Origin of the sequence: Riemerella anatipestifer (genome assembly GCF_035666175.1) — a bacterium.
GTDB lineage: Bacteria > Bacteroidota > Bacteroidia > Flavobacteriales > Weeksellaceae > Riemerella > Riemerella anatipestifer_D.
Window position 1 is genome coordinate 1210628 of record NZ_CP142016.1, and the last position, 57671, is coordinate 1268298.

53 protein-coding genes and 2 pseudogenes (2 of these 55 running past the window's edge) are annotated in these 57671 nt (G+C 33.9%); 24 read left to right on the forward strand and 31 right to left on the reverse strand.

Translation table 11 applies throughout. The annotated features are described in order from the left end of the window. From VIX88_RS06010 to glyA, 11 genes are all read right to left on the reverse strand, one after another. Positions 1–860, reverse strand: partial view of a hypothetical protein gene (locus VIX88_RS06010; protein ID WP_014411263.1) — the 5' portion only. 172 nt of this gene lie to the left of the window's left edge; 860 of the gene's 1032 nt are visible here — the first part of the coding sequence; it begins with the start codon at positions 858–860; the stop codon falls past the left edge of the window. A 133-nt stretch (positions 861–993) separates the two neighbouring features. Then, complete coding sequence (locus VIX88_RS06015; protein ID WP_237190436.1) at positions 994–2004, reverse strand: EpsG family protein; 1011 nt, start codon at positions 2002–2004, stop codon at positions 994–996. 176 nt (positions 2005–2180) lie between these two features. Continuing rightward, complete coding sequence (locus VIX88_RS06020; RefSeq protein ID WP_013446902.1) at positions 2181–3143, reverse strand: glycosyltransferase family 2 protein; 963 nt, start codon at positions 3141–3143, stop codon at positions 2181–2183. Next, positions 3118–4476, reverse strand: coding sequence for a lipopolysaccharide biosynthesis protein (locus VIX88_RS06025; protein ID WP_013446903.1), 1359 nt, complete (start codon positions 4474–4476; stop codon positions 3118–3120). The genes VIX88_RS06020 and VIX88_RS06025 overlap by 26 nt, the downstream gene beginning before the upstream one ends. 17 nt (positions 4477–4493) lie before the next feature. Next, positions 4494–5777: a nucleotide sugar dehydrogenase gene (locus tag VIX88_RS06030; RefSeq protein ID WP_013446904.1), complete on the reverse strand. Its 1284-nt coding sequence runs from the start codon at positions 5775–5777 to the stop codon at positions 4494–4496. Positions 5778–5793: 16 nt separating this feature from the next. Continuing rightward, positions 5794–6768 (reverse strand): SDR family oxidoreductase, encoded by a 975-nt coding sequence (locus VIX88_RS06035; RefSeq protein WP_013446905.1) that lies wholly within the window; start codon positions 6766–6768, stop codon positions 5794–5796. 11 nt (positions 6769–6779) lie between these two features. Next, positions 6780–9152, reverse strand: a complete 2373-nt coding sequence (locus tag VIX88_RS06040; RefSeq protein WP_064969740.1) for a GumC family protein — start codon at positions 9150–9152, stop codon at positions 6780–6782. A 32-nt stretch (positions 9153–9184) separates the two neighbouring features. Then, the gene (locus tag VIX88_RS06045) at positions 9185–10000 is read right to left on the reverse strand and encodes a polysaccharide biosynthesis/export family protein (RefSeq protein WP_014411264.1); all 816 of its coding nucleotides are present in this window, start codon (positions 9998–10000) and stop codon (positions 9185–9187) included. Positions 10001–10031: 31 nt separating this feature from the next. Then, entirely contained in the window at positions 10032–11957 is a 1926-nt protein-coding gene (locus VIX88_RS06050) for a polysaccharide biosynthesis protein (RefSeq protein ID WP_222535084.1), read from the reverse strand. Between the two features lie 76 nt (positions 11958–12033). Beyond that, entirely contained in the window at positions 12034–12540 is a 507-nt protein-coding gene (locus VIX88_RS06060; RefSeq protein ID WP_160464895.1) for a regulatory protein RecX, read from the reverse strand. A gap of 66 nt (positions 12541–12606) precedes the next feature. Beyond that, positions 12607–13875, reverse strand: coding sequence for a serine hydroxymethyltransferase (glyA, locus tag VIX88_RS06065; RefSeq protein ID WP_014938068.1), 1269 nt, complete (start codon positions 13873–13875; stop codon positions 12607–12609). A 180-nt stretch (positions 13876–14055) separates the two neighbouring features. Here glyA and pgi point away from each other — a divergent pair, with 180 nt between their 5' ends. After that, a complete protein-coding gene (pgi, locus tag VIX88_RS06070) occupies positions 14056–15693 on the forward strand; it encodes a glucose-6-phosphate isomerase (protein WP_064968510.1) in 1638 nt (545 codons plus the stop codon). 25 nt (positions 15694–15718) lie between these two features. On the opposite strand, the gene VIX88_RS06075 is transcribed toward pgi, so the two are convergent. Next, positions 15719–16597 (reverse strand): IS982-like element ISRa1 family transposase, encoded by an 879-nt coding sequence (locus tag VIX88_RS06075; RefSeq protein ID WP_214193991.1) that lies wholly within the window; start codon positions 16595–16597, stop codon positions 15719–15721. Between the two features lie 122 nt (positions 16598–16719). Here VIX88_RS06075 and VIX88_RS06080 point away from each other — a divergent pair, with 122 nt between their 5' ends. The 7 genes from VIX88_RS06080 to VIX88_RS06110 all read left to right on the forward strand — a co-directional run bounded on the left by VIX88_RS06080 (position 16720) and on the right by VIX88_RS06110 (position 22796). After that, positions 16720–17604, forward strand: a complete 885-nt coding sequence (locus VIX88_RS06080; RefSeq protein WP_014938066.1) for a bifunctional 5,10-methylenetetrahydrofolate dehydrogenase/5,10-methenyltetrahydrofolate cyclohydrolase — start codon at positions 16720–16722, stop codon at positions 17602–17604. A 4-nt stretch (positions 17605–17608) separates the two neighbouring features. Beyond that, positions 17609–18181 (forward strand): Crp/Fnr family transcriptional regulator, encoded by a 573-nt coding sequence (locus VIX88_RS06085; protein ID WP_038693839.1) that lies wholly within the window; start codon positions 17609–17611, stop codon positions 18179–18181. Between the two features lie 134 nt (positions 18182–18315). Continuing rightward, a complete protein-coding gene (locus VIX88_RS06090) occupies positions 18316–18846 on the forward strand; it encodes a hypothetical protein (RefSeq protein WP_237190438.1) in 531 nt (176 codons plus the stop codon). Positions 18847–18853: 7 nt separating this feature from the next. Next, on the forward strand, positions 18854–19165 hold the full coding sequence (locus VIX88_RS06095; RefSeq protein WP_237190440.1) for a hypothetical protein: 312 nt from the start codon (positions 18854–18856) through the stop codon (positions 19163–19165). A gap of 140 nt (positions 19166–19305) precedes the next feature. Then, a complete protein-coding gene (pncB, locus tag VIX88_RS06100) occupies positions 19306–20475 on the forward strand; it encodes a nicotinate phosphoribosyltransferase (RefSeq protein WP_064970542.1) in 1170 nt (389 codons plus the stop codon). A 53-nt stretch (positions 20476–20528) separates the two neighbouring features. After that, positions 20529–22016: a DNA recombination protein RmuC gene (gene rmuC, locus VIX88_RS06105; protein ID WP_214194173.1), complete on the forward strand. Its 1488-nt coding sequence runs from the start codon at positions 20529–20531 to the stop codon at positions 22014–22016. Positions 22017–22022: 6 nt separating this feature from the next. After that, positions 22023–22796, forward strand: coding sequence for a TrmH family RNA methyltransferase (locus VIX88_RS06110; RefSeq protein WP_064970544.1), 774 nt, complete (start codon positions 22023–22025; stop codon positions 22794–22796). Between the two features lie 3 nt (positions 22797–22799). Here VIX88_RS06110 and VIX88_RS06115 read toward each other — a convergent pair whose 3' ends face one another. Then, positions 22800–23318, reverse strand: a complete 519-nt coding sequence (locus tag VIX88_RS06115; protein WP_064970545.1) for a GNAT family N-acetyltransferase — start codon at positions 23316–23318, stop codon at positions 22800–22802. A 622-nt stretch (positions 23319–23940) separates the two neighbouring features. Here VIX88_RS06115 and VIX88_RS06120 point away from each other — a divergent pair. Further along, on the forward strand, positions 23941–25857 hold the full coding sequence (locus VIX88_RS06120; RefSeq protein WP_214194175.1) for an FISUMP domain-containing protein: 1917 nt from the start codon (positions 23941–23943) through the stop codon (positions 25855–25857). A gap of 981 nt (positions 25858–26838) precedes the next feature. On the opposite strand, the gene VIX88_RS06125 is transcribed toward VIX88_RS06120, so the two are convergent. Next, positions 26839–27717: an IS982-like element ISRa1 family transposase gene (locus tag VIX88_RS06125; RefSeq protein WP_127919812.1), complete on the reverse strand. Its 879-nt coding sequence runs from the start codon at positions 27715–27717 to the stop codon at positions 26839–26841. Between the two features lie 102 nt (positions 27718–27819). On the opposite strand from VIX88_RS06125, the gene VIX88_RS06130 reads away from it, so the two are divergent. The 3 genes from VIX88_RS06130 to VIX88_RS06140 all read left to right on the forward strand — a co-directional run bounded on the left by VIX88_RS06130 (position 27820) and on the right by VIX88_RS06140 (position 32062). Beyond that, positions 27820–28320 carry a hypothetical protein gene (locus VIX88_RS06130; RefSeq protein ID WP_214194177.1) on the forward strand — a complete coding sequence of 167 codons (501 nt, stop codon included), beginning with the start codon at positions 27820–27822 and terminating at the stop codon, positions 28318–28320. A gap of 818 nt (positions 28321–29138) precedes the next feature. Beyond that, positions 29139–31676, forward strand: a complete 2538-nt coding sequence (locus tag VIX88_RS06135; RefSeq protein ID WP_154212653.1) for a carboxypeptidase-like regulatory domain-containing protein — start codon at positions 29139–29141, stop codon at positions 31674–31676. 5 nt (positions 31677–31681) lie between these two features. Then, a complete protein-coding gene (locus tag VIX88_RS06140; protein WP_214194181.1) occupies positions 31682–32062 on the forward strand; it encodes a DCC1-like thiol-disulfide oxidoreductase family protein in 381 nt (126 codons plus the stop codon). A 427-nt stretch (positions 32063–32489) separates the two neighbouring features. On the opposite strand, the gene VIX88_RS06145 is transcribed toward VIX88_RS06140, so the two are convergent. From VIX88_RS06145 to VIX88_RS06210, 14 genes and pseudogenes are all read right to left on the reverse strand, one after another. Then, positions 32490–32780: a helix-turn-helix domain-containing protein gene (locus tag VIX88_RS06145; protein WP_052910107.1), complete on the reverse strand. Its 291-nt coding sequence runs from the start codon at positions 32778–32780 to the stop codon at positions 32490–32492. Between the two features lie 100 nt (positions 32781–32880). Further along, positions 32881–33315: a PIN domain-containing protein gene (locus VIX88_RS06150; RefSeq protein ID WP_064969506.1), complete on the reverse strand. Its 435-nt coding sequence runs from the start codon at positions 33313–33315 to the stop codon at positions 32881–32883. Then, positions 33312–33542 (reverse strand): hypothetical protein, encoded by a 231-nt coding sequence (locus tag VIX88_RS06155; RefSeq protein ID WP_064969507.1) that lies wholly within the window; start codon positions 33540–33542, stop codon positions 33312–33314. The genes VIX88_RS06150 and VIX88_RS06155 overlap by 4 nt, the downstream gene beginning before the upstream one ends. Positions 33543–33618: 76 nt before the next feature. Then, complete coding sequence (locus tag VIX88_RS06160; RefSeq protein ID WP_052910105.1) at positions 33619–33924, reverse strand: hypothetical protein; 306 nt, start codon at positions 33922–33924, stop codon at positions 33619–33621. 107 nt (positions 33925–34031) lie between these two features. Beyond that, positions 34032–34457, reverse strand: coding sequence for a DUF3872 domain-containing protein (locus tag VIX88_RS06165; RefSeq protein WP_064969508.1), 426 nt, complete (start codon positions 34455–34457; stop codon positions 34032–34034). Between the two features lie 94 nt (positions 34458–34551). Further along, positions 34552–35046 carry a conjugal transfer protein TraO gene (locus VIX88_RS06170; RefSeq protein WP_237190441.1) on the reverse strand — a complete coding sequence of 165 codons (495 nt, stop codon included), beginning with the start codon at positions 35044–35046 and terminating at the stop codon, positions 34552–34554. A 1-nt stretch (position 35047) separates the two neighbouring features. Continuing rightward, positions 35048–36004, reverse strand: coding sequence for a conjugative transposon protein TraN (traN, locus tag VIX88_RS06175; protein ID WP_064969509.1), 957 nt, complete (start codon positions 36002–36004; stop codon positions 35048–35050). Between the two features lie 27 nt (positions 36005–36031). After that, entirely contained in the window at positions 36032–37324 is a 1293-nt protein-coding gene (gene traM, locus VIX88_RS06180) for a conjugative transposon protein TraM (RefSeq protein ID WP_208809446.1), read from the reverse strand. Positions 37325–37346: 22 nt separating this feature from the next. Beyond that, a complete protein-coding gene (traK, locus tag VIX88_RS06185) occupies positions 37347–37970 on the reverse strand; it encodes a conjugative transposon protein TraK (protein ID WP_064969511.1) in 624 nt (207 codons plus the stop codon). 42 nt (positions 37971–38012) lie between these two features. Next, a complete protein-coding gene (gene traJ, locus VIX88_RS06190) occupies positions 38013–39068 on the reverse strand; it encodes a conjugative transposon protein TraJ (RefSeq protein ID WP_064969512.1) in 1056 nt (351 codons plus the stop codon). Positions 39069–39104: 36 nt separating this feature from the next. Next, positions 39105–39734, reverse strand: a complete 630-nt coding sequence (locus VIX88_RS06195) for a DUF4141 domain-containing protein (protein WP_064969513.1) — start codon at positions 39732–39734, stop codon at positions 39105–39107. A gap of 46 nt (positions 39735–39780) precedes the next feature. Further along, positions 39781–42283 (reverse strand): annotated as a pseudogene (locus VIX88_RS06200) (TraG family conjugative transposon ATPase). Beyond that, entirely contained in the window at positions 42280–42627 is a 348-nt protein-coding gene (locus VIX88_RS06205) for a DUF4133 domain-containing protein (protein ID WP_064969514.1), read from the reverse strand. Before VIX88_RS06205 ends, VIX88_RS06200 begins: the two are co-directional and overlap by 4 nt. Before the next feature lie 11 nt (positions 42628–42638). Beyond that, entirely contained in the window at positions 42639–42947 is a 309-nt protein-coding gene (locus tag VIX88_RS06210) for a DUF4134 domain-containing protein (RefSeq protein ID WP_064969515.1), read from the reverse strand. 231 nt (positions 42948–43178) lie between these two features. Here VIX88_RS06210 and VIX88_RS06215 point away from each other — a divergent pair, with 231 nt between their 5' ends. Genes VIX88_RS06215 through VIX88_RS06235 form a run of 5 tightly spaced genes read left to right on the forward strand, consistent with a single transcriptional unit; the run spans position 43179 to position 47643 of the window. Continuing rightward, complete coding sequence (locus VIX88_RS06215) at positions 43179–44123, forward strand: SMODS domain-containing nucleotidyltransferase (RefSeq protein WP_237190442.1); 945 nt, start codon at positions 43179–43181, stop codon at positions 44121–44123. A 57-nt stretch (positions 44124–44180) separates the two neighbouring features. Beyond that, positions 44181–45740: a ThiF family adenylyltransferase gene (locus VIX88_RS06220; RefSeq protein ID WP_164857928.1), complete on the forward strand. Its 1560-nt coding sequence runs from the start codon at positions 44181–44183 to the stop codon at positions 45738–45740. Next, positions 45737–46204, forward strand: coding sequence for a Mov34/MPN/PAD-1 family protein (locus VIX88_RS06225; RefSeq protein ID WP_127919867.1), 468 nt, complete (start codon positions 45737–45739; stop codon positions 46202–46204). Before VIX88_RS06220 ends, VIX88_RS06225 begins: the two co-directional genes overlap by 4 nt. Beyond that, a complete protein-coding gene (locus tag VIX88_RS06230; protein WP_064969518.1) occupies positions 46197–47018 on the forward strand; it encodes a DUF6602 domain-containing protein in 822 nt (273 codons plus the stop codon). Before VIX88_RS06225 ends, VIX88_RS06230 begins: the two co-directional genes overlap by 8 nt. A 28-nt stretch (positions 47019–47046) precedes the next feature. Next, entirely contained in the window at positions 47047–47643 is a 597-nt protein-coding gene (locus VIX88_RS06235; RefSeq protein WP_064969519.1) for a hypothetical protein, read from the forward strand. Between the two features lie 9 nt (positions 47644–47652). On the opposite strand, the gene VIX88_RS06240 is transcribed toward VIX88_RS06235, so the two are convergent. The 3 genes from VIX88_RS06240 to VIX88_RS06250 are packed head-to-tail and all read right to left on the reverse strand — an operon-like array spanning position 47653 to position 49475. Further along, positions 47653–48273: a hypothetical protein gene (locus VIX88_RS06240; RefSeq protein ID WP_064969520.1), complete on the reverse strand. Its 621-nt coding sequence runs from the start codon at positions 48271–48273 to the stop codon at positions 47653–47655. 3 nt (positions 48274–48276) lie between these two features. Then, the gene (locus VIX88_RS06245) at positions 48277–48717 is read right to left on the reverse strand and encodes a DUF3408 domain-containing protein (protein WP_064969521.1); all 441 of its coding nucleotides are present in this window, start codon (positions 48715–48717) and stop codon (positions 48277–48279) included. Beyond that, positions 48714–49475, reverse strand: a complete 762-nt coding sequence (locus VIX88_RS06250; protein ID WP_154212788.1) for a ParA family protein — start codon at positions 49473–49475, stop codon at positions 48714–48716. Before VIX88_RS06250 ends, VIX88_RS06245 begins: the two co-directional genes overlap by 4 nt. A 641-nt stretch (positions 49476–50116) precedes the next feature. Here VIX88_RS06250 and mobA point away from each other — a divergent pair. From mobA to VIX88_RS06285, 7 genes and pseudogenes are all read left to right on the forward strand, one after another. After that, positions 50117–50532, forward strand: a pseudogene (mobA, locus tag VIX88_RS06255) (conjugal transfer protein MobA). Positions 50533–50537: 5 nt separating this feature from the next. Further along, on the forward strand, positions 50538–51821 hold the full coding sequence (mobB, locus tag VIX88_RS06260; protein ID WP_064969523.1) for a conjugal transfer protein MobB: 1284 nt from the start codon (positions 50538–50540) through the stop codon (positions 51819–51821). Between the two features lie 31 nt (positions 51822–51852). Then, positions 51853–53850 carry a conjugal transfer protein MobC gene (gene mobC / locus VIX88_RS06265; protein WP_310503693.1) on the forward strand — a complete coding sequence of 666 codons (1998 nt, stop codon included), beginning with the start codon at positions 51853–51855 and terminating at the stop codon, positions 53848–53850. A 153-nt stretch (positions 53851–54003) separates the two neighbouring features. Next, positions 54004–54531 carry a hypothetical protein gene (locus tag VIX88_RS06270; protein WP_324711522.1) on the forward strand — a complete coding sequence of 176 codons (528 nt, stop codon included), beginning with the start codon at positions 54004–54006 and terminating at the stop codon, positions 54529–54531. Positions 54532–54580: 49 nt separating this feature from the next. Next, positions 54581–56323 (forward strand): outer membrane beta-barrel protein, encoded by a 1743-nt coding sequence (locus VIX88_RS06275; RefSeq protein WP_250206839.1) that lies wholly within the window; start codon positions 54581–54583, stop codon positions 56321–56323. A gap of 83 nt (positions 56324–56406) precedes the next feature. Next, entirely contained in the window at positions 56407–56616 is a 210-nt protein-coding gene (locus tag VIX88_RS06280) for a hypothetical protein (protein ID WP_064969527.1), read from the forward strand. 93 nt (positions 56617–56709) lie between these two features. Then, positions 56710–57671 carry the 5' portion of a radical SAM/SPASM domain-containing protein gene (locus VIX88_RS06285; RefSeq protein ID WP_064969528.1) on the forward strand. It continues 340 nt past the right edge of the window, so 962 of the gene's 1302 nt are visible here — the first part of the coding sequence; its start codon is at positions 56710–56712; its stop codon lies beyond the right edge, outside the window.

Consider the following 57671-nt stretch of genomic DNA (forward strand, 5'->3'; position numbering starts at 1 on the left):
ATTTTCCCTTTTGGTTGCTGTATGTTACTATTATCACTAGCAAATCTTAAGCTTATCCCAAGATAACCTGTATCTACCTTTATGTTTTTGATATTTATCTGTCCAATATCATAGGTTTTACCTGATAAATTTTCTAAAACAGCTAAAAAACCATGTGTTTCGTTGTTAAATAAAACAAGATTTTTAAAATTTAAATTATAAATAACATCTGTATTCTTGTCTGGCTCTATATCAATACCTGCGTGAGGTGGTGTTCCAGATGTATTAGCTGCACAAAATTTATCAACTAACAAGTTCTGTGCTGTAATAATAGACATCCCATTTCTACGATTATTATTAACATGAGATTTAACTACTTTAATACTATCATTTAATACGCTACCGGTTACAGGAGAAATTCCTAAGTATATGCCATCTCCCCAACAATCATTAACCCTAGCTCCATAGACAAGGATATTTTTGGCTCCCCTTATAGATATTCCCATACCCCATTCTCCTCCATTTCCTAAATGAGTTTTTCGATCTCCTATAATGTTTGGAAAGTAAATTGAAACATTTTCTGCATCATGAATTCTTAAAATTTCATACTGCCCCTTATCACTAGCCTTTAAAATTAATTTAGAATTAGGATTAAAATAGATTTTCCTATTAGAAGGTATAGACAATCCTCTATCATTTATCAAAATTGGAAAATTTGGAAAAATAACATGACTATACTTATCAATAGCATTTTGTATTTGTTCTGTATAATCTACATCTCCTCTTGTTGAATAATTTTTAGGGAGTGCTCTAACCAAATTATACGGATTTAATATAGTTTTTCTTACACTGTCTCTTTCTGCTCTAGATATAAATACCATTTCCTCATAATTTTTGGGAAGATACTTATATGTGAATTTCTGACAGCTACTGAGAGAAACAGTGCAAAATATTACCAAAATTGTATACAGATTAGATTTTAACATAAGTAGTTTAAATTTGAGGTAAAAAATGTTATCTAAATATTAAATTGCTATTAAATGTTTTCTCAATTACATCAAAGTACTCTCCTTCATTCAATGATAAAAATATTAAATAAAAACTAACTCCTCCCCATAAATACAACATAAATTTCATTAAGAACACTCTTAATTTATCTTGCTTTGTTTCCCGTCTATAAAAAAATATTACGGACAAGTAGATATAGGATAGTAAGCTTAAATTCATAGTTATCCTAGAAAAATCTCTTATAAAATATTGTGCTAAGATAAGGTAGTTTGCGTATTGTACCAATTGAATAAATATTGGGAGGTATTTCTTATAAGACTCATTCACTCTACTTTCCCATAGATAAAACTTATTATAATAATGCCATAGTATAAAATTATTGATAATAAAAAAAGGTATAAAAAGAGCAATAGTCCCTAAATAAGTAGAAGTAGCCTCCAAATAATCACTATATTTAGGATTAATAGCTGTAACCAATGGCTCCGCTATAGATTTGGGAACAGCCAGTAGTATCAACATCCCAATAATTATGGCAATATTACTTTTTGAAAGCTTGTTAAAAAAGGAAAATTTTCTTACTAAAAAAAATGGTAATAAAATTAACATAGAAAAATGGCATAATACAGATAAAATATAAAATGCCCAAAAAATTATTTTCCTTTTTTCGTAGTATAAAACAGCAACTAAGAATACTGATATAGCTAAAAAGTTTCTTATTTGAATTATATTTAAAAAATAAGGAACAATAAAAAAAATGGATAATACGAAAGCTGGCGACGGGGTCGTTTTTTTTAGAAAAAACAAAAATAATATTAGAGTTAAAGCTGCATATACTCCTAAAAAATATTGAAAATCTTCATTTATGTAATGGACAAACTCAATCAGTTTGATATGTACCGGTTCTACCGCTAACCTAACATAATCTAAATCTATATTATAAAAATGAATTTCATAATTAAATAAGTCTGGAGTCCAAGTTATAAATGCCTGTATAATAAAAAAAATACTACCACTCATAATCAAGAAAATATTCTTGATTTTCATCCCTCTACAAAAAAACTCCAACACTCCTAAAAAAAATAACAATAATAAATAGTAATAGAACATACCTCTAACTTTAACATTTACTATAGATCAATCTATACAAATTTAGAACTTAATCCTCCAATCATAATATTTTTAACAAAAATCACTTATTTTTTCCTCTTAAAAAGTTCATAGCCCAATCTTACAATTCTCACAGGAATCAAGCATAGTATAAATAAAATCAATATATTAGCATTAGAAAAAGACTTTATATCTCTCTTTCGTTTCTCAAGTTGCTCCATATTAAGCATAGACTTAGCTCGCATAACTATCAGACTTTTATAGCTAAATATTCCCGTATTTAAAGAATGTTGTCTTACAACCTTATCAACATCTTCTTGTCTAAATTTATTAGGGAGATTTATAAGCATATTTTTATAATCATCTATAAAAACACTAAACTGATTGCCAGACCAATAACTTTCTTTTTTCCTATTGCCGTATATTATTTTTTTATTAATCCAATATAATTGAATTTTCTTTTTATAGGCAGCCCAAAATATTAAAGCCAATTGAGGAAAATTTTTAACTAATTGAATATTTATACATTCTGTGAATAAAGCTCTTCTATTGTAAATTATCGCTCCTGACATAGTTAAATGCCATCCTAAATCTAACAGTATGCATTTGGGATCAGTATATATATTATTATTTGGTAGAGGCTCACTACGACTCTCTGCATTAAAACATATAAAATCATAGTCCTCATTTTCTATAATTTCAAATATCATAGAAAATGCTTCCTCTCTTATTATCATAGAGTCCCCTATATACCAAATATAGTCTTCTTTTGGTAGAGACATAGTAAACAAGCAGTTATGATCATGCCCCAAAGAAGGAGTATTTTTATAATAATAGATATTATCATAGTACTCCTTTTTCAAATAATCAACTATCTCTTTTGTATCATTATTTGTGCTATCATCAGATATATAAACTGGTATATTATATCTACTTAGTTCATTTATAATCTTTAAAAGATTCTCCTTCAAAATCTCAGGACGATTGTATGTAGGAATAGCAAGAGCTAACGTTGGTTTGTGCCTATCTATATTTTGATTTTGTGCCATTCTGCCTTTTTGTTTTAAAAACATTATAAACCCATGGGAAACCTATCACTACAACAAAAAAAGTATAGCTTATAACAACCCCATCTACACCATACTTGTTACCAAAAAATAAAGTCCCTCCTCCTGTTAATATACCTAAAACAATAGAATATATTAACAATGGTTCTTTTTTGTGACATCTTAGGTATAATGCTAAAGAGGATACAACTTGATTAAAGAATGTAGCTATAGACAATAGAACAAAAAGTTCCATCGATAAAAAGCGGTTAGCGTATGAAATTTTAAAATATCTAAGAAAAGCAACAGCTATAACTACAATGAGTAATCCCACTAAAGTAGCCACTAAAGTTTGTATTAAATTTTTTTTAAAAGCTATATCTAACATTTTATATTCTCTTTTAGCAATAAAACTAGAAAACATAGGAACCTTAGTATTCATCCAACTCATAAAAATTGTTGAAACACCACCTAAGACAGCTATTGTTACTCCCATCTGCCCTGCAACAACAGCTCCACTTGTAGCAAAAACAACAGGATTGAATAATTGATATACAAAATAACCGCTAATCCAACTCAATGCTATTTTCCATTGAAGAGGGAAGATTTCTCTTTTGTAACTCACACTCCATTCACCTCTTTCTTTCCACAGAGCTAAAAAGATATTCTTATTCTTTGATAAGAAAAATAAGAATGGAAAAATTAAAGATGAAATCATCAAAGATATCGCAACAGAATAAAGTTTACACCCCATCATCAATAATGCAAAAAGTATAAAAAGCTGAACACTCTTCTGTATTAATCTAATCTGAGCCACATACTTAATCAAATTAATTCCTTCCATAAAAGAGAGAAGGGGGGAAAAAAACAAATTAATAGATGTTGCTAATGCAAGTAACATCCATGGAAAAGACCACTGTACCGTACTCTCTCCTCTGTATTTAGAAAAGAATACATTTCCTATAATGAGTAAAAGACAAAAGAGCAATAGGGAAATAATAACATACCACTTTACACAAAACCTAAATAACGACGACAACCTAGACTTATATTGTAAATCTCCTTCTATTTTAAAATCTTTTCCTATTCTAAGATATGCAAATTCATGTGCCACATACTGAGTTACTATACCAGTAAAACCTAATTCAAAAAAAACTTGTATTGCAACTAGACTGGAGAAGGTATAAAAATACCCTTGCTCTATCTTTGATAAATAGTTTGTTATAAAAAATATGGATATTAACCCTCCCCCTCCTTGAATTACCCTACCTAAAACAGTATAAAAAACAGCACCATCTAGACCTATTCGTTCTAATATATTTCTAATTTTTTGCATTCAGGGCTGTTCTTATGTTATAATCTATCATCATAGTACGAAAGAATTCCTTTCACATCGTACACCACTACATTGTCTTTTTTAAGCAGAGATAAATCCAATGTCTTAAATTCTCTATGAGCCACCCCTAAAACTACGGCATCAAACTTTTGAGATGGTAAATTCTTAGTGCTTTCAATACCATACTCATGTTTAACCTCTTCAGGACAAGCCCATGGATCATAGGTTGTTACTTTCACTCCAAAATCTTCTAAAGCTGCAATCACATCTACAATCTTAGTATTACGGACATCAGGACAATTTTCCTTAAAAGTCACCCCCAGCATCAAGACCTCCGCATTATTTACAGGAATATCTTTTTTTATCATCGCTTTTACCACTTGTTCCGCTACATATTTCCCCATAGAATCATTTAAACGACGACCAGCCAAAATAATCTCTGGATGGTAACCATATTCTTGAGCTTTTTGAGCTAAATAGTAAGGATCAACACCAATACAATGCCCTCCTACTAAGCCTGGTTTAAATGGCAAAAAATTCCATTTTGTTCCTGCTGCTTCCAAAACTGCATGAGTGTCAATACCCATGAGACTAAATATTTTTGCCAACTCATTTACAAAAGCTATGTTGATATCTCTTTGGGAATTTTCAATCACTTTAGCCGCCTCTGCAACTTTGATTGTCGGAGCCAAGTGAGTCCCTGCAGTAATAACAGATTTATACAACTCATCTACTATTCTACCTATTTCAGAAGTAGAGCCAGATGTAACCTTTAATATTTTTTCTACAGTATGCTCTTTATCACCTGGGTTAATTCGTTCGGGAGAATAGCCTGCATAAAAATCTTCATTAAACTTCAAACCAGATACTCTTTCCAATACAGGAATACAATCTTCCTCGGTTACTCCAGGATAAACTGTAGATTCATAAATCACAATATCTCCTTTTTTTAATACTTTCCCTACAGTTTCACTAGCTCTTATTAGAGGAGTCAAAACAGGACGATTATTTTTATCCACGGGTGTTGGTACGGTAATGATGTAAACATTAGCATCTTGAATATCATTCAAATCAGCAGAACAGTATAGCCCTATTTTTCCGGTTGGAAATGGATTTTCTTGAACCAATGCCGCTTGTAAAATATCATCTGCTACTTCTAAAGTGTCATCGTGCCCTTGATTGAGTTTTGCAACACGCTCCTTATTTATATCAAACCCTACCACAGAATATTTAGTAGCAAACAATCTTGCTAAAGGCAAACCTACATAGCCCAAACCGATAATAGCGATTTTATTTTTCATTTTACTTTTTATTAATTTATTTCAACCTCTTCCAATACCAATCCACTGCTTCTTCTAATCCTTGCTCAAAAATATGTGTTGGAGCATAGCCTAAATTTTCTTTTGCTTTATCAATAGATGCCAAGGAGTGAGGAATATCTCCCAATCTATTAGGACCATGCAAAATCTCCACCGCCGCTATCTTTTCATCATATTTTGACAAATATTTTTTCAGCAATTCTGCCATTTGTTTAATAGTAGTCCTATCTCCTACCGCCGTGTTATAAACGGTATTTACAGCTTCCGGATTATCGGTTAACATTGCTAACTCATTCATCTGAATCACATTATCAATATAAGTGAAATCTCTTGAGTAACTACCATCACCATTGATGGTTGGCGACTGATAATTCATCAACTGAATCACAAATTTTGGAATAACCGCTGCATAGGCTCCTTTAGGGTCTTGTCTTCTACCAAAAACATTAAAATATCTCAAGCCTATGCACTCCATACCATAAGTACGACTAAACACATCAGCATAGAGTTCATTAACATATTTAGTAATCGCATAAGGTGACAGTGGCTTTCCAATAACCTCTTCTACTTTTGGTAACGATTGGGAATCTCCATAAGTAGAAGAACTTGCTGCATACACAAAGCGTTTAACTTTAGCATCTCTAGCTGCTACCAACATATTCAAAAATCCCGAAACATTAACTTCATTACTTGTAATTGGATTTTCAATAGAGCGAGGAACAGAACCTAAAGCGGCCTGATGTAAGACATAGTCTACTCCTTCACATGCCTCATTACAAATCTCTAAGTTCCTAATATCCCCTTCAATTAATTCAAATTTTTCATTCTTAAAAAAAGGTTCTATATTGTATTTATGACCTGTGGAAAAGTTATCTAAAACTCTTACTTGATAATTTTTACTCAAAAAGTGTTCTGTAAGGTTCGAGCCAATAAAACCTGCCCCTCCAGTAATTAATATTTTCCTGTTATTCATTTCTCAGGTTTTTAAAATTTATCCTTCAATTTTTGAAACCATGTCTTTTCATCAGCATTATATCCATAGCCATATTTGTTTCCATAACCAAAATTACTTTTACTTACATCATTCAATACAAAACCTACATTCTTAATTCTATTAGCATTGATATTTTTATTAGCAAAATCTATCAATTCTTTATCTGTATACTTAGAGCGTGTTACATAAACTGTTGCATCTGCTAAATCAGCAATAAGGAATGTGTCTGTTACTAACATTAATGGTGCTGTATCTATAATGACATAATCATAATTAGGTTTAAGCTGTTCCAAAAGCTCCTCATATCTACCGTTGGTTAAGAGTTCCGTTGGGTTAGGTGGAATACTACCTGAATAAATCACATCTAAATATGGGTTAAACGAACTTTGATGAATAATAGTTTCCAACTTAGTTGTACTATCATACAAGAATTCTGTAAGTCCTGCTAATCCTCTTCTAGACTCATTATATCTCTGCAACTGAGGATTTCTGATATCTGAACCTATAATAATTACCTTTTTACTAGGAGTAGCCAATGTTAACGCTAAGTTAACAGAGGTAAAAGTTTTCCCCTCACCTTTAATAGTAGAGGTTACCTGAACCACTTTACCCTTAGCTTTCTTAGGAAGCATAAAATTCATATTAGTAATCAAGATACGAAACGCCTCTGCCATTGGTGTTAAGTCATTCAACTGCACAATATCAGATTGACCTTTTTCTATGCTAGGAAGCTCTGCTATGACAGGAGTGTTAGAAATTTGTTCTATATCATGCTTAGTTTTAATCTTATTATCAAGAAGTTCTTTTAAATAAATAAGTAGAAACGGAATAAGCAATCCTACTACTAATGCAACCAAAAGAACTATTATTTTTTTGGGAGCTACAGGCTTATCAGAAGCATACACATTATCCATCACTCTAGCTTTATTACCTGTAATAGCAAGAGAAATAGCTGTTTCCTCTCTTTTTTGCAGTAATAAAAGATATAATTGTTCTTTTATTTGTTGCTGTCTCTCAATCCCTCTAAACATTTTTTCTATAGCAGGAATCTTTGAAATTTTCCCTGATATTTTATTCTGTTCACCTTGCAACTCATTGCTTCTTATTTGTAAGCCTGAGCGTGTTTTTTGTAAACTTTGTAAAATAGAACCTCTAAGGTTATTAAGCTGTTTAGATAGATTTATTACAGCTGGATGTTCAGGAGTAGCAGATTCTAACAATCTATTTCTCTCCAAAACCAATTCGTTATAGGAAGCTATACCAGAAGATGCCGTAGGATTATCTAAACCTATTGCTGAAGGTAAAACTTGGTAAGATGCCTGTTTACTTAAATACGAAATAAGCCCATCTGTAAGTTGTAGTTGTGCATCTATATCAAGTTGCCTAGCTCTAGCTTCTGCAGTACTCTTTAAATCAAGTTCTGCTTCTGCCTGAATATCTGTAATTTTATTTTGAACTTTAAATTGTTCTTTTTGCGTTTCTACATCTCCTAACTCGTTAGAAATAATCTTAATTCTACTTTCTATAAACTTCATAGTCTCCTCAGACTGTGAGTTTTTATCTCCTATTGCATCAGCATTATAAGCTGTTACCAAACAATTGATAATATCTTTAGCTTTATCTATATTCGCTGATTTCATAGATAACCCTATAACTGTAACATCTTTATTAACAAGAGCCACATTAAGCTCTTTTTGTAGCTGTGTTACTCTACTATCCCTATCAAGTATAGATATCTCCAGCTCATCTATATTACCCGCTTTTTTAGAATCAAAATTTGGGTTTTTACGAATAATAATATTAGCGAATGGTAAACTAATAGTTTTTCCAAATGTAGCACTCACTTCTGACGAGAGTTCATCCGATAGCAATGTAACCTTATTATTTTCAATAGACAATTTTATTGGTTCTTCGAAAAAAGGCTCATCTTTTTTTTCTGAAACAATATTTACTATAATTGGTGAGGTTTCCCCGTAAAGTTCTTTTCTTCTAAAACCATCCTTGGCAGTAATAGAGGTTTGTAAGTTTTTTGCCTCTACTACAGTAGTCATCAGTTTTTTAGACTTAAATATTTCTATCTCATTATCTATACTGTTAGTACTCATTCCGCCTAAGCCAGATAAATCCTTCAACATATCTGCCTCCATATTTCCACTACTACTTCCTTTAGTACCTTTGATAAGAACAGATGATTCGACTTTATATACAGGAGTAGCAAATTTTAAATAAAAAAATGCTAAGACTAATGCCAAAGCAATTGAAACAACAAACCAAACCCAATTTCTCAAATAAGGCTTAAGAATCTCTCTAATGTTAATTTCATCTCCTTCTCCTATAGACAGATTAGATAGTTTTTTATCCATTGTTATTGTTTTAATTCTTATGATATAACTTATTAATTTTTCCTAATAACTAAAGCCAAAATAGTAACAACAACTGATGCTATTGATATATAAATTCCTGTTTGAGGACCAAACATTGCTGCTGATTGTCTCGTTTTATTTGGCGCTACCATTACCACATCATTTTGTTTTAAATGATAATATGGAGAATTGATAAAGTCGGATTTTGTTAAATCTATATAAGCTTTAGTTCTAACACCATCTTGCTCACGGACGACAAGCACCCTATCCCTTTTACCATAAATAGTTAAATCACCAGCCAAACCTAACGCATCCACTATTCTAGTTTTTCCATCAGGAATAATATACTGTCCAGGTCTGTTTACCTCTCCCAAAACAGTAACTTTATAGTTAGCATACTTCACGCTTACTGTAGGGTTTACAATATACCTTTTTAATTTATTGGATAGCTCTTGTTTTAAATCCTCTAAAGTTTTTCCATTAGTGTCTATTTTTCCTAACACAGGGAAATCTATGTATCCTGTATCATAAACCGTATAGGTAAATCCACTAATTGGTGCCTGATTTCCCATGGGACTATTCCCTTCTGCAAGGGAATAAGCTCCAAGTTTATTAGAAGGTGTAACTCCCTGGTTAAATGGTGCAACAACAGACATATCCTTTGCCGTTACCAATATAGATATCTCATCACCACGCTGTATAGTTGTCTGAGAAGCTCTTGTATAAGCATCTTCCGCTTGTTTTTCTATATCTTGCATATACTCTATATCATTTTTCGTTTTACACGAAAAAATAAAAAGTGACACAAACAACAACGTCAAGTAATTTCTAGCTTTCATAAATTTCATCTAATTTTGCAAATATACAACTTTTAAAGTACTATTTATCCAAACATTCAAATACCGAGTCATTACTTCTAAACTCTCTAACTATCTCCTTCAAAATTCTAACCACCTCTACTTTATCTCTATCTTTAGCTTTCTCATATATTCTAGATGTTAATTCATCTATTTCTTCATACAACATAACTGAGTCCTTAGAAATCATGATTTTCTCGTGATACGTAGGAAGGGTTTTTGTATCATCACTCAAAAGTTCTTCATACAGTTTCTCCCCTGGTCTTAGACCTGTATAAATAATTTTTATATCTACATCTGGCTCTAGACCAGACAATTTAATCATTCTTCGCGCAAGATTGAGTATCTTCACAGGTTCCCCCATATCAAATACAAATATTTCTCCCCCTTTTCCCATAGTTCCTGCTTGTAAAACAAGTTCACACGCTTCAGGAATGGTCATAAAATATCTCGTAATTTCAGGGTGCGTAATAGTAACAGGACCTCCTTTTTCTATTTGTTTTCTAAAATGAGGAATTACCGAACCGTTGGATCCTAAAACATTGCCAAATCTAGTGGTAATAAATTTAGTCTGATTATCTTGTTCATTTTGAAGAGCTTGTACAAAAAGCTCTGCAGCTCTTTTAGAGGCTCCCATTACATTAGTAGGATTAACCGCCTTATCCGTAGAGACCATTACAAACCTATTAACTTTAAAACGACTAGACAAAAGTGCCAAGTTCTTACTCCCTTGAATATTAACTAGAGCAGCTTCATGCGGATTGTTTTCTATCAAAGGAACATGCTTATAGGCAGCCGCATGGTATACCATAAAGAAATTATATTCTTTAAATACCGACTCTAATCGTTCTTTGTTAGTTATATCTGCCAGTACAAATTCAAACCTAATATTAGGGTAGTTTTCCTCCACCTCCAGCTGTATTTCATGCAAAGGAGTTTCTGCTTGGTCTAGAACAACTATTAACGAAGGTTCAAACTGTGCTACTTGCCTTACTATTTCACTACCTATAGATCCCGCACCTCCAGTAACTAAAACCGTTTTTTGGTAGTGTCTTTTCTTAACTTCTTCATTCTCTATAACAATAGGCTTTCTATTAAGTAAATCTTCTATTTGGAGATTTTTAATATTCCCCCCATCGTTTCTCAACTTTTGAACGGTTGGAGATTTGAACACCTTTAAATCTTTTTCTAAAAATAAATTAACCCATTCTGTAAGCTCTTCCCTAGAAGCTATATTACTCCCTATCAACACTCCATCTATCCCTAAATATTCCTTAGTATTTTTTTCTAAAAAATCTCTGGTATAAATTCTCTTCCCCAAGAGTTTGGCTTTCCTTGAATCCTTTCGATCAGTAATAAACCCGACGACCTCGTATGGTAAAAAAGGATTACCCATCACCGCTTTTGCAATAGCAACCGACTCTTCTCCTATTCCCAATAGTAATATTTTTTTTCTTAAGTAGCTTCTCCTGTATTTTTTTGCCCATTGAAAAATTTCCTTCACTACCAACCTAAAAACAAAGAGAACCGTAAAAGAAATACAGAAATATATCAGAAGGATGGGAAACAGTAGTAATTTCTGTTTAAAAAAGAAAAAATATATGTAAGTAACTGTACCTAAAGTAAAAACTGTGCAAAAACTAGCTAATAAAATTTTAGATAAATCTACAAAGGTGGAATGTCTAATAATCCCCGAGTAAGTACGAAACAAGAACATAAAAAAGATATTTACACCTACGACAACCGCATACTTCTGGTAAATACTAAGTACATAGGGATAACTTACAGAAGACAGTTTACCCACCACCCCATAGGACAACATAAGCGAAACTATCAAAAACAAAACATCTATGAGAAGTACCATCCATCTAGGCAAATACCTAATATTAGAAAGACTAATCATATTATCCCCTACGTAGATCTTATTTTTCAGTTCACTAAAGTTCATTTTTCAACCATACTAATTTGTCGCACAAAAGTAGTAAATTTAAGTATTCCCATAGATATTAAAAATCAGTTTTCATTTATTTATTTTCATTATAAAGAACTACCCCCCCATTAAAATATTGATTTACAGATACTTGAACAACATCTGATTCATACCCTTTTCCTAGCAAGTATCTAACAGCTCGTTGCTTTTTTTCAAAATCAGTGCCACTTTTTAAACTATTGATATATTTTTCAGTTAATTTATTCAGTACGTCAAGATACTCTTCCTCGTCAATTTCCATCATCGCCATATTTATCAGCTTTTCGGACACTCCTTTAAATTTAAGATGATTGGCAATTTTTTTTCGCCCCCAGCTTTTATGATAAAACTTCCCTCTCACATAACTTCTTGCGAAGCGTTCCTCATTGAGAAAGTTTTCTCTCATAAGATAAAGCAAAATTTCATCTTTAGCTTCGGGAATAAGCATAAATTCTCGCATTTTTTGTTCCACCTCTTGATGACAACGGTCTTGATAGGTACAATAATTTACCATCTTTAGTTTAATTTCGTCAAAAGTGAACAATTTTTTCTCCATAAACATCAAAGCAAAAAATTTCGAAGGTAAATCATTACCTCCGAAATATTATATTACACTTATTAAAAATAATTAGTACTGAAATAACGGTCTACTAGACATCAGATCATTCACTTGCTTTTTAACCTCTTCTAAAACAGAATCATTATTAAGATTAGAAACCACTTTAGAAATTAGTTCAGCTACGGAATCCATATCGTTTTCTTTAAGTCCTCTAGTGGTAATTGCAGGAGTTCCCAATCTGATGCCCGAAGTAATGAACGCTGATTTATCATCAAACGGCACCATATTCTTATTACAAGTAATATCTGCTTTTACTAAGGCTTTTTCTGTCTCCTTACCGTTAACACCTTTATTACGAAGGTCTACCAACATAAGATGATTATCTGTTCCTCCACCTACGATTTCAAACCCTCTATCTATTAAAGCATTAGCCAAAGCCCTTGCATTAGCCACTACTTGTTTAGCGTAGGTTTCAAATTTACCATCTATCGCCTCTCCAAAAGCTACTGCTTTAGCCGCTATTACATGCTCTAGCGGACCGCCTTGTATCCCTGGAAATACCGCACTATCTAGTACTGCACTCATCATTTTGGTTTCTCCTTTAGGTGTTTTATGACCATAAGGATTTTCAAAATTTTTACCTAACATTATCAAACCTCCTCTAGGTCCTCTTAAAGTTTTGTGTGTAGTAGTAGTTACCACATCGCAGTAAGGAAACGGAGAACTTAATAAACCTTTAGCAACCAATCCTGCAGGGTGTGCAATATCTGCCCAAAGTGTAGCTCCTACCTCATCTGCTACCTCACGAAATTTAGCATAATCTAAATCACGAGAATACGCCGAATATCCTGCTATAATAAGTTTTGGCTTTACTTCTAAGGCTTTCTGACGCATAGCTTCGTAATCTATCAGCCCTGTTTCTCTTTCTACACCATAGAACTGTGCATTGTATTGTATTCCTGAAAAGTTGACAAACGAACCGTGCGTTAAATGCCCTCCCATTGATAAATCTAATCCCAATATTGTATCTCCAGGTTTAAGACACGCTAAATAGATAGCTGCATTAGCTTGCGAACCAGAATGTGGCTGAACGTTAGCATATTCTACTCCAAATAGTTGTTTTGCTCTATCTATCGCTAATTTCTCTACTTCATCAACAACCTCACAACCACCATAGTAGCGTCTTCCTGGATAGCCTTCAGCATATTTATTAGTAAGAACACTTCCCATAGCTTTCATCACTTCATCAGAAACAAAGTTTTCAGAAGCAATTAGCTCTATACCATGTGTTTGGCGTGCTCTTTCTTGCTCTATCAAATCAAAAATTACATCTCTCATATTTTATCTTTTTAGTATCTAAATTTATAAAGTTCCAAATTTAATAAAATCCCAACATTCTCATAGTGTACTTTCAAAATATTTTTTACAATACTATTTTTAAAGACTAAGCAACCTTTAGAAAAAAGCGATAAATCAATCTATATTTTCTTAAATTTGCAAGAATTAAAATGACATAATATGCTACCTAAAATAAATCCCACACATACAACAGCTTGGCAAAAATTAACTTCTCATTTTGATCGAAACGATTTTGACCTTAGAGAATTATTTAATACTCCTAATAGATTTAATGAGTTTTCTATCAAAAAGGAGAATTTCCTATTTGATTACTCCAAAAATCTCATTAACGAAGAAACCAAGCAATTACTCATCAATCTAGCTAAGGAAGTCAAACTCAAGGAGGCGATAGATAGTATGTTTTCTGGAGAAAAAATCAACGAAACTGAACAAAGAGCGGTTCTACATACTGCTTTGAGAGATTTTTCAGACAGAGAAATAATAGTGGACGGAGAAAACATCAAACCAAAAATACAGAAAGTATTGCAGCAGATGAAACACTTTTCAGAAGCTGTAATTTCAGGTAAACACAAAGGTTTTTCGGATAAAGAAATCACCGATATAGTAAATATTGGCATTGGAGGTTCAGACCTTGGACCTGTAATGGTTTGCTCTGCTCTAAAGCATTTTAAGACAAGGCTTAATGTTCACTTCGTTTCTAATGTGGACGGAAATCATTTGGCTGAAACTTTAAAAAACCTCAATCCCGAAACCACTCTTTTCATCATTGCTTCTAAAACTTTCACTACACAAGAGACGATGACCAACGCACTTTCTGCGAAGGAATGGTTCTTAAAAGCAGGAAAAGAAGAAGAGGTGGCTAAACATTTCGTGGCATTATCTACCAATATTGAAGCGGTTAAAAGTTTTGGTATTTCGGAAGAAAATATTTTTGAGTTTTGGGACTGGGTTGGTGGTAGATACTCTTTATGGAGTGCTATTGGTCTTAGCATTACGCTATCCATTGGTTATGATAATTTTGAAGCTTTATTAAAAGGAGCCTACGACACCGACACTCACTTTAAAAACACTGAATTTGAACACAATATCCCTGTGATTATGGGATTGCTTGGCGTTTGGTACCGTAATTTCTATGCTTCTACTAGCTACGCTGTGTTGCCTTATTCGCAATATCTAGACCGTTTTCCTGCTTACCTACAACAAGGCGATATGGAAAGTAACGGAAAGTCTGTGGACAGAAATGGAGATTTTGTGGAGTATCAAACTGGTCCTATTATATGGGGAGAACCGGGTACTAATGGACAACACGCCTTTTACCAGCTCATCCATCAAGGTACAGAACTTATTCCGTCGGATTTTATTGCTTACACTCAATCTTGCAATAAAGTAGCCGACCATCAAGAAAAACTCTTAGCTAACTTTTTTGCCCAGACCGAAGCCCTTGCTTTCGGTAAAACCGAGGAAGAAGCTAAAGCCGAGCTAGAACAACAAGGGAAAAGCAAAGAAGAAATTAAAGCACTCCTTAACCATAAAATATTCTTAGGAAATATTCCTACCAATTCTTTCTTATTTAAAGAACTTACACCGTTCTCTTTAGGACAACTAATTGCTTTGTACGAGCATAAGATTTTCGTTCAGGGTGTTATTTGGAACATCTTTAGTTTTGACCAATTCGGTGTGGAACTCGGTAAAGTTTTGGCAGGAAATATTTTAACGGAACTGAAATCATCAGAAATTACCCAGTCTCACGACAGTTCCACCAATGGTTTAATCAATTATTTTAAAGACAACCGATAATCTTCAATACAACTCGTTGTGCATTTTAAATAATACTGATTTTTAGATGATTTAATTTTCTTTGGAAGATAAATTTATTGATATATTGAATAACCGTTGCGGCGGTTATTTTACTGATTATCCTTGTTTTAAAGCCTTCAAAAGTTTTAGCATAGTTTCTTTTAATCATAAATTGGTCGCAAAGTTGAGAGAAAAATGTCTCAATTCGTTTTCGCTTTTTCTTGTACAATGAAAATTGAGGAATATAATCTTTCTGATTACTTCTCATTGGTGTATCTAATTTAATATTAGCATAGTTAAATAAATCTATTTGAACTTTTGCTGATAAATAGCCTCTATCTCCAATTAAAGTACAGTTTCGCATTTGCTCACCACTATCTTTTAAATAGTGGATGTCGTGAACGGATGCAGGGCTTATATCAAAATTCTTAATCACACCATTTAAAGAACATACTGCGTGTAGTTTATAGCCATAGAAATATAATTTCTGTGAAGCACAATAACCATATGTTGGTGAAGAATAGGATTGCTCTTTACAAATTTTTGAACGAGTAGAACGAGCGTTTTCACAAACTTTCATTGGCATGCTATCAACGATAAAAATATCTTCAAACTCATTGAACTCCATCGAAATACGTTGTCTAATTTGCTCTGTTTGTAGGGATAGTCTTCGTTTTCGCTTATTGTAAACACTTCTTTCAATTTTGTTTATCAGAGAGTTTGGCAATTTTCTAAAGAACTGTAATTCGCTATCAATACTCAAGTATTCAGCAGTAATATTAAGACTTATGACTTCTAAATCGCTCATTTTAGGTGTTCTTCTCTGATAACTAATCAGTTGATTTTCTGAAAAAAGTCCTAAAACTTCCAAAATTCTTTCATATATTTGCTCTATGTTGTTCATTTATATCGTTTTATAGCAAAAACAATATACTGATTTTCAGTCTAATAAACAACTCTTGTTTTTTTCATTTCATAATGCACAACGGGTTCAATACATAATAAATCTAATAAAAATATATACCAATGGCTCAAATTTTAGACGGATTAAAAATATCCAAAGAAATCAAAGCAGAAATTAAAGCAGATGTAGAGAAAATCAAAGCATCTGGAAAGCGTTTACCTCATCTTTCCGCTATATTGGTGGGAAATAATGGGGCAAGTAAGGCTTATGTTAATTCTAAAATTAAAGACTGTGCAGAAGTTGGCTTTCAGTCGTCTTTGCACAAATTTCCTAGTACGGCATCAGAAGCTGAAGTTTTGGAAAAAATAAAAGAACTCAACGAAAATCCAGATGTAGATGGTTTTATTGTTCAGCTACCACTTCCGAAACAGATGGATCAGGAGAAAATCATTATGGCGATAGACCCAAGAAAAGATGTAGATGGTTTTCACCCAGAAAACTTTGGAAGAATGGCTCTAGAAATGGATACCTTCTTACCAGCAACACCTTTCGGAATTCTTACCCTTTTGGAACGCTACCAAATAGAAACCAAAGGAAAACATTGTGTTATCATCGGTAGAAGTCGTATTGTAGGACGCCCTATGAGTATTCTAATGGGAAGAAAAGATTTTCCTGGAAACTCTACCGTAACACTTACTCACTCTTACACTCCTCATATAGAAGAGTTTACTAAAAATGCAGACATTGTAATTACCGCTTTGGGTGACCCTTATTTCTTAAAAGGAGATATGATAAAGAAAGGAGCTATCGTGATAGATGTGGGCATTACGAGAGTAGATGACGATAGTGAAAAAGGCTATAAATTAGCAGGCGATGTAGATTTTGATAGCTGTGCTGAAAAAGCCTCATGGATTACTCCTGTACCAGGAGGTGTAGGACCTATGACCAGAGCTATGTTAATGAAAAACACACTATTAGCTTACAAGCACACCATATACAAAGACTAACCATTTGGAAAAGGAACACTTCTTAAATCATATCAGAGAAATCATCTCTCTTTCGGGGGAAGAGTTTGATGAAATTTGGGAATATTTTAGTGTTAAAAATATCCGAAGAAAACAATTCCTAGTACAAGAATACCAAACTTCTAATGAAATCTATTGGGTGGCGTCAGGTATTTTCAAATCCAGTTTCTTTGATACAGATGGTAAAGAACATATTCTCCAGTTTGCCTCTAGTGGGTGGTGGACTGGAGATTTTTCCGCATTTTACAAACAACAAAAAACACAAATTTCCATAGAATGTTTAGAAAACGGTAGCGTACTTACCATTACTCAGCAAAATATGGACATTCTTTGCCAAAAGTTTCCTCTATTGGAAAGATTTTTCAGAATCAAAACTAATTTCGGATACATTGCATTACAAGAACGCATCATTTCCCTTATGACCCAATCTGCCAAACAACGCTACCAAAATTTCTTAAAACAATATCCTCATTTAGTACAAAAACTACCTAAACAAACCATCGCTAGTTATCTAGGCGTTTCTAGAGAGACTCTTAGTAGACTTTCTTTAGAGGATTAATAAGACTTAACTTACTATAAAATTACTCTTGTGATTTACCTCACACTTTTTTTGTGATTTATATCCTTAGACCTCTAAGCGCATCCATCTATCTTTGCACAAGAAATTAATGTTAAACACTAAAAATTAAAAAAATGTCACAAGAATTAAGTAATCAACCTGTATTTGATGGTGTAGGTTATGAGCCTTCTCCACTATCATTATCTATGTTTGTTGCTCCAAAAACCGACTATGATTTTGCCCAATATCCTAATGCCAACACCGATAAAAATAAAAAGGTACTAGTAGTGTGTACCGAAGAAAAATATATGACCATGCAAAATGGCAAGAAATTTTCCACAGGTAACCACCCAGTAGAAACCTTAGTACCAATGTTACATTTAGATGCAGCAGGCTTTGAGGCAGAAATATTTACTCCTACAGGTGCACCAGCCGTTTTAGAAATGTGGGCTATGCCTTCCGAAGACGAAGCAGTAAAGGGTATTTTTGAAAAGTATAAAACTCAATTTGAAGCACCTAAAAGTTTAAAAGAATTTGTAGCAGCAGATATGGCTTCCGAAACTGAATATGTAGCTGTATTTTTACCTGGTGGACACGGTGCTATGCTAGGACTACCAACAAATGATGATTTAAAAAAAGACAATCCATTGGGCATATCAACATGAGAAATTTGTGCTTGCTATTTGCCATGGTCCTGCAGCATTATTAGCAGCAGCACATAATGAACCTGCGGAAAACTTCCCATATAAAGGTTACAAAATGAAATCTTTCCCTGACATTATAGACACACAAACGCCTGCTATTGGCTATGTACCAGGAGAAATGCCTTGGTTCTACGGGGAAAAACTAAAGGCTCTAGGCATAGAAATTCTTAATGAGGATATTTCTGGAGCATGCTACACTGACAGAAAATTAGTAACAGGCGATAGCCCACTAGCAGCCAACAATTTCGGCAAAATGAGCGCTGAAGCTCTACTAGGATAACTTTTTTCTATTTTCATGTCTTTCATACAAAACCATTTCTTGAGAAATGGTTTTTTGCTTTAAACACCATTATAATTAAATGATAACTTCATCATTCTCACAAAAAACCCTATTTTTGTTGCATATAAACCAAAAGTATTATGCCAGAAGTGCGTCTAAAGTCTATCATAGACAACGATTTCTATAAAATAACCATGCAAAACGCCGTAGTGAAATTATTTCCTACCGCTAGAGTAAAATACGAATTTATCAACCGTGGGAAACATTTTTTCCCTGAAGGCTTTGCTAACGAGCTTAGAAAAGCGGTAGATTCTATGGCAGAGCTAAAACTCACCAAAAAGGAGAAACTGTACTTACAAGAAACCTGTCCTTACTTAGATTTACCTTACCTAGATTTTTTAGAAGGTTATCATTATGACCCTTCCGAAGTTAAAATTGTACAAGAAGGTAATGATATTAGAGTAAGTGTAGAGGGGCTTTGGTATCGCACCATATTATGGGAAGTTCCGCTTTTGGCACTCATTTCTGAACTCCATTACCGAATGAACAAAATGGAGCGAGATTCCAACGAAACTGTTGTTCATAATACAGTAGAGAAATCTAGAAAGCTTAATGAGCTAGGGGTTACCTTTGCTGAATTTGGGACAAGAAGACGCCACTCTTACAAAGTCCACCAATTAGTAATGGAGGCTCTTATGGAAGAAAAAGGTCAGTTTATCGGAACTTCTAATGTTCATTTTGCTATGAAATACGGCGTAAAACCTATCGGCACCCACGCCCACGAATGGTTTATGTTCCACGCCGCAGAATATGGTTTCAAAATGGCAAATCAACTTGCGCTAGAGCATTGGGTAGATGTTTATCGTGGTGATTTAGGAGTTGCTCTTTCAGACACTTATACTACGGAAGTTTTCTTCCGTCAATTTGATAAGAAGTTCGCTAAACTTTTTGACGGCGTTCGCCACGACAGTGGAGACCCAATAGAATTTGCGAAAAAAACCATAGAACATTACGAGAGTTTTGGCATCAATCCTAACTTTAAATACATCATTTTCTCCGATGGTTTAAACCTTGAAAAAGTAGAAGAAATAACCAATGCTACGCGTGGTACCATAGGCATCTCTTTTGGTATAGGTACTAACCTTACCAATGATGTTGGCCTAAAACCAATGAACATCGTGATGAAACTTATAGGCGTACAAGCTCCTAATGGTGACTGGATTCCTACAGTAAAACTTTCCGATGAAAGAGGCAAATATACTGGAGAACCTAAAATGATAGAACTTGCAAAAGAAGTGCTTAGAATATAACTTTCAGAAAAGACCGTTTGTAGTACAAATTATATAAAATTTAGATTAATTAGATGACTTTATACTTTCTCATCATTTTTATTTTTGGAGGAGTGATAGGTGGGCTTATGGTTTACTTTTTTGGTAAATCAAATACCATTTCTAGAGCTACCTATGACGAGCTCAATCATAATTTTATAGCCAATGAAACCGACCTTAAAAACTGGATTTCAAAGACTAAGGATTTAGAACAAAGTCTGAATTTGGAAAAAGAACACTATAAAGCAAAAACCATAGAAAACGAAAATCTTAAAAATTCTTTATCCAAAACTTCGGCTACGCTAGAAACAGCTCATAGCCAAATAGAAGAACTAAAAAATCAACTGCAAACTCAAACACTCAACCTCTCTCAACTACAGGAGAAAAATCAACATTATTATGCTAAAATAAGTGAACTTTCTGCCAAAAACGAAGCCCTAGAACAATCATTAGTCAATCAAAAAAAGGAAATACAAGAGCTACAAGAAGCTACAAAACTTCAGTTTGAAAACATTGCTAATAAAATTTTAGAGGAGAAAACCGAAAAATTCACTTCCCTTAACAAAGAAAATTTAGGACATATATTAAAACCTTTCCAAGAGAAAATTACAGAGCTTAAAAACACCGTACACGAAACCTATGATAAAGAGGCTAAAGAACGCTTTTCTCTAGGAGCTAAGGTAAAAGAGTTGGCAGAGCTCAACCAACAAATTTCCGAAGATGCCAAAAAACTAACCCGAGCTTTAAAGGGCGAAGCTAAAACACAAGGCAGATGGGGCGAAATGATACTAGAAAGTATCTTAGAGAAATCTGGTTTGGTAAAAAACAGAGAATACTTCCTAGAACACGAGCTTAAAAATGAGGATAACAAAGCCCTTTATTCCGAATTTTCAGGTAAAAAAATGCGTCCCGATGCCGTGGTAAAATATCCCGACCAGCGTACCGTCATTATAGATTCTAAAGTATCACTTACCGCCTTTACAGATTTAATAGACGAAACCGATGCCGACCTCTACGACATCAACCTCAACAAACACCTTAGTTCGGTTAAAAATCATATTGTAGAATTATCCCATAAAGCCTATGATGATTATGGTAAATCGCTAGATTTCGTAATGATGTTTATCCCTAGCGAACCCGCCTATATTGCCGCCATGCAAGCCAACCCTAACCTTTGGAGCTTTGCTTACGATAGGCGAATATTACTCCTCAACCCAAGTAACCTTATCACTTCACTAAAACTGATTGCCGACCTTTGGAAGCGAGAATATCAAAATCAAAACGCAATGGCTATCGCCGAAAGAGGGGCTAAACTTTACGATAAGTTTGTAGGATTTGTAGAAAATCTAGAGAAGGTTGGCAAAAATATAGACAACGCTAAATCTGCCTATAACGATGCCTTTGGACAGCTTACTTCGGGCAGAGATAACCTTGTGAAACAAACCGAAAAACTAAAAGAGTTGGGTGTAAAAACCAAAAAGACCCTTGCACAAGGTCTGATAGACGACAGCGAAAAAGACTAGCCAAAAATGAAAACAATTATAGAAAGTTTACAGAACGATAAAATAAAATACCTCAACCGATTAGCCACCGACAATAGATTTAGAAAAAAACAGGGCGTTTTCATTGTAGAAGGCGTGCAGGAAAACCAGAGAGCCTTAACTTTTAGCAACGAAGCCCTAGAGTTTTACATTTGCGAGAGTATTTTCTCTGCAGAGCTACCCACCAATGCAAAAACCTATTACATTACAGATAAGATATACCAAAAAATCGCTTATAGAGGCACTACCGAAGGTATTATCGGAGTTTACAAAACACCACAAAATCACTTAGACCATTTTATTCCGTCCGAAAATGCTTCGGTCATCATTGTAGAAAGCATAGAAAAACCGGGCAACCTTGGGGCTATACTTAGAAGCTGCGAAGCGTTCGGCATAGAGGCTCTTATTGTTACCGACCCTAAAGTAGATTTTTACAACCCAAATGTCATTAGGTCTAGCGTAGGTTGTTTATTTGGTATGAATATTTTTCAAGCAGATAACCAGAGTACTTTAGCATTTTTAAAGAAACACCATTTTAAGGTTTACACCACTTTTATGAGCGAAGACGCCCAGCTAATCCACCAAAAAGATTTTAAAACCAAAACCGCTTTAATTTTCGGGACAGAACATTCTGGGATTAGTGATTTTTGGAAAGGCAAAGCAGAAAATATTCTTGTGCCTATGACAGGGACAATAGACTCCCTCAACCTAAGCAATGCCGTAGCAGTGAGTTGTTACGAAATTTTAAGACAGCGGTTGTAGCTTTTATAATTTTAGTTTCATCATAATATCCGTTTGAAGGTCATCTCCCAATACAAACAGATGCTTATCAAACGCCACGAAACCATTTTTCTCATAAAAACGAATGGCTTTGTGGTTCTGTTCCCATACCCCTAACCAAATATAATCTACCCCTCTATCTCTAGCCACTTGGAGAGCATATTCGTAGAGGGCTTGCCCTACCCTTTTGCCTTGAAAAGCTTTCAGTACATAGATACGCTCTATCTCAATAGCTTTGGAGTCTTTCAACTCCGTTTGCGAAGCACCAAAATTAAGTTTAAGATACCCCGCTAATTCCCCATTAACTCTAGCAAAATAAAACTCCGAAAACTCATCTAACAACTCTTCTCTAAGGCATTTTACAGAAAAAGACTCATCTAAATACTTTTGCATATTCTCTGGAGTATTATCCGCAGCAAAAGTCTCATAGAAAGTAGTTTTACTTACCTCTTGCAGAAGCTCAACCTCATTAGTTTTTACTTTTTTTATTGCAATTCCCAACATCGTTTCTCTATTTTATCCCACAAGAATACAAAATAAACCCCTCATCAAAAAAGATTTTTATTCAAAAAAAATCTCAAAAACTTGCACACTTCTACAAAAGGTTATAAGTTTGTTCCAGTTTTATGACACGCAATACCAATAACATACAACTAAGTGTAAAAAAGTTACAAGATTATTTGGCTATCTCAAATAATTTCGTAAACACACAATAGTTTCGTGGGTATGCGTCGTATTATCTAGAAAATTCTTTAGACTTTTATTGTTGATAAATAGACTCCCCCAACACAGGTTGGGGGTATTTTGCGTTTAGCATACGCTAAGTTTTGTTTTCATAAATACCTGCTAGAAGCCTCCTTAGTTCATAAGTTTAATTTGTTGTTTTGATTAGGGGTTTCTAGCGTACAGAAGGGATATTTTGCCCATTCTGTCTTAGTCTTAGTCTTCCTCCTCGTTTTTTGTGTGTGTTGAGAGGAGGGAGGTATTTTTTTAAGGCTAGAAGCGAGATATAAGAGTTTAGAACTTAGTATAGCCTCACCAATCCTTAAACCGAACCTCCAACCTCTAATACCCAATATCTAACCTCTAATATCTAATATCTATAACCCTTTAAATATTAAACCTTATGAAAAAGATTTTATTATGTGTGGTGTTTCTGCCTTTAGTGCTGAACGCCCAAGATTACAGCGGCAGAGTGGGCATCAATACCAAAGAGCCACAAGCCACTTTAGATATTTCCAAGAAAGAATTAAATACACTCCCAAGTGGTCATACGCAGGGCGTATTATTTCCAGAGTTTAGCACTACCGAGCGTTCTACCTTTACCAACCCTAAAAAAGGTACGGTAATTTACAACGCAGACAAAAAATGCTTAGAAATGTACTTGGGCTTAGATTCAGACGTCCACCAATGGGCATGTTTGCCCGATGTAGGGAGTAGCAAAGCCCAAAGCGTAGCGGTAACCCCTCAAGGGTTTGAGGGCTCTTATGTGGGTGGTATTCCGCTTATCGCTACCAATAAAGTCAAATTTAAGTTAGAAAACAATTCGTTTAGTAGCGTTAATTCTTCATTTGCCGATGCGGTAAATATTCAGAATGGCAACGCTAGCATTAGTATTACCAGTTGTAGTTGGACGCTACTGCCTTCGGGTACTGGGGGTAATTGTTTTGGAAGTAATACCGTTAATTTAGCTTCGGGTCAGGCAGCATTATTAACTTACACCATGAGTGGCACGCCCGAAACAGGCACTTTGACGGCTAATTTTAGCAAACTCGGCGCCCAAGCCGACCAACAGACCCAAGTCGGTCAAGTAGGTCTAGGTTCTGCCACCATTACCTCACCGAAGACGGAGTATGTGGTTTCGCTTACTTATAATGGGACGACTCCAAAAACAGAGGTTCAAGGTAAAATCAACAATACCACAGATAAACTCATTGTAAAAATTCCTTATACCAATGGTAGTGGTTCTTATAATGCAGTAACTTCTCAAACCATAACCACCGCATTGGGTGAGGGTAATGATACCAATACCCTAACGCTCACGATTCCTGCAGGGAACTTTGGCGTTAATGGGAATTTAGAGGCGACCATTACTGTTGGTGGAGGCGATGGGGAGTATCTCGTAAAAATGTTACCACCAGGGCAAGAGTACGAAATAGCAACCATACCTTACACACTAAACGGACAGCAGTATAGTGTAGTACTTAAAGGCACTGGCGGTATTCCTGACCGTTGTTTTGGTAAAACCACTTTTGACTGTGTGGGTTATGGTTCAACTACAGAAAAAGAACACCAGTTTATCTATCTTCCTATCCAAGGACCAGATGGAAAAACTTGGCTTAACAACAACCTTGGGGCGGAGTATGCTCGCGTAGGTTCTCAATGGTTTAACCCAACGCGTCAAGCAGGGGCTTTAGATTATACAAAAACCACCACCGCAGAACCGCTTTCTACCCCTACTGCGGAGCAGATTAAAAAAGACTGGCGGGCGTACGGTTCATTGTTCCAATGGCAGCGTAACCCTGATGGGCACGAACTCATCACTTGGACAAATGCCACAAGTGGCACACCTAAATACTCAGGTTCTGGTTCTGTATCCTCATCTTGGACTAATGCAGGGACGAATAAGTTTATTCCTTATAGTGGTTCACCTTATTCGTGGGTAAATAGTAGTTTAAACACTTCAGGACCTCATAATTTATGGCAGGTGAATGGTTCTAACAATCCTTGTCCTTCGGGTTATCACGTTCCTACTCACGCGGAGCAGAAGGCTTTGCATAATGCGATTTTAGGTTATGATGCAGGTACTTCATCTACAGGTTCTAATAAGATGTGGAACGAGCAAGTGCTCCGCCTGCCGGCCAGTAGTTTCCGCAACATCAATGCCACGCTCAGCCTTCAGAGCAGCAACGGTTGGCTGTGGAGCAGCGAGCAGTACGATAGCAACTACACGTGGCACCTATGGTTCAATAGTGGCGATAGCAACGCGGGCAGCTACAACCCTAGTGCGAACGGCTTTAGCGTCCGCTGCCTCAAGGATTAACCGTGCGTTCTCGGCGGTTTGCCGCCAGCCCGCCGAAGGCAAGCTGGCGGGAGTTTGTAAAGAAATGTAAAAAACCACCAGTGGTTTTTGGTTTCGCGGGCGGGCAAGCCCGCCCGCGAAACTCACCGAAATAAAAATACAACCCAAGAGCCGCTCTTAGGAAAGTAAAAGCGGCTTAGCGAAGAGAAAAAATAGCCGGGGAGCACCGCCCACTTACTTAGAAATGGGGCAACCCGTTTTTAGGGGGCACTTCGGCGTTTTTCTCCAAGCGGAGTTCTTTGACACATCAGATAATTAAGAAAAAGAAGCCGGTAGCCATTGGAGTCAGGAGGGCTCTTCCATCCGGGTATGAAAAACAAAACTAATGCAGGTGCGGAGGCTTTCCCTATCCTGCACCAAGGCATTAGTGGCGGCTGAACCTCTTGAGCTTGGCTATTAAGAGTGTGCCTTTTTAGGCGGCACTTTGGCTGGTAGTTAATCCAGACCTGCCCCTGTGGCAGCCTACGCCATAGGGATAAGAGTGAGGAGTGGGCATTCGCTGCTTTCCAAAGGCTTGGGAAGCAGTCGCCAGCAGGTCTTTTTTTGCGTCGGGCTTGGCGGGCTTGGCGGGCTTTGCCGTCTGGCGTCGCCGCACGGCTTAGCCCTTCGGGAGGAGGGCTAAGCCTGCCGGCCGGTGGTTACCGCAACGCCTACAGTGCCACGCTCCTCCTTCAGAGCAGCAACGGTTGGCTGTGGAGCAGCGAGCAGAACAATAGCAACAACTCGTGGAACCTATGGTTCAATAGCGGCAATAGCAACGCGGGCAACAACAACAATCGTGCAAACGGCTTTAGCGTCCGCTGCCTCAAGGACTAATACCGCCAAAAGGAGAACCGCAAGGGTTTGGTGCTTTTTCTACAGAGGCTTGCCTCTGTGTTATCTGGTGTGCAAGAACTTTTTTTTATCCTATACATAATCCCTAAAATAAACTCGTTGTGCATTTTAAATAATACTGATTTTTAGATGATTTAATTTTCTTTGGAAGATAAATTTATTGATATATTGAATAACCGTTGCGGCGGTTATTTTACTGATTATCCTTGTTTTAAAGCCTTCAAAAGTTTTAGCATTGTTTCTTTTAATCATAAATTGGTCGCAAAGTTGAGAGAAAAATGTCTCAATTCGTTTTCGCTTTTTCTTGTACAATGAAAATTGAGGAATATAATCTTTCTGATTACTTCTCATTGGTGTATCTAATTTAATATTAGCATAGTTAAATAAATCTATTTGAACTTTTGCTGATAAATAGCCTCTATCTCCAATTAAAGTACAGTTTCGCATTTGCTCACCAATATCTTTTAAATAGTGGATGTCGTGAACGGATGCAGGGCTTATATCAAAATTCTTAATCACACCATTTAAAGAACATACTGCGTGTAGTTTATAGCCATAGAAATATAATTTCTGTGAAGCACAATAACCATATGTTGGTGAAGAATAGGATTGCTCTTTACAAATTTTTGAACGAGTAGAACGAGCGTTTTCACAAACTTTCATTGGCATGCTATCAACGATAAAAATATCTTCAAACTCATTGAACTCCATCGAAATACGCTGTCTAATTTGCTCTGTTTGTAGGGATAGTCTTCGTTTTCGCTTATTGTAAACACTTCTTTCAATTTTGTTTATCAGAGAGTTTGGCAATTTTCTAAATAACTGTAATTCGCTATCAATACTCAAGTATTCAGCAGTAATATTAAGACTTATGACTTCTAAATCGCTCATTTTAGGTGTTCTTCTCTGATAACTAATCAGTTGATTTTCTGAAAAAAGTCCTAAAACTTCCAAAATTCTTTCATATATTTGCTCTATGTTGTTCATTTATACCGTTTTATAGCAAAAACAATATACTGATTTTCAGTCTAATAAACAACTCTTGTTTTTTTCATTTCATAATGCACAACGGGTGATGAAAATATTATAATGGTTGAAAAAATAAATTCATTTGTAAGTGAGGTATCTTGCAACCCATATTATAAAGGTTATGCTATTTTTACAGGAACAAATACTGGGTACGGTTTTTATGGACATGGGGTAGCTACCCGTAAATTTTTCGTTGTAGAAGTGTATGATAGTGAAGGCTTTTTAATTGATAAAACTTCAACTTTTGACTTTAAAAATAAATCAAACTTGCAAAGATTTGATGTTCTATCTTCTAAAATAGCTAACTCAATAGCTGAGATAAAAAAGGAAGAAAGTAATGTCATTTCTAACGGGTCTGAGATGGAATTCATTAATTTTAAAAGTGATTATGTAAAAAAAATTTTTAAATATATTGGATTATATCAGGCTAGAAAACATCAAAATTGTAAATATTATGTAGTTAAACTTTGCACATTAGTTCCTTTGGATGTGTGGGAAAATGAGAATTATCATCTTACGAAAAATGTAGCTGTTTATGAAAAAATTAGGTTTGAATTATAAGTTTAATTATTATCAAATAGCATCTATCTTTAGGATATCTGTTGTACTTATTGCATTAATAGATTTTCTTGCTCTAATTTATGATTTTAGGTTGTTTTTTTTCTTCTAATGCTATTGTTCCAATTCAATTGGGTCTGGCAAATAGTCAATATTTTTCTATTTTATCTCCCCTATATGAATTAATTGAACAAAATAATATTCAATTAGATTTATTCATATATATATTGTGTGGAATATACCTATTTATATTGATGTGTTGCCTTTTAGGTTTTTACACTAGAATATCATTTCTATTTGCAATTTTACTACAATTGATAATTTTCAGATCGATTACAAATTACAATTATGGGTATGATTATTTTATAACAATGTCTTTTTACTATTGTTTAATATTTCCAGTGGGGAAAGTGTACTCTATTGATTATGGGAATAAAGACTATATTTCCAAAGTTCCAAGTTTTTTCTTTTCTCTAATAACATTTTTAAAGGTGCATTTGTGTATTGTTTATTTCACATCAGGATTGGCAAAGTGCACTGATCCTAATTGGTGGGATGGAAATGCTATTTGGAGAGCTATGGCAGATTTTGGTACAGATTTCTATATAGCCCTTATATATTGATGATTCTATCAATAGGAACTCTAATTTTAGAGTTATCTTACCCAATTTTTGCTTTTATCAAGTTTAAATTTCTTAGGAGAATACTTGTTATTGGTATAATATTTATGCACTTAGGCATTGGTATCTTTCTTGAACTTTCATCATTTGCAGCAGTAATGATTGTTTGGAATGCCATAGCGTTCTGTAAAGATTTCTCTCATGAATAAAATATTTATTTTTATATTACTTGTTTCTGCCTTTTTAAAGGGCTATAGTCAACAGTCTATAAATGGAATTGTAACTGATATATATAATCGTCCAATATCAGATGTGTCTATATTATTATATCAGCAAAATGATACTTTATCTATTAAATCACATACTACAACTAATTCCAAAGGAGAGTTTAATCTACTGATACCAGACAATAAGAGTTATCTATTTGAGGTGTCGTTACTTGGCTATAAGACTATTAAAAAAAAAATCACTCCCAATAAATCAAATTACAAAGTTCAACTTGAGGAAAAATTTACCGAATTACAAGAGTTGGTAATAACTGCTACAGTTTTGAGAGATGTTATTGATTTAAAGAGGGATACTCTGAAGTTTAAAGATAATGCCACTCTAAAAGATATTTTAAAAGACAATGAAGGAATAGAAATTACTGATGGAGATGGAATAAAATATATGGGGGTTCCAATAAACAAAATATTAATTAACAAAAAAGAAGTTTTTGTTAATCAAAATTCATTAGCTATCAATAATTTAACAAATGAAATGATTGACAATATACAAGTTGTCAATAATCATAAAGATAAGTTTAATATAGATTTCGATAATTTTGAGGAAACAGTTATAAATGTAGATGTTAAAAAGAAATTTAGAGGAGCAATAAAAACAGAATTAGAAATATTGGGCGGCTATAAATATGCTTTTGATGTAAATGGGAAAAGTATGTTTTTTTCTGATAAATTTAATGCTTTTCTTATTCAAAATACAAATAATGTAAATGAAAGAAAAGCCAATCTATCAGAAATAAGTAAACGATATTCTAAACCAATAAGCTTTTATGAAAAAAATCTGAATCAAATTATTTTGGGAGGAAAAGATGTTAAAAAAGATTTATCAAATAACACTTACTTTTTGCTGAAGCGAGAGGGAGAAAAATTAAAAGGTAATTTAAATTTTGGATATTTAATAGGTAGACAAAGTATAGTAAATCAAACTGAAATTACTCAAAATTCCCATCTTCTCTCTAAAGAGAATTCTTCAATGGAGCAGAAAGGAAACTTGTTTTACGGGGATTTAAACGGAATATATATTTTGACAGGGGATTTTTCGTTATCTTTGAATTCAAAAGTAGACTTTTTGCACAATGATATAAATTGGCAAACTGATAAGAAAATCTTCCCTAGTGGTTATTTTTTTAATAATCTTAACGATAATAAAAATTATAGTTTTTTAATAGAAAATACAGTAGGTTCAAAGAAACTTTTTAATAAAAAATGGTTATTAAATACTGAACTAACACATTACTTAGAAAACAGTAACTATCAATACATTAATACTAACTCTAATCATCAAAAATTAGAATTAAAGAGTAATAACTTAAATATTTCTTCAAACTTATCTTATCAATACTCAAAAATGTTTAATCTTGAGACGGAGTTACAGTATAAAATAAACAATGAAACAGCCAGTGATATTGTTCAAAATAGTAATAGTTTGAATCGTAATTATCAATATGGTGATTTCATTTTAACTTCAAGAGGAAGAAACAATAAAATATATTATTTCACCAAAATAGGAGCGGGTATTTATTCATTTAAAGAAAAATCAAAGTGGATATTTCCAATATCTATGTCATTCAATTATCGCATTTCTAGCAATAAATCCATTAATTTATCTTATGAGAATAATTGGAGCGTTGCTCCTGTAGAAAATAGTTTAAATTCTTTATATTCAGAAAATAATATATTGATATTTAGTTCTGATTTTAGAAATAATTTATCAAGAAATCAAACTTCAGTTATAGAATACAATATATCGAGCATCGCTAAATCTAAGGGTATTTCTTTTATGCTAATTGGTAATAAGCAAAATGATTTTACACAATTAGCTATAAAAGATCTTTCAAATAATTTGATTACTTATGAAAGGCTGCTATTTGATGAGAGGAATTCTGTCTATTTTAAGCATAAGTACAATAAAGGTTATTACTTTACTCCCAAATATCACCAAATAAGATGGGGGTATGATGTTGGATTTAACCTCTCTAAAGGAGATGTTTTTCATAATAATAATTATGAAAAACTAATAACTAAAAGTTATAATTTTGGGCTATCTATAGGCTTTGTTTTTCAGGATTTATTTCTAACAAATCTTTCATTAAAAAATAGCTTTAATATTACTAACTCTATTATTAGCAATTCTGCGATAAATAAGATTTCCTCTAATATCACTACATTATATATAGATAAAATTTTAGATAAATATGATTTCTCATTGGAGGCTTACAGACGACTGTTTTCCACTAACAGTAAAAATGCAGAGCGTTATGATTTGAATTTAAGTGCTCAATATAAACTAAGCAAAAATACCTCTATAAAAATACTTGGAAAATCACTATTTAGCTTGTTTAAAATAATAGATAATAACGCAAATGTTTCCACTAATTCTAGTACAGGGTATAATGTTACAATTATTAATGATAATATATTGGGATATGCTAGTATTGGAGTGAATTATAAATTTTAAGACAAATGAAATCACTTGTAGTTGTATATGATAACTGGTGTCCAAAATATAATCGTTTTGCTAAATTTGTAAAAAAGTGGGACTGGTTTGATTTAGTGAAATTTTATAAATTAAGAAATTATTATAATGATTTTTTTTTCAAGGATTTAAATAAAGAAAAATCTGAGGAACAGATGGCATCTTATGTAAACGAATGGAGATATGGTTTTGAATCTTTATATTTAATCTCTGTAAGAGTTCCATTATTTTGGCTGCTGACTCCTTTGATGTTGATCTTGAAATTAACAGGAATCGGTCAAAAAATTTATTTAGAGGTAGCTGTGAGAAGGAAAATCCACTTCCTGCACTGTGATAAAGATTGTAGGGTAGATAACAATAATAATTAAAAATCTATAAGCCTTCTATTCCAGCAGCATTTCTGCGATAAAATCTTCTGTGGTTAATCCAATAGCGAAGAAGTAATTCCTGCTAACAAAATTGTTAAAAGTCCGAGAATATCTGTACTAATTTCTAAAATCATAACTTACAAAAATTGATTACTTAATGTGAGTTTGATTTAAGGATATACATCATAAAACAAATAAACAACTGTAAATCAATTATTTTTATATATTCTGTCTATAATATAATCGCAAAAAACAGCCAACTTCTAAGTCATTAAGGTTTAGATACAAGTAAAAAGCAATTTGAAAACAATATAGATGTCCTGAAAAATCCTACCTTAAGAACAAAACATTCTAATAAACAATGTATTATACCTTTTTCTTATATCGAACTCACGTTACTTAACAAATTACTCTATATAGAGTTCCATCAGATTTCAGTTTTTGCAGTTTGATTTTCTAATAAATGAAGTACATCGCTACGCTTGTAGTAGTTTTTTCGATTGATGTACGAATAAGGCAGTAAATTTCGGTCTTTGTAATTTTGAAGTGTCCGTTTGCTAATGCCCAACAACTGACAGACCTCTTGTGTGTCCAACCATTTTTTGTCCTGACAAATGGCTTGATGTGTTTCTACTACGGACTTTGTTTGTTTGAGTAAGTCCCCTAATTTTTGATTGATTTGTTCAAATATTTTTTTTTCAATAACTATCACCTCCATAATTTGGTATCTTTTTTAGCGAAGATACTTTGAATGCAATTCGGTGAAATAAAGGCGGTCGCTTTTGGAAGTGAGTGGCTGTTTTTGGAAAGGTTTACTATTACTTATAGGTGTGTTGGCTCAATTCTTCGGTGGTGATACAAATATCATAGCCTTTTAATTTCAAGCCTTTTATAAGCTCTCTGTCTCCTGTCCATATTTTATGGTGTGTATGCAGATGTAGTGCAACAAAGAAGACATCATCTATATCAATGTCCTTAACAATATCTACGGCTTTTAGAATGTCCTTTTGAGGAATTTCTTTTGTTTCTATAATGGACACATTTTCCAGTAAATTTTGGAAAATTGCCAAGACCTCTTTTTTGCTTATTTTTAGATAATCTGCAATATCCTGTGCGTGTTCTTTAATTTCTTCAATTAAGTAAGAGGGAGCGGTAAATTGAATAGTTCTTTTTTCTCTTAAAATACTGGCAATTTTACCCTTTGGAGCAATAATAGCACTATAAAAAATATTACTATCGGTAATAACAATCATAGTACAATATTATGCTCTGCGAGTAACCTTTGGGTTAATTTTCTATTGGTTTCTTGCGAGATTTTTTTTATGAAAGAAGCCTTGCTTTCTGTCGTTTTTATAGAAATTTCTTGGTCAATATTAACCACCTTAACTCCTGATTGATTTCTAAACAAATCAACCATCTCCAAAAAGGCTTTTCCTTTTTTGGTATTTGGATTCACTTCTATGGTTAGTATTCTAGGCATAACAGATAAATCTTTTAACAAAGATAAAAAAGATTTTCCATAAAAAATAAAAAATTGAAAAAATATTAGTTTATAATCATTTATTGTTCTTTTGTTCAATTCTCTCAGGTTCTTTTTTATCTGTTTCTTTATTTATACTTCTATAAGATGCAATACTCATTAGTAAACCAAGTAAAATAAATGCCCAAGCAATCAACTTACCAAATTTTTCTAAAATCCTTACGATAACTGCCTTTTCGTAACTTGAAAAGCCTTCTATTCCAGCGGCATTTCTGCGATAAAATCTTCTGCGGTTAATCCAATAGCGTAAAGCAATTCCTGCTAATAAAATTACTATACCAAAATAAAGCCCGAAAGAATCTGTATTAATTGCTAAAATCATAACTTACAAAAATTGATTACTTAACAAAAATAATACATTACCTATAAAAAAACAAAACCCTTGATAAATTCAAGGGTTTGTAGCTATACTAAATTTTATCTGTCATTTTATTCCGTTTTCTCCTCTTTCTTAGCATTAAATTCAAAGCGTAGCTTTTGTTCTTTGCCTTTACTGTCGGCAATCCAAACCTCAAAACTTTGCGTATTGTTAGACAGAGAAGTGTAATACAATCTAAAAGTTCGGTTAGGAATTACATACATATCATTCGGTAAAAAAGGCTCTTGGTTAGCCAACTTTAGCCTACCATTACCCTCAAACTGAAAGTATCTTAATGTATAAATTTCATCTTTGTACTTTTGTTCTGATACGATTTGACAGCGAATTTCTACCGTCTGTTTTTTTAGAATACTCTTAGGAACAGGCATTGTTTTGACTTCAAACGGAAAGTTGGTTTGTATATTCAGTCTATCTTCACAAGCCGTAAGCCCCAATAAAATTATTATTGCTATACTAATTTTTACAAAATGTTTCATCTCTTAATTTTTTTAAAGTTTATAAAGTCATTCTAAATCCTAAACCTATATGCGGACGCAGCTGTTCTCTCTGTGTTCCCCATAGCATTTGTGTTTACCCTTGTAGGAAGACAAGTACATCTCCTACCAGATAACGCTCTAATCGTAGCCTTGCTAATCCTCCATAAATCATAGCATCTTTATTATTGATGACCGCACCATCGAATAGCGTGTGATTTCCTTGATTGATGAGTTCGTAGCCTACTACACCGCTCAATCCAACATTTAGGGATATATTTCGGCTACTATTCCCAACAAGGTTTAACGAGTAACCACCTTCGGAAGTAAAGGTTTCAATGGGTAAATCCTGTTCTCGATAGGTATAAACATTACGAGTGTAAGCCACTGCAAACTGCCAATAATCCCTCTCACGGGTATAGTGAATGTAGCCCAATCGAATATCATAGGCTTTAGTATTGAGTGTTAAGGAAGTTGGAAGCAAGTTTATACTTGCCTCCAATCCTTGTTGCCCAGGGAATAGTTGTTGAGCGTTCAACAGACTTATTCCTCCAAGCCAACCACACATCACTAACAATAATCTTTTCATCATATTATAATTTTAGGTTGAATTGTTGTATTTCTCTTGCGTAAATTAAGTCCTCATTACCAATGGTAAAAGATTGGTAGCGACTGCCGTTTTTCTCGAAGATTTCTACCTTGAGTAATTTATCATCGTCTAAGGTTAATTGTTTTAACATATACACGGCATTGGCTTTACTTCTTGCCTCTACTCTTTGTAGTTCTTGATAAGTGCGTAAAGGCTGAATGGGAATTTCTTGAGCGACTTCCTTTTTTCCTGTGGATTTATCGACGATTTTAAAAGTGATAAAATCCACTTGATAAGGCAGACTACTTTGATTTTTTATACGCATATCAAAGTATAATTTTCCCTGATAAACATAGATTCCTCTAAGTAGAAACTGAATACCTGCATTTTTAGAACCGATATGCTTGATAAAGTTTCGTTTTTGCTGATAAATAGATTCCATAATGAGTTGAGCCACCGCAGGGGATTGGTTTCCGATATCCGTAAACAAAATATCCGTTTTGGCACTAAAATCTTCGGTATTATACTCATTCATAATGCGTTTAAAATCCATTGTGGTCGTTTCGGGAGTCGTGTTATAGAAAATATCAAAATGGTAAAAACGACCGTCTTGGGTAATTACGGATAAATTGGTTGCGGGATGAAAGTCGGGGGTTGTGGCTTTCACACGCAGAACATTTTCCGAATTTTGGGCTTTGTCGGCAATGATATGCTCACTTCCTAAATCTACATAAGTGATGGGCGAAGGAAATATCAAATGTGTGGTTTTGTCATAAGCTACTTCTAAAAAATAAGGTTCAATTTTGCCGGGCGTTTTAGATGTAGATACTTTTGTTTCTGGTATTGTATCATTTGCGTAGTAAATACTGTCCGTTTCAGAAGTTGGCGTTTCTGTTTGTGCATAGACATTCCCGATTGTAAGGAATAAGGTTGCGATTAAAAATGGGTGTAAAGATTTCATTTGTATATATTTAAAAGTTAAAAAAAATTAAGGTTTTGATACTAATAAGACTTGATACCCAGCTTTGACCTTGATTTTAGGGTGGGCTATCTTTTTGGAGATGTAGGAACTGGTACCTTGAAGCAGACCTTTCCCTGCCTCGGATAATATTTGGTCTTTGGCAGAGGAACTAAAAGTGTAATTGGTTCCTGAAGATTGACTCAATCCTGCGGCGATTTCACGAAAAGCATTAGCTCCAGGTGTATAAGGAATATAAAGCCCTCTTTGACCGTCTAAATCGTAGGCAGTTACCGATACGGGAACGATACGCCCTTGATATTCTAATGAACTAATATCTAACAATAGCCGTCCCTCATCTATCTTTGCCATAGCGGTCAAAAGCGTACCTTTAGGCAGTACCATTCCTGCCACTCGGATAGGCTCTAAAAGTCGCAAAGGAATACGGTTGTTTTTATCAATGCGTTGCTCGGTGTGAATACAGGCTTTAATACTGTTTTTGAGTATCGGTTGTTCTTCCTTTTGGCTTTCCATAGAATGAAAACCTCTTTGGTTTTGTTGTACCCAATTTTCCAATGATTTCTCATCGGATAAGGCTCTTGGAAGTTGGCTGACGACCTTATTAGAAACGCTATATACGGGCGTAATATGAGCTTCTTTATCACTCCCTATATAGGCATTGTCGTTGGCTTTTGTTTCAGAGGTTTCATCAGAAATTTCTGGTTTATCTTGTTGTAAACTGTATTTGTTCGCCAGTTGATAGGAACGCTCCATAAGTTTCATTTGGGTTTCCAAAGGGTCTTGGGGCTTGGGAGCCGTCAGTTGTTTTTTAAGCTGGTCGATTTCTTCTTGCATTTGTTTTTTTTCCTCATCAGAATCCTCCCTGTAAAAATCATCTAAGTTTCTATGAACTTTTTGGTAAGAGGTCATAGACGCATTTATGGGATCATCTTCTGGAGGTACACTTTGCGAAAAATCTCCTAAAGACTGCATTGCCATTTGCTTTTCTTTACGCTTTTGCTCTAAAAGGTCTTGTTCGTAGGCTTGTCCTTTATCTTCGGGGAGTGAAATTTCAGCCGGTTCTGGTATGAGGTCTTGCTCTACTTTTAGTTTATCATCAGAGGCATTTCCCATAAAAAATAACAGATACATACACCCCAAGAAAACTAAGCCCATCAAAGCGAAAATGAGCCATTTTTTGAGTTGTTTTCGGGTTTCTTCTCTTTGAGCTTCGCTTTGTTCTTCTTGTGCCTGTTGCTTCTCATCGGTGAGCAATACATTGTATTTTTCTGGCTCTTCTTGATTGGTTTTATTCTCTTCCATACGATTTTATTTTTAATGTAGATTAGCGTTCAACGGTTTGTATATCTTCGTTTTGTATTACTCGGAACTGCTCTATAATAAACCCTTGAGGATTGTTGTCTGAACGAACCGAATTAACTAATTGACAAGCGGTTACCAATTGCCTCTCGGTCCTATTGCTTGATCGGGTAATATATTGCTTGGCGTAGGTTTGTACTTGATAGGGATATGTGTTAAAATCGCATACAATACTATCCACTTGTATTCTTTGACGAATATTCCCCGAGATGATTCGGTTGTAATAGCCTTTTTCCGCTAAGTCATTGTAATAATTAAAGGCAGTTTTATCTGCTAAGAAAAAGGCTCTTTTCATATTGCTTTCAATAGCAGCCTTGTCAGGTGCGATATTGAAAAAGAACTCGTGAAACCGTCTGATATGCTCACGAGCTTCCACAGGACGGTTTTGTTCGGCATCTTGGGAAAGAGCTAAAATGAGGGATTTTCCATTGTCTAATACATAGATTTTTTCTCGTTGTTGTTCTGCGAAATAATACGCATAACCAATTGAAAAAAGTGTGATGACAAGGCACAGACTAGCGAAAATAATCGCATACATTCGGATTTGTTTAAATCCTGTTTCAATATTTCTTAAAATTTTAAATTCCATAATTTGATTCCATTTGAGTTTATAATATTTTAGATAGAGTAATTATGTTTCTAAATTACCCTCTGTGCTTTTATCACTATCATTATTTTCCTCTCTACTAAAAAGTTTTCCTGCAATATATCCCGCAGCTGCCCCTGCTCCTGCGGAAGCAATGTTTCCAGCTTTTTGTGCAGTTTGGTTAATATTTCTACCAAAGTTGCCCATACCTCCTGCCTGAACTACCCAGCCTGCCACTGATGGAATCGTAAAGTATCCCACGATACCAATAATCATAAAAATGATATAAACGGTATTGGAAGTGTCAGGAATAAAATCGGGGTTGGATAATTGTTCAATATCATTGGCAAGGATTAGGGTTTGCATTTTGGCAAGTAATGCACTGAATAAATCTGAAATAGGCAACCATAGATATACGCTAATATACCGAGTAAACCACTGGCTCATAGTAGATTGAAAACCGTCCCAGACGGAAAAAGCAAAGGCAATCGGTCCGAGAATAGAGAGAACGACTAAGAAAAAGGTTCGTATTGTATCAATCACCAAAGCAGCAGATTGAAAAAGAATTTCTAAGAACTCTCGGAACATATTTTTTATTTGCTGACCTATTTTATACATACTTCGTTCGGCATACATCGCTCCCGTAGTTGCTAAATCTTTGGGCGACCAACCCAATTCCTCTAACTTTTTATCAAATTCTTTATCATCGACTAAATATGAGGTTTCAGGATTTCGGAGCATCGCTTCTTTTTCTAATAGGTCTTTTTGCTCTTGTAGCTGATGTAAATTCAAAGTTTGTCCTTCTAAAATACTATGGGTTCCCGTTACGATGGGATTAAGCACAGCATTGAGCGTTCCAAGAACAATGATTGGAAAAAACATAATCGCCAGCCCAATGGCAAAAGGGCGAAGCATTGGATAAACATCAATAGGTTCTGCTCGTGCTAAGGATTGCCAGACACGCATAGCAATATAAAATAAAGCACCTAATCCGGCAATCCCACGAGCCACAGAACTCATCTGAGATGCCAAAGGCATCATCTCATCATAGAGATTGCGAAGCATCTCGTGTAGGTTGGTAAAATCAACGGCTAATATCATTGGTATAGAATTATGTTGTGAATAAATGGGAAATGATTACCAATACCTTGATTCGGTTCCATATAAATCCAATACGCGTTTGGTATCGTTTTTCTTTTTCGCTCTTAGGTAACTTACCGATATGTTCTTCTTCGTATAGTAGCGAATAAGACTATGGTATTCTTTCACTTCTTTATAGACTTGGTCAATAATATCCATTCGCTCTTTATCATTCATAGAAAGCGAAGTGGCATTGATGATTTTTTTTAAATCACCGAGTAAGCCTGAACTTTCTTCCAACAGTTTGGAATAACCAAAAGCAATGGCTTCTAATTCTTCGGGGCTAAAATTGGGGTCTTGGGTCATCTTCTTGAAGTTGGTTACATAGATTTCGGAAATATCCCCCACCATTAAGACGGTTTCTCTAACCTTTCGTGCGTCTTTCACAATGGCTTTTACTTGCTTTAAGGCATCGTAGTATTTTTTTCCCTGTTTGTAGATTTTCTCCACTTCTCTAAAGTTATTGAGTGTATTGGCAGCAGTGGAAGAAGTTTGTACGATTTCTTGAGCTGTGTTCACAATACTTTGAGCTAAGTTCCCAGGGTCGCTTACTACCCATTGGGCATTTACCGATACACTGGTGCCGATTCCTAAAACGGCTAATGTGCTAATAATAAATCGTTTCATTTATTTTTAAATTTAAAAGTTATTAAATGGGTAAAGTATTAGAATCCTAAAGACTTTCTCTTCTCTCCTGTGCTTTTTGGCGAATGGCTAATTCCAAGTTGCCATCGAGTTTTTTAGCCAATTGCATTACTTCGTATTTCTCAGATTCTTCGGTGGTATAAGCTAAATATTCTTCGGTGCTTACCTCAGTAGCATAGACTGCCGAATGGGCACCGCCTAAGCCTATCCACACCTCTTTGTACAATCGGTTAGGAGCATTGTTTTGATTGATAGAAAGAATTTGAGATTTTTCTTTTTCGGTAAGTCCAAGCATTCTTTGAATATCCTCAAACTTGTTCATATATTTCCTTTGGTCGAGCAATATTTTACAATCGGAGTTATTGATAATGGACTCTTTTACTATTGGAGAGTGAATAATATCGTCCACCTCTTGGGTTACAATTACGGCTTCACCAAAGTATTTACGAACGGTTTTAAATAGATACTTAATATACTCTGCCATTCCCTCTTTGGCGATGGCTTTCCAAGCCTCTTCAATCAATATCATTTTGCGAATCCCTTGGAGTCTTCGCATCTTATTGATAAAGACTTCCATAATGATAATGGTAACGACAGGAAACAATATCGGGTGGTCTTTAATGGCATCAATTTCAAAAACGATAAACCGCTTGTTGAGCAAATCCATTTCTTTGTCCGAATTTAAAAGATAGTCGTACTCGCCACCTTTGTAATACGGTTCTAAAACATTCAAAAAGTTCATCAAGTCAAAATCCTTTTCCCGAACATTCTTTTTTTCTAAGACCCAGTCGATAATCTTTTTTTACAAACTCATAAAAACCATTGAAGCAAGGTTGATGCTCTGGGTCATCTTTGATGTATTGGATATAGAGATTAACCGCATTAGATAGTGCTACTTCTTCTGAACGCCTTGCGGGTTCGTCTTCGCGTTTCCAAAGGGTCATAATGAGGGTTTTGATACTTTCCCTTTTTTCTATATCGAATACATTATCGTCCGTATAAAAAGGATTAAAAGCAATCGGGTTGTCTTCGGTATATGTAAAATACACGCCGTCTGTACCTTTGGTTTTAGCGTTAATCAGTTCACAAATACCTTGATAAGAATTTCCTGTATCTACCATCAATACGTGTGTGCCTTGCTCGTAATACTGGCGTACCATATGATTGGTAAAAAATGACTTCCCACTTCCTGACGGACCGAGAACGAATTTGTTTCGGTTGGTGATAATGCCCTTTTTCATCGGTAAATCCGAGATGTCCAGATGAATAGGTTTGCCTGTCAGTCTATCCGACATTTTTATTCCGAAAGGACTGGGCGAACTATGATAATTGGTTTCTTGCGTGAAGAAACATAAGGCAGGTTCTATAAAAGTGTAAAAACTTTCTTCACTCGGAAAATCCGCAGCATTTCCAGGAATACCCGCCCAATACAAAGTGGCAACATCAACTGTATTATGATGGGGTTTACATTCCATAGAAGCTAAAGCACTTCCGCAGTCATTTTTTATATTACGGAGTTCTTGCGGATTATCTGACCACGCCATAACATTAAAATGAGCCCGAATAGAAGCCTGCTTAAAAGAATGGGCTTGATTGAGATAACGGTCAATCCATTGTTTGTTAATTTGGTTTGCACGGCTGTACCGAGCGAGTGAGTGCATATTACGAGCAGACTTTTCAAATTGTTTCAAATTCTTTTCAGAGTTATCAATAAAAAGGTATTGATTATAAATATGGTTGCAACTCAATAATAAACCCACTGGACTTGCAAAGGATAGTCGGCAGTCGCTTCTATCAGTCGATAAGCCTTCGTAGCGACTATCGGGGGATACTTTGGCAGGTAAATCTTCTGTATTAGACAAGGTGTGTAAACATAGGCGTTGGTTGCCAATACGCATTTCTTCTGGCGATAGACAAATGTCTTGTAAACTTTGATGGGTGTCTGGAGTCAAACTAAAATAGCGTTCCCATAAGCCTTTGGAATTTTTATCGCCGATATAGTCTTTTTCGGTCAATCGAGTGAGTTTTAGAAATCCACTATCATTCAAGATGCGTTCAAATTGTGCAACGGCTTCTAAAAAGCGAGTGAAATGTTCCTTTTGAGTTACTTGTTTTGGAAGAAAATGCCCTTTGCAAAGAGAGGAAAAGTTACTTTGGGTTTGCATTCTCTTTTCAGTAGTTTGTGTTATGAACAGATAGCAACGATGATTTAGAAAAGGGCGTTCATTAAAATGTCTTTCGTATGAACGCGTTAAAAAACTTAGATTTTCTTTTTGAATATTAGGTTCGTAGTTTTCCTTAGTGAACCAATCTTGTTTATGTACAATACAAAAGTCGGGTAAGACTTTGACGGCTTTGTGCCACATCGAATGTAGATGATCGTAATCATTAGAAGATAAAGTAAATAATTCGGGGAGAGCAATCTCAAAACCGATACTAACATCGGCTTCTTTGGATAGCACACAAGCATCTTCAATGGCTAACAAAGGAAATTTATGCTCCAATGTTGCCGTTTTGGATATATTTCTCATATACTTTTGGATTTATGTTGTGAATTGTGTAGAAATTGCTGAATCGTTTTACGGTGGATAAGGTATTTCGGATGTCTTCTATTAGCAGCGATTTTCATCAAGCCGTGTTCGCCATATTTTCGGTTCAGCGAAAAAGTCTGCCAGATGACTAACCCCGCCAATAGGACACCGAGACCAATGGTGATGTAAGGACTTACGCCCACGATATAGAGTATCATCGTAAGTAGCAGGACACCCAATAAACCACCTGCGAAAATAAACAGGTATTGAGCTTTGAGTCCTTTGAACTCTACCGTTCTGCCGATGCCTTTATTGATGGCAAAACTCTTTTTCTTTCTTTCCATAGGACTATCGTTTATAAAAAGAAAGACCTTAGAATGGTAGCCGCTACAATCAAGAAGATACAAGCCCCAAACCACGAAGCGGCGGTTTTACTTGTATCAGGATCTCCATTGGAAAATTTATTGTACACTTTTACGCCGCCTATCAATCCTACGACTGCACCAATGGCGTAAATGAGTTTAGTAGCGGGGTCAAAGTAAGAGGTAATCATTTGTGTGGCTTCGTTGATACCACCCACGCCGTTACCTTGGGCAAATAGGACAGTTGATGCGAGGGTACAGCTCCCTAATAAGACTGTTTTAAATACATTTTGTTTTGCCATTTTTTATTGTTTTATGAATTTTTGGCAAATGTATAAGCCCTCTCTCAACGGGTTATATTCTTGGCTTGTTTTGGAATTTGGTGGCGGGGAATGGCAGTATTTAATGAATTTTTGTCACTATGAAAGGAAAAATATGATTAATTAATGTAAAGCTGGATGTCAATGTGGCGTAAATTAATACTAGGCACTATCATTGAGTACTTTAAATCAATATAATATTAACTAAATAAAATGATGAATAAAGAAGAATATCTGCAAAAAGTACTAAAAACACATAAAATGTCTCATGTAAATGAGCTATTGAAAAAATACATGAAAAAAAGACAGGAGATAAAGGAATGTCTTGAGCAAGAATATGGTAAAAGTATATATAACCCTATGAACTCAGGTTCTTATGCCAAACATACAGCTATAAATATTAAGTTTGATTTGGATATAGTTATTCCGTTCAAAAGAAATTCGTTTGCGACATTAGAGGAAATGTTTGAAAATATATATAATTTCCTTAGTGAAACATACTCTGATGTAGCTACTGTTAGAAAACAAAAGGTTTCTATAGGGATTATATTTGATGAAGACAAAGATGGTGATGTTATAAATATAGATGTTGTTCCGGGTAGAGAGTTTAATGATAATCAATATATTGAAGACAAAAAACTCAATTTATATGTAAATTCAGAATATGGACAGATACAAAAGAGTAAATATATTCAAACCAATATTCAAGCTCAAATTGACCATATAAAGGGAAAAAATAATGAAAGGAGTATCATACGCTTATTAAAAATTTGGAAAAATAGTAATAATGAGCCGTACAAATCGTTTTTCCTAGAGTTAATAACAATCAGAGCTTTTAACAAAAAAAATATTACGGGGAATTTATGGGAAAAATTGAGGTCTGTGATAGAATACATCAGAGATAATGTGGCTAATGATGGCTTTACCCTAAAAGACCCAGGGAATAGTAGTAATAATGTTGCTGATACCTTAAAATCTTGGGAAAAAGAAGCTTTAAAAAACAAAATGGAGTTAATGATATCTAATATTGAAAATAACACGGAAGCTATAAAGGTATATTTTCCTATAAATGAAAATTTTGAGGAAGAAGATAAGTATGGTTTAAAAGACTTTAAAATAGCGCCCTCAATACCCAGTAAAAGTCAACAGTTCGGATAAATAATGGGTTTTCATAATATAGAGGATATAAATCGTGTTATTACTAAAATTCATTTTGTGAAAATAATAGATGAGTTTAGTAAAGATGGGGATATTATAAGAGGAAAAGTTTTACTACAACATATAGAAGGTTTAAATAACAATTTAGAGTTTGAAGTCGTAATATATCCTCAATATCCCTTTAAACATAATGAGTCAGAAACAATAAAATTTGTTAATAAAGATTTGGTTCATTATAATCATGTAATGAAAAATGGCGAAATATGTATTCATACATTACATAGCTCTAAATTAAAACAAAAATTGATTGCTGACTTTGAATCGTTACGGGCATGGGTGGAGAAATATTATATAAACAAAGAAAATGATAGTCATTATGAACATATTGTAATAGAGGAACAACCTTTTGAAGGAGTCTATTATTCATATCAGTTTACTGATGTAGAATATTTTTTCACTAAAGGAGAATTCGGGGTGATTAACTTAATCCCTTTTAGCACAGGAATTTATAAAGGGAAAGGCATTTTAAATTCTTTAGTAAAATCTTTTCTACCCTATACAAAAGGAATAAGTATAGATAGTAAGTGGAATAATTTCTATATGAATTTAGAAGCCAAACATTATGGGCTTTTTTTATTCTTAGGAGATGTCCCCGCTCTATATAACCGATTTGCTTTTTCTAATTGGTTAGAGTTTAAAAATTGTATTCCGAAGGAGTTTCTTGATCTTCTAAATAAGCACAGATTAAAAAGTAAGAAGAATAAATCAACTCTTTTACCTATATTCTTTGGATATAATATCCCTAACGGTAAAATTCACTGGATTTCAGCAATAGTTAAACTTAATGATATGCCTATAAAAGCTGTTCCTGTAAAAAATGATAAAGGTATAAAGATTAAGGGAAAATGGGAAGGTCAACTACTTAATAAAAAAATAACTTGGGCAATAACAATTATAGGGGTTGGAGCGATAGGTAGCATTGTAGCTAAGACACTTGTAAAGTGTGGTGCTAAAAATATAGATTTGGTAGACTATGATTTGAAAGAACCTGAAAATATATGTAGATCAGAATATGAATTTATAAATGGGTTCTGTGATAAAACAGATGAATTAGTTAAAATCCTAAATGAAACCTCACCTTTTGTGAAAGTTAAATATGCCAATGAGGAATATTTCTCATATATCAAAGCGTTATATAAACTAAGAAAAGTAAAAAGCAATTATGAAAACTTCCTAAATAATTATGATATTGTATTTAACTGTTCTGCTGATAGTGATTTAATGTATGTTCTGGATGATTTAGAACTTAATACTGATTTAATAAACCTCTCTATAACAAACCATGCGAAAGATTTAGTATGTGCATTTTATCCTAATATTTATAGATTTGTTCAAACTCAATTTATATCTATTTTGGATAATGATGTAGATGATTTATATAATCCAACAGGTTGTTGGAGTCCTACCTTTAAGGCTTCTTATAATGACATTAATTTACTTGTTCAATATGCTTTGAAACAAATAAATTTTATTTATCAAGAGAACAAACCTAAGAATAATTTCACCCTTTCAACGACATTTGAAAATAATTTAGAAATAAAACTAACACGGTATTGATACTTATCAATAAACATAAGAATTTATATATAGAATTTTCAGAAGAATTATTATTGAAAATTCAGAATCATGTTGTAAAACATTATCCAAAAGAATTTGGTGGGCTTTTGATTGGTAAATACTCAGATGATTTAAAATCACTTATCTTAACCGATATACTCATCCCTGAAGAATATACAAATCATCGAACGCTATTTACAAGAGGTACAAAAGGAATTCAGCAGAAGTTGATTAAGATGTTTAAACTTACAGAAAAGCTATATTATGTGGGAGAATGGCATTCTCATCCAAATGTATCTTCTCAATATAGTAGAACTGATTTAAATGCAATGAAGGAAATAGCAAAAAGTGAGTCTATCCGCATAAACAATCCTGTGTTGCTCATAGTAAGTATAGATAATGAAAAAATCTTAGATTATACTTTTTACTTATATGATAATGAAAAACTTATAGAATATGAATAAAATTAATTTAAAAGAATTGTTCGAGAATATGCAGCACCAAATGTCTACACAACTCAATACCAATAGAAATAATATAACTCATCCAGGCTCTAAAGGGGACTCTTTAGAAAATGCTTGGATTGAATGGTTAAGAAAATATTTGCCTAGCAGATATAGTGTGGATAAAGCTATTATTATAGATTATGAAGGTAATACAAGTCAACAGATTGACATTGTAATCTATGATAATTGGTTCACACCATTTATATTTACTCAAAATGGATTCCATTATATCCCAGCAGAAGGTGTATATGCGGTATTTGAGGTTAAACCCGATTTAGAAGGAAATGTAGGGCAGAAAACTTATATTGAATATGCTGGTGAAAAAATAGAAAGTGTGAGAAAATTAAAACGAACTTCGGTGGACATGATAAACTCAGGTAAGACTATGGACGCAAGACCCCTTACAAAAATTGTAGGGGGCATACTAGCGAGTGAATGTTCTATAAAAAGATTTTCTACAATTGAAAAGCATATGAAGAAAAATATAGGACTAAAGAGTATTGATTTTGGTTGTGCTGTAAACTATGGTAGTTTTTATATTGATTATGAAGGAACAGAGAACACAGAAATAGAAAACTTTGAAAAAAGAATAAATGAATACTATTTAAAAAGAGAATTTAGAGAAATGGAGTTTAGCAGAAAAGAGAATTCTCTAGTATTTTTTTTCATGCAACTAACTAGATATTTACAACAAGCAATTGGAACTGTCCCCGCAATTGATATGAATAAGTATCTAAGTAATATTAATGAAAAAATAGATGAGGAAATTTAAAAAGAAAAATATATAAAATTCAAAAAACATGATAGATAAAGATATCATTAATGTAATTTCAGCTATTATTATACCACTATTAGTAGCTATTATAAGTAGCCCTATAATTTCTAATTTCTTTGCAAGAAAAAGTAAAATTCAAATTAAAGATGTAGATGTAATGAGTAAATATGCGTCTAAAGATTTTAGAGAAAAAATCATCGCTCAAATTGCTGAAGAATCTACATTTGAACACCTTACAGGTATATCTACTAATCAACAATCAATTAGTAGCTATTACGAATTAAAAAATAAATTAGGAAACAATTTTACATGGAAACAAATTAAAAATGCTAAACCCTATTTAAGATTTGATAATGATAATAATATTTTTGTTAATCTACCTAAGGCATTAATTCTATTAAAAAATATATCCCTTGGTATAGCTTTTATAATTCTATTTGCTTCTATTATAATGCTTTTATATGTCTCAAATTTAGAAATAAAATTAAGTGATAAGTTAATTATTTCATTTATTGTCTATTACATCTATTTTATGCTTTGTATATACTTTATTCTTCATTCATTAGTTCCCGTAATTGACGCACATATGATAAAAAAAAGAATGAATAATTTAGACAAATAGATATGATACTCACACAAAATCCCCAATATCAAAGTCCTCTTTACCTTTTGTAGGAGGACTTTTTAAATCCCTATCTAATAGCTCAGAAACTCGTTGTCTAGCTTGTGGTAATACTTTTTCAATTTCGTTTAGTAATTCGGTATCACTGAGTTTTTTGGCAATTGAGGTAGCTTGTTGTTCTTCCTCTTTATCCAATTCTTTCTTTGTGAACAAAGGCTCTACCTGTGCTAATTCCTCAAAAGATAGTCCCATAGCAAAATCATCGTCCTCTTCGGGAGTACGCATCGCTCGGAGGTCCTCTTCCTCGTCTTCATTGAGTTCTTTACTGAATATCGCTTCTAAATCCTCATCAGGAATTTGTGCAGGAATAGAGGTTTTTTTGAGCTCTGGTTGTGCCTTTATTGGTTTTTGGTTTGAGGGTAATGCCTCCTTAGTTTCTCGTACTGATTCATCAACTTTGGGAGCAACAAATTTACTCTTACCTATTACTGTATAAGGTTCTTTTTCTTTGGACTTTAGGGGATTGCTACTTTGGGGAGTAGAATTTTTACTTTTGGGTTTTAAAAAATTTCTTTCCCATAATAGAAAGAATATGATGATAAACAACAGGATAATAATCATCTTTTCCATAACTTAAAATATTGGTTTGTATTTATCTTTAAACGCTTTTTTAATTTCTTTTTCATAGCGATTAAAACGGTCTTCTAACAGGTTATCGAGATAGTTATAAATGGATATTTTGTCCTCTCCAATTATCTGTACAATTTGTACAATCCTACGATGAAATTCAGGACGGATATATACTGACTTTCCATTTCTTGCTGAAGTTTCTCCAGAACTGAAAAATAAACTTTCATAGGTTTCTATATCAGTCTTCTTAACCTTTGTTGATTTTTGTTCGGGTTCGGGTATATTTTCAGGTTCAGATTCTTGGGGAGCTTTATCTAAAACAATATCTTCAGTGATTGGCTCCGATGTTCTAACCGAATCTTTAACAACTGACGCCTCCTCTTTTTTTCCTGCCATTAGTTCCATTAACTCGCTTTCGTTGATGGGGTTTCTTTTCTTTCTCATACTTCTATTATTTTTACAAATTCCTTAATAAAGTCGTCCAAATGACAACCACTCATTAGTCGTTCGTCTGCGGGCATCAAAGTAGAACGAAATACATACTTTTGATTACCGCTTCCATCTTTGCGGAAGCGTTTACTATCTGATATATAGCTCTCCATCATCGTCAGTTGGAGTTCTGCGATGACATTTTCGTAAATTCTATACAATGGCGATTTTTCTCGCCCATCGACTTGGTTCCAAAACAGATGGACTGACTTTATTTCGCTATCCATATTTTTAGCAATGATGTTGGAAAGCACCTCTGTAAAACTGAGGGTGCTTTCAATGACCACCCTATCGGCAGTGATGGGTGCGAAAATATGGTTGATATGGGATAGAACGGTCAAAATCCCTGCGGTATTAACCGTTCCTGGCATATCAAATAGCACTACATCAATATCATAAGGCGTTTCTTTGATAAATTCTTCTGCCTTTTGAATCGCCTCATTGGATTTACAAGTGATAATCGGATAGGCTTTTTTGTTAATCTTACTGAATTGCTCGTGGGCTTTCTGTTTGAAATGTTCATTCTGCATCACGATTTTCAAATCCTGTTCCCGTAGATTACTGATACTATACTGTGGATAATCACAATCGAATACTACCACATTATAGCCCATTCGGTAATGAAGCAAACTGGCGACTAAAATCGTAAAACTAGTTTTTCCTACACCGCCTTTTTGGGTGGCAAAGCTGACAAATTTGGGTTCTTTTTTCATACTCATTTTTAATGGATATTTAATTTATGTACTTACTTATCTATATATTTATATGCAGACATATCTATCTATACATATACATATTTACTTACTCATATACATCTGTATTTAGGTACATTCGTACTTATGTAATTGAATACATAAGTACTTATACATTTACCTACATCTATGCATCCATATCTACATAGTTGAATACATACCGATTTATAGATATACATACTCACTTATGTACTTATTTACGCATATACTTACCTGCGTAAGTAGGTAGCTATGTAGGTATGCACATACATTTGTACGCACAAAGGAACATCAAATAGGAATATGGCTGAAATAGGCGGTATTTATTGGCATTTTGTGGCTCTTTATGGCACTTAAAAAATCATTGTCAGTCTATTGTTTATCCGTTGTTTTGTTATGAAAACAGAATAATGAGTAGCCTCAAAAAAAGACAGGAGTTTTTTATCAAAAATAAAAGCTATTCACAACACGAACGGTAGTGAGTGTTTTCTGTTCACCCGAACAGAGCAAGTTGTGTTTTGAGATGCTCAAAACCTTCTGAGCATCTCAAAACCAACTTGTCCTTGCAGGAGGCTAAAATCTCTCCGAAGTCGGGATTTTTTGATATTATAAATGGATTGTATATGGATAAAAAACATAAAGGAGGGCGTAAACCCAAAATAGATAAAGCTATTCATAGATACACTATTAGCTTTAATTCAGAAGAACACGAGAAATTTCTATCTCTATTTGAACAATCAGGTATGGCATACAAAGCTCGTTTTATCATTTCTGTCCTATTCAATAAAGAAATTAAAACGGTAAAAATTGATAAAACAGCCATTGATTTTTATATCAAACTCACCGAATTAAACGCTCAATTTAGAAAAATAGCCGTCAATTATAATCAAATAGTCAAAATACTTTACCGTCATTTTTCAGAAAAAAGGCAGGGGCATACCTTTTTAAACTCGAAGAACAGACCAAAAAGTTAGTGGCTTTAAGTGAAGAAATCAAACAGGTTACACAAAATTTTGAGCAAAAACACTTAAAAAACTAAGTGATATGGTGGCGAAAATTGGACGAGGGAGTAATCTCTTAGGAGTGCTTTTGTACAATTATGAAAAAGTGGAAGATGATAATGGCAATATTCTACACACACATCGTATGATACATCCTTTGGATGGACAATGGGATACTTCTGTTTTGGCTCGTTCGTTTGAACCGTATTTGATAGTCAACCAAAGAACCGAAAAACCAATCCTGCATATTTCTATCAATCCCGACCCCAAAGATGAAGTTTCAGACAATGATTTCAAAGAAATCGCTACCGAATATATGCAAGAAATGGGATATGGCAATCAGCCTTTTGTGGTATTTAAACATACAGATATTGAAAGAACGCATATTCATATTGTTTCTGTTTGCGTAGATGAACAGGGCAAAAAAATCAATGATGCTTTTGAAAAACGAAAATCAATGCGAGTGTGTCGTGCATTAGAAGAAAAGTTTGGGTTGCAATCCGCCTTAGATAAAAAGGAAGGAGAAGACAAAGTCTTATTTCAACCTGTGGATTATCGCAAGGCAGACCTCAAAAGTCAGTTGGCTTCTATTGTTCGTTATATCCCTCAGTATTATCAATTTCAAAGTCTGGGAGAATATACCGCCTTACTTAAACTGTTGAATATTGGTACCGAAAAAGTAGAAGGCGAATTACACGGAGAACATCGGAGAGGATTGGTGTATTTTGCTTTGGATGAAAACGGAGAAAAGGCGAGCAATCCCTTTAAATCCTCATTATTTGGCAAAAAGGCGGGACTTCCATCACTGGAAAAGCAAATGGAACAACATAAGCCTCAATTAAACAAACAGGATAAATCAACGCTTAAACAACATATTAAAAATGCTTTAAAAACCACCCAAAGCAAGGCAGAATTTATGAAGACTTTGGTATCGCATAAAATATCGGTGGTTTTCCGTGAGAACGACCAAGGTAGATTATATGGTGTAACCTTTATCGACCACAATACCCGTTTTGTTTGGAATGGTTCACGATTGGGCAAGGACTTTTCCGCTAATTTCTTTCATAAACATTTTACCCAAGAACAAGAACAGACCACACCAGAAAACTATTCGCAACAATTCAATCCAAAGGGCACAGATACAGAGGTAAATTCAAATGATAACGATTATCAAGAAACCACCTATTACGAGTATGAATACGATTACCCAACGATTAAGGCCTTATTTAGTCTTTTGCCCGAAGATCAAGGCGTTGATTACGAAGAAGAAGCCTTTATCAATCGAATGAGGCGTAAGAAAAAGAAAATTAAAAAACGAAAGAAATAGTAGTAAGAATTAACCATCAAAAATATTAGTTATGCAAAACGAAGACGATTTAAGAGGACTGGCAAAGATAATGCAGTTTATGCGTGCCGTTAGTGTGATTGTAGTGCTGATGCACCTCTATTGGTATTGTTATGGCTTTTTTGAACAACAGGGCTGGACATTGGGTATTGTTGATAAAATATTGCAAAACTTTCAAAAACATCCAGGCTTATTTAATCATCAACTGTATACGAAAATATTTTCGGTTGTATTATTAGCATTGAGTTGTTTGGGTACCAAAGGTGTAAAAGATGAAAAAATCACTTGGCGACAAATTCATACCGCTTTGGCGTGTGGTATTTTGCTATTCTTTGGTAATTTTTGGATTTTGAATTTGCACCTGTCTTTTGGCGTTCGAGCCATACTCTATATATTGACTACTTCCGCCGGATTTATATCGCTACTTATGGCTGGAGCTTGGATGAGCCGATTATTGAAAAGTAATCTTATGGAAGATGTTTTCAATATCGAAAACGAATCTTTTATGCAAGAAACACAACTTATGGAAAATGAGTTTTCTGTTAATTTACCTACTTTGTTTTATTACAACCAACAATGGAACGAGGGTTGGATCAATGTAATCAACCCTTTTCGTGCAACTATTGTTTTGGGTACGCCTGGTTCGGGTAAATCGTATGCCATTGTAAACAATTATATCAAGCAACAAATTGAAAAAGGTTTTTCAATGTATATCTACGATTTTAAATTTGATGACCTTTCTACCATTGCCTATAACCATTTGTTAAAACACTTAGATAAATACGAAATTAAGCCTCAATTTTATGTCATAAACTTCGATGACCCACGTAAGAGCCACCGTTGTAACCCAATCAATCCTCAATTTATGACGGATATATCCGATGCGTACGAGAGTGCTTATACAATTATGCTCAACCTAAACCGAACTTGGATACAGAAGCAAGGGGATTTCTTTGTGGAATCGCCCATCATTTTGTTAGCCGCTATCATTTGGTTTTTGAAAATCTATGAGAATGGTAAGTATTGTACTTTCCCACACGCCATTGAATTACTAAATAAGCCCTATGCGGACATCTTTACGATTTTAACTTCCTATACCGAATTAGAAAACTATTTATCGCCCTTTATGGACGCTTGGCAAGGCGGAGCCCAAGACCAATTACAAGGACAGATAGCGAGTGCAAAAATCCCTTTATCAAGAATGATTTCACCACAGTTGTATTGGGTGATGACGGGCGATGACTTTTCTTTGGATATTAACAACCCCAAAGAGCCTAAAATTCTTTGTGTAGGGAATAATCCCGATAGGCAAAATATTTATTCGGCAGCCTTGGGGCTTTATAACTCTCGTATTGTAAAACTCATCAACAAAAAAGGACAGTTAAAGTCGTCTGTGATTATTGATGAGCTCCCAACGATTTATTTTCGTGGACTGGATAATTTGATTGCCACAGCAAGGAGTAACAAAGTGGCGGTGTGTTTAGGTTTTCAAGATTTTTCACAACTAACAAGGGATTATGGCGATAAAGAAAGTAAGGTAATTCAAAATACAGTGGGCAATATTTTCAGTGGGCAGGTTGTGGGTGAAACAGCGAAAACCTTGTCCGAGCGTTTCGGTAAAGTCTTACAAAAACGCCAAAGTATGACCATTAACCGAAGTGATAAATCGACTTCGATTAGTACACAAATGGATAGTTTGATACCACCGAGTAAAATATCGAACCTTACACAAGGAATGTTTGTGGGTTCAGTATCGGATAACTTCGACCAGCGTATCGACCAAAAGATATTCCACGCTCAAATTGTGGTAGATAATGAAAAGGTCGCCAAAGAAACTAAAGCCTACAAAAAAATACCTAACATTTTATCCTTTAGTGATGAAGAAATGAAACGACAAGTAGAGGCGAATTACAAGCAAATCAAAGCCGATATTGTAACCCTTGTAGAAAGTGAAATGGAGAGAATTGCTAATGACCCGGATTTACAACATTTGGTTGAGAATGAGCAATAAACAAATGAATTTTTGTATGATTTAATATTATCTTACTACTATTTTTATTTAAACCATTTTTAAATTTATGCCTTACCTAAATTTTCTTTAAAAAAATCATAAAAAATATTTTTTCATTCAAATTTATTTTATTTCCTTTGTTGGAGAATAAATGTGAAAAAGAAGATGTACAAATTGGGTTATTTGTTATTTATTATGATTTTAGGAGGTGTTAATGTTTACGCCCAGCAATATCAAATTAAAGGAAAGGTAATTGGAAACTCATCAAATAAACCGATTGAGTTTGTAAATGCAGTATTGATGAAGAAAGATAGTGTTTATAGTGGCGCTGTAACGGATAGTTTAGGGGTATTTATAATAACAGCTCCAAAAGGAGACTACACGCTAAAATTGGAGCAATTTAGTCAAGTTTTCTTAAGTAAAGACATATCACTTTATAAAGATTTAGATTTAGGAATATTACCGATAGAGCAATTTATAACTTTGTCGGAAATTGTGATTGAGGCGTCATCAAAAAAGCAGTATTCAGATAGGGCAATTTATTCTTTTGATAAAGAAACCTTAGAAAAAGCCCGTTATGCAAAAGATTTATTGGTTTCATTGCCTGAATTACAGTTAGATCCCATATCTCAAGCAGTAAATAGCACTAGAGGGGGGGGGGGGAGTTTTATTTCTTGTTAATGGAATAGAAGCAACAGATAATCAAATTAAAAGTATCGCTCCTACTCATGTGAAAAGAGTAATATATTACGACATCCCTCCTACACGATGGGCAAATAGAGCAAATATAGTGGTTAATATTATCACACAAAATCCCGAGGTAGGATATTCCTATGGAGCAGAGGTGTTCTCAGCCTTTACCACAGGTTTTGTAAATGGTTTTGCTTATGCAGATTATACCAAAGGGAATAATAGTTTTGGTTTGGAATATAAGATAAATGTAAGAAACTATAATAATCGTCAGAATGAAAACACTTATACCTACCAATTAAATAATAAAAAATATCATATTCTTAATCACCAAAAGGATCACTTTGGCTATACTAATCAAGATATAGCACTTCGTTATACACGAACGATTCCTGATGATTATACTTTTCAAATAAAATTTACAATTACGCCTTTTAGTAATTTTTTAGATGGGGAAGGTAAGAGCCTTTTTCAAGAGGGTAATACTAAAACAAATCATCAATCTATACAAGAAGGAAACTCTAAATATACTAATCCAACCTTAGATATCTATTATTCTAAGAATCTCGGAGAGAAAGATGAGTTAATTTTTAATATTATTGGTTCTCATTATAAAACTCAATCGACTCGCCTCAAGCGTGAATGGAATATTGCAACAAATACAAATGTATTTAATGACAATATGAATTTAGAAACTACACAAACAGGTATTGTGGGGGAGATTGCTCACACACATAAGTTTGAAAAAGGACAACTAAATTCAGGTTACCTTATACAAAACACAGCTATTTCCAATAACTTAAAGAATCTTTTAGGAAATTCACAATATGATGTAAATTATTTAGAACAATATCTTTATACCGAATACTCTTCTAAATGGAAGAATTTGAATTATCGTTTGAGTATGGGATTAACGAATATAAATAATAAAAGTGTCGTTGAAACAGCTAATTATTGGATACCTAATCCTAAAATAGTTTTATCTTACTCTTTAATGAAAAATCATACACTAAGGCTTTATTCTCAATATAATACTAATAACCCTAGTGGAGCAGAATTAAGCCCTAATGTAATTCAAGTTGCACCTAATTTAGTGTCAAGCGGTAATCCCTATTTAAAACCTTCAAATAAATGGTCAAATGATTTAATTTATTCGTATTACAATAAGTATTTTGATATAAATATGTCTGCTTTTTATGAGTACACTAATAACCCAATCATTAGTTTATATACTTATAACTCTACACAAAATTATTATAATTTAAAAAGTGTAAATAGCAAACACTACAAAGAATACGGACTTAATTTTATTGGGAGAGTGAAACCATTTGGAAATAACTTATTATCTATAAAAGCCATTATAGCTCCTATTTATCAGTCTATTTTATTATCTAACAATAATGAATTGAAAAATATGCGTTGGAGTAATATTTTTACTATTAATTCTGCATATAAGAATTTCAATCTCCAATATCAATTTAATATTCCTACGTACTCTTTGAAAGGATTGTTTTTATCTACTGATGAAAATAAAAGTCATTTATTTGTAGGGTATAAAAAAGATAGCTGGTATTTCTCGGCAGGAATGTATTGGATAGGAATGCCATCAAAATACGATACTAAAACAATAGAGGAAAGTTTAGTTAATTATACTTCTCATACAGAAATATTCAATAACAAAAATATGTTCGTCCTCGGGTTGAGTTATGATTTTTCAAGTGGTAAGAAACTACAAATGAAGAAAAAATTGAATAATCGTCCAACAGATGCCGTGACATTTTAATAAACTAGAATCACAAAGAGAGATTCAAATGGCGGAAACTGAAAAGCCAGCAATGAGTAAGTATAACAAAAAAAACTGTTCGTATGAAAAATGAAAAATCATTTCAAGAAATTCTTCAGAAAATGGAAAATCTGAAGGAAACAGAGCAAGGAAAACTGAAAGGTGGTATTACAGTTATTAAGGGAGTTGCTACAGCTCTTGACAGAAATTCTGGTGATTGCCATAACCATGGTGATTGTTCAGGTGAAGAAAATACTGGAACTTGCTACAATTATCCAGAGACTATGAAGTGATAAGTGTTTTCCAAAGTATTAGTTATCTCTAATACTGAATAACTCCACAAGCAATGCTTGTGGAGTTTGTTTAAAACAAATAAATATTTATAAATGAAAAACAGTCAATTTAATACAAGTTTTTTTTATAATGAAAAGTGGGTTATTTATAATTCATTAAAAGATAATTTCATATTACTGGAGCCTTTATTGTATGAATTGTACCAAGCTGCTACTAATGAAAATAAACTAGACGATTTAACTAACTATCATGAAACCCTTTACGATACATTAGTTGATAAGGGTATGATTGTTGATGATTCAGTTGATGAATTACAGTTGGTAAAAGATTTAAGGGCTAAAGTTGATTTTAATAAAGAAACATTCCTTTTAACGATTAACCCTACAATGAATTGTAATTTTAAATGTTGGTATTGTTATGAGAGTCATATAAAAAATTCTAGGCTAAATGATGTAAACTTAAAAAAAATACAATCTTTTATAGATAATAAAGTCAAGAATAAAGAGTTAAAATATTTTAGGCTTTCATGGTTTGGAGGAGAACCATTGTTATATTATGACAAAAATGTATTTCCTATAATTGAGTATGCTTATAATAGATGTATTGAGAATAATGTTTCTTTTTCATGTTCTTTTACCACAAACGGCTATTTAATTAACGATAAGATGATTCAAGATTTTAAAAAATACGGTATAAAAGGTTTTCAAATAACACTAGATGGAAATGAGGAAGAACATAATAAAGTTAGATATGTTAGCAAAAGTAGAGGTTCTTATAGGGAAATAATTAATAATATATTTAAATTATGCAGAAATAATTTCCATGTATCTTTAAGAATAAATTACACTAAAGACAAATTAGATACAATTAAAGATATCTACAATGATGTATTAGCTCTGGAAAAGCATTATCGTAAAAACATGAAAGTTGATTTTCAAAGAGTTTGGCAAACAGAGGACACATTTGAAAGCAGGCAAAAGGTTATTGAGTTAATGAATCTATTCTCGACAAAAGGGTTTAGAGTAAGTTCTGTTATTAGTAATGTTGATAGCGT

What these genes read in the sequence shown, in the direction of transcription:
- VIX88_RS06075 (WP_214193991.1), bottom strand. Translation starts at nt 16,597, where the DNA reads ATGAACAACATAGAGCAAATATATGAAAGAATTTTGGAAGTTTTAGGA.
- VIX88_RS06130 (WP_214194177.1), top strand. Translation starts at nt 27,820, where the DNA reads ATGGTTGAAAAAATAAATTCATTTGTAAGTGAGGTATCTTGCAACCCA.
- VIX88_RS06060 (WP_160464895.1), bottom strand. Translation starts at nt 12,540, where the DNA reads ATGTTTATGGAGAAAAAATTGTTCACTTTTGACGAAATTAAACTAAAG.
- VIX88_RS06015 (WP_237190436.1), bottom strand. Translation starts at nt 2,004, where the DNA reads ATGAGTGGTAGTATTTTTTTTATTATACAGGCATTTATAACTTGGACT.
- VIX88_RS06230 (WP_064969518.1), top strand. Translation starts at nt 46,197, where the DNA reads ATGAATAAAATTAATTTAAAAGAATTGTTCGAGAATATGCAGCACCAA.
- VIX88_RS06170 (WP_237190441.1), bottom strand. Translation starts at nt 35,046, where the DNA reads ATGATGAAAAGATTATTGTTAGTGATGTGTGGTTGGCTTGGAGGAATA.
- VIX88_RS06145 (WP_052910107.1), bottom strand. Translation starts at nt 32,780, where the DNA reads ATGGAGGTGATAGTTATTGAAAAAAAAATATTTGAACAAATCAATCAA.
- traN (WP_064969509.1), bottom strand. Translation starts at nt 36,004, where the DNA reads ATGAAATCTTTACACCCATTTTTAATCGCAACCTTATTCCTTACAATC.
- mobB (WP_064969523.1), top strand. Translation starts at nt 50,538, where the DNA reads ATGGTGGCGAAAATTGGACGAGGGAGTAATCTCTTAGGAGTGCTTTTG.
- VIX88_RS06150 (WP_064969506.1), bottom strand. Translation starts at nt 33,315, where the DNA reads ATGATTGTTATTACCGATAGTAATATTTTTTATAGTGCTATTATTGCT.
- traJ (WP_064969512.1), bottom strand. Translation starts at nt 39,068, where the DNA reads ATGATATTAGCCGTTGATTTTACCAACCTACACGAGATGCTTCGCAAT.
- VIX88_RS06080 (WP_014938066.1), top strand. Translation starts at nt 16,720, where the DNA reads ATGGCTCAAATTTTAGACGGATTAAAAATATCCAAAGAAATCAAAGCA.
- VIX88_RS06030 (WP_013446904.1), bottom strand. Translation starts at nt 5,777, where the DNA reads ATGAAAAATAAAATCGCTATTATCGGTTTGGGCTATGTAGGTTTGCCT.
- VIX88_RS06140 (WP_214194181.1), top strand. Translation starts at nt 31,682, where the DNA reads ATGAAATCACTTGTAGTTGTATATGATAACTGGTGTCCAAAATATAAT.
- VIX88_RS06205 (WP_064969514.1), bottom strand. Translation starts at nt 42,627, where the DNA reads ATGGAAAGAAAGAAAAAGAGTTTTGCCATCAATAAAGGCATCGGCAGA.
- VIX88_RS06250 (WP_154212788.1), bottom strand. Translation starts at nt 49,475, where the DNA reads ATGAAAAAAGAACCCAAATTTGTCAGCTTTGCCACCCAAAAAGGCGGT.
- VIX88_RS06240 (WP_064969520.1), bottom strand. Translation starts at nt 48,273, where the DNA reads ATGGAAAAGATGATTATTATCCTGTTGTTTATCATCATATTCTTTCTA.
- VIX88_RS06120 (WP_214194175.1), top strand. Translation starts at nt 23,941, where the DNA reads ATGAAAAAGATTTTATTATGTGTGGTGTTTCTGCCTTTAGTGCTGAAC.
- traM (WP_208809446.1), bottom strand. Translation starts at nt 37,324, where the DNA reads ATGGAAGAGAATAAAACCAATCAAGAAGAGCCAGAAAAATACAATGTA.
- glyA (WP_014938068.1), bottom strand. Translation starts at nt 13,875, where the DNA reads ATGAGAGATGTAATTTTTGATTTGATAGAGCAAGAAAGAGCACGCCAA.
- VIX88_RS06035 (WP_013446905.1), bottom strand. Translation starts at nt 6,768, where the DNA reads ATGAATAACAGGAAAATATTAATTACTGGAGGGGCAGGTTTTATTGGC.
- VIX88_RS06135 (WP_154212653.1), top strand. Translation starts at nt 29,139, where the DNA reads ATGAATAAAATATTTATTTTTATATTACTTGTTTCTGCCTTTTTAAAG.
- VIX88_RS06115 (WP_064970545.1), bottom strand. Translation starts at nt 23,318, where the DNA reads ATGTTGGGAATTGCAATAAAAAAAGTAAAAACTAATGAGGTTGAGCTT.
- VIX88_RS06125 (WP_127919812.1), bottom strand. Translation starts at nt 27,717, where the DNA reads ATGAACAACATAGAGCAAATATATGAAAGAATTTTGGAAGTTTTAGGA.
- VIX88_RS06215 (WP_237190442.1), top strand. Translation starts at nt 43,179, where the DNA reads ATGATGAATAAAGAAGAATATCTGCAAAAAGTACTAAAAACACATAAA.
- VIX88_RS06165 (WP_064969508.1), bottom strand. Translation starts at nt 34,457, where the DNA reads ATGAAACATTTTGTAAAAATTAGTATAGCAATAATAATTTTATTGGGG.
- VIX88_RS06110 (WP_064970544.1), top strand. Translation starts at nt 22,023, where the DNA reads ATGAAAACAATTATAGAAAGTTTACAGAACGATAAAATAAAATACCTC.
- VIX88_RS06020 (WP_013446902.1), bottom strand. Translation starts at nt 3,143, where the DNA reads ATGGCACAAAATCAAAATATAGATAGGCACAAACCAACGTTAGCTCTT.
- VIX88_RS06235 (WP_064969519.1), top strand. Translation starts at nt 47,047, where the DNA reads ATGATAGATAAAGATATCATTAATGTAATTTCAGCTATTATTATACCA.
- VIX88_RS06025 (WP_013446903.1), bottom strand. Translation starts at nt 4,476, where the DNA reads ATGCAAAAAATTAGAAATATATTAGAACGAATAGGTCTAGATGGTGCT.
- VIX88_RS06040 (WP_064969740.1), bottom strand. Translation starts at nt 9,152, where the DNA reads ATGGATAAAAAACTATCTAATCTGTCTATAGGAGAAGGAGATGAAATT.
- mobC (WP_310503693.1), top strand. Translation starts at nt 51,853, where the DNA reads ATGCAAAACGAAGACGATTTAAGAGGACTGGCAAAGATAATGCAGTTT.
- VIX88_RS06160 (WP_052910105.1), bottom strand. Translation starts at nt 33,924, where the DNA reads ATGATTTTAGCAATTAATACAGATTCTTTCGGGCTTTATTTTGGTATA.
- VIX88_RS06210 (WP_064969515.1), bottom strand. Translation starts at nt 42,947, where the DNA reads ATGGCAAAACAAAATGTATTTAAAACAGTCTTATTAGGGAGCTGTACC.
- rmuC (WP_214194173.1), top strand. Translation starts at nt 20,529, where the DNA reads ATGACTTTATACTTTCTCATCATTTTTATTTTTGGAGGAGTGATAGGT.
- VIX88_RS06195 (WP_064969513.1), bottom strand. Translation starts at nt 39,734, where the DNA reads ATGAAACGATTTATTATTAGCACATTAGCCGTTTTAGGAATCGGCACC.
- traK (WP_064969511.1), bottom strand. Translation starts at nt 37,970, where the DNA reads ATGGAATTTAAAATTTTAAGAAATATTGAAACAGGATTTAAACAAATC.
- VIX88_RS06045 (WP_014411264.1), bottom strand. Translation starts at nt 10,000, where the DNA reads ATGAAATTTATGAAAGCTAGAAATTACTTGACGTTGTTGTTTGTGTCA.
- VIX88_RS06050 (WP_222535084.1), bottom strand. Translation starts at nt 11,957, where the DNA reads ATGAACTTTAGTGAACTGAAAAATAAGATCTACGTAGGGGATAATATG.
- VIX88_RS06245 (WP_064969521.1), bottom strand. Translation starts at nt 48,717, where the DNA reads ATGAGAAAGAAAAGAAACCCCATCAACGAAAGCGAGTTAATGGAACTA.
- VIX88_RS06280 (WP_064969527.1), top strand. Translation starts at nt 56,407, where the DNA reads ATGAAAAATGAAAAATCATTTCAAGAAATTCTTCAGAAAATGGAAAAT.
- pncB (WP_064970542.1), top strand. Translation starts at nt 19,306, where the DNA reads ATGCCAGAAGTGCGTCTAAAGTCTATCATAGACAACGATTTCTATAAA.
- VIX88_RS06090 (WP_237190438.1), top strand. Translation starts at nt 18,316, where the DNA reads ATGTCACAAGAATTAAGTAATCAACCTGTATTTGATGGTGTAGGTTAT.
- VIX88_RS06155 (WP_064969507.1), bottom strand. Translation starts at nt 33,542, where the DNA reads ATGCCTAGAATACTAACCATAGAAGTGAATCCAAATACCAAAAAAGGA.
- pgi (WP_064968510.1), top strand. Translation starts at nt 14,056, where the DNA reads ATGCTACCTAAAATAAATCCCACACATACAACAGCTTGGCAAAAATTA.